43 protein-coding genes and 1 tRNA gene are annotated in these 48,532 nt (G+C 49.2%); 8 read left to right on the top strand and 36 right to left on the bottom strand.

Going from position 1 to position 48,532, the window contains the following annotated elements:
* From tnpA to V2546_RS14570, 3 genes are all read right to left on the bottom strand, one after another.
* On the bottom strand, positions 1-374 hold a 374-nt coding region (gene tnpA, locus V2546_RS14580; RefSeq protein WP_329752694.1), incomplete at its 3' end, for an IS200/IS605 family transposase.
* Between the two features lie 203 nt (positions 375-577).
* Positions 578-3,778 (bottom strand): carbamoyl-phosphate synthase large subunit, encoded by a 3,201-nt coding sequence (gene carB, locus V2546_RS14575; RefSeq protein WP_329752693.1) that lies wholly within the window; start codon positions 3,776-3,778, stop codon positions 578-580.
* The gene (locus V2546_RS14570) at positions 3,778-4,851 is read right to left on the bottom strand and encodes a carbamoyl phosphate synthase small subunit (RefSeq protein WP_329752691.1); all 1,074 of its coding nucleotides are present in this window, start codon (positions 4,849-4,851) and stop codon (positions 3,778-3,780) included. Before V2546_RS14570 ends, carB begins: the two co-directional genes overlap by 1 nt.
* A 354-nt stretch (positions 4,852-5,205) precedes the next feature.
* On the opposite strand from V2546_RS14570, the gene udp reads away from it, so the two are divergent.
* Complete coding sequence (udp, locus tag V2546_RS14565; protein ID WP_118532965.1) at positions 5,206-5,997, top strand: uridine phosphorylase; 792 nt, start codon at positions 5,206-5,208, stop codon at positions 5,995-5,997.
* 99 nt (positions 5,998-6,096) lie between these two features.
* A complete protein-coding gene (locus V2546_RS14560) occupies positions 6,097-6,429 on the top strand; it encodes a hypothetical protein (protein WP_118532963.1) in 333 nt (110 codons plus the stop codon).
* Positions 6,430-6,637: 208 nt separating this feature from the next.
* Here the strand turns inward: V2546_RS14560 and V2546_RS14555 are convergent.
* The 12 genes from V2546_RS14555 to V2546_RS14500 all read right to left on the bottom strand — a co-directional run bounded on the left by V2546_RS14555 (position 6,638) and on the right by V2546_RS14500 (position 18,652).
* A tRNA-Gly gene (locus V2546_RS14555) sits at positions 6,638-6,708 on the bottom strand.
* 269 nt (positions 6,709-6,977) lie between these two features.
* Positions 6,978-8,216 (bottom strand): peptidoglycan-binding protein, encoded by a 1,239-nt coding sequence (locus tag V2546_RS14550; RefSeq protein ID WP_118532961.1) that lies wholly within the window; start codon positions 8,214-8,216, stop codon positions 6,978-6,980.
* 188 nt (positions 8,217-8,404) lie between these two features.
* Positions 8,405-9,514 carry a sporulation integral membrane protein YtvI gene (gene ytvI, locus V2546_RS14545; RefSeq protein ID WP_118532959.1) on the bottom strand — a complete coding sequence of 370 codons (1,110 nt, stop codon included), beginning with the start codon at positions 9,512-9,514 and terminating at the stop codon, positions 8,405-8,407.
* Between the two features lie 85 nt (positions 9,515-9,599).
* A complete protein-coding gene (locus tag V2546_RS14540) occupies positions 9,600-10,796 on the bottom strand; it encodes a pyridoxal phosphate-dependent aminotransferase (RefSeq protein ID WP_118532957.1) in 1,197 nt (398 codons plus the stop codon).
* Positions 10,793-12,130, bottom strand: coding sequence for an O-antigen polymerase (locus V2546_RS14535; RefSeq protein ID WP_118532955.1), 1,338 nt, complete (start codon positions 12,128-12,130; stop codon positions 10,793-10,795). The genes V2546_RS14540 and V2546_RS14535 overlap by 4 nt, the downstream gene beginning before the upstream one ends.
* Before the next feature lie 6 nt (positions 12,131-12,136).
* Positions 12,137-12,400: an HPr family phosphocarrier protein gene (locus tag V2546_RS14530; protein WP_118532953.1), complete on the bottom strand. Its 264-nt coding sequence runs from the start codon at positions 12,398-12,400 to the stop codon at positions 12,137-12,139.
* A gap of 15 nt (positions 12,401-12,415) precedes the next feature.
* Positions 12,416-13,855: a CdaR family protein gene (locus tag V2546_RS14525; RefSeq protein WP_118532951.1), complete on the bottom strand. Its 1,440-nt coding sequence runs from the start codon at positions 13,853-13,855 to the stop codon at positions 12,416-12,418.
* The gene (gene cdaA / locus V2546_RS14520; protein ID WP_118532949.1) at positions 13,836-14,705 is read right to left on the bottom strand and encodes a diadenylate cyclase CdaA; all 870 of its coding nucleotides are present in this window, start codon (positions 14,703-14,705) and stop codon (positions 13,836-13,838) included. The genes V2546_RS14525 and cdaA overlap by 20 nt, the downstream gene beginning before the upstream one ends.
* An 18-nt stretch (positions 14,706-14,723) precedes the next feature.
* Positions 14,724-15,686, bottom strand: coding sequence for an ABC transporter permease (locus V2546_RS14515; RefSeq protein WP_118532947.1), 963 nt, complete (start codon positions 15,684-15,686; stop codon positions 14,724-14,726).
* A complete protein-coding gene (locus tag V2546_RS14510; RefSeq protein ID WP_243022360.1) occupies positions 15,683-16,132 on the bottom strand; it encodes a hypothetical protein in 450 nt (149 codons plus the stop codon). The genes V2546_RS14515 and V2546_RS14510 overlap by 4 nt, the downstream gene beginning before the upstream one ends.
* 253 nt (positions 16,133-16,385) lie before the next feature.
* A complete protein-coding gene (gene galT / locus V2546_RS14505; protein WP_118532943.1) occupies positions 16,386-17,882 on the bottom strand; it encodes a UDP-glucose--hexose-1-phosphate uridylyltransferase in 1,497 nt (498 codons plus the stop codon).
* 251 nt (positions 17,883-18,133) lie between these two features.
* Positions 18,134-18,652, bottom strand: a complete 519-nt coding sequence (locus tag V2546_RS14500) for a Gx transporter family protein (RefSeq protein WP_118296977.1) — start codon at positions 18,650-18,652, stop codon at positions 18,134-18,136.
* Between the two features lie 139 nt (positions 18,653-18,791).
* Between V2546_RS14500 and V2546_RS14495 the strand changes: the two genes are divergently transcribed.
* Together V2546_RS14495 and V2546_RS14490 are read left to right on the top strand one after the other, a co-directional pair.
* A complete protein-coding gene (locus V2546_RS14495; protein ID WP_118296978.1) occupies positions 18,792-19,820 on the top strand; it encodes an FAD:protein FMN transferase in 1,029 nt (342 codons plus the stop codon).
* A 72-nt stretch (positions 19,821-19,892) separates the two neighbouring features.
* The gene (locus V2546_RS14490) at positions 19,893-20,267 is read left to right on the top strand and encodes a NusG domain II-containing protein (RefSeq protein ID WP_243015976.1); all 375 of its coding nucleotides are present in this window, start codon (positions 19,893-19,895) and stop codon (positions 20,265-20,267) included.
* A gap of 148 nt (positions 20,268-20,415) precedes the next feature.
* On the opposite strand, the gene V2546_RS14485 is transcribed toward V2546_RS14490, so the two are convergent.
* Together V2546_RS14485 and V2546_RS14480 are read right to left on the bottom strand one after the other, a co-directional pair.
* Entirely contained in the window at positions 20,416-21,018 is a 603-nt protein-coding gene (locus V2546_RS14485; RefSeq protein ID WP_118532939.1) for a hydrolase, read from the bottom strand.
* A gap of 167 nt (positions 21,019-21,185) precedes the next feature.
* Entirely contained in the window at positions 21,186-22,532 is a 1,347-nt protein-coding gene (locus V2546_RS14480; RefSeq protein ID WP_329752689.1) for a D-alanyl-D-alanine carboxypeptidase family protein, read from the bottom strand.
* A gap of 127 nt (positions 22,533-22,659) precedes the next feature.
* Between V2546_RS14480 and V2546_RS14475 the strand changes: the two genes are divergently transcribed.
* Positions 22,660-23,580, top strand: coding sequence for an RluA family pseudouridine synthase (locus tag V2546_RS14475; protein WP_118600505.1), 921 nt, complete (start codon positions 22,660-22,662; stop codon positions 23,578-23,580).
* A 14-nt stretch (positions 23,581-23,594) separates the two neighbouring features.
* Here the strand turns inward: V2546_RS14475 and V2546_RS14470 are convergent, their stop codons facing one another.
* The 4 genes from V2546_RS14470 to V2546_RS14455 form a co-directional block, all read right to left on the bottom strand.
* Positions 23,595-25,091, bottom strand: coding sequence for an RsmF rRNA methyltransferase first C-terminal domain-containing protein (locus V2546_RS14470; RefSeq protein WP_329752688.1), 1,497 nt, complete (start codon positions 25,089-25,091; stop codon positions 23,595-23,597).
* Positions 25,092-25,217: 126 nt separating this feature from the next.
* Positions 25,218-25,652 (bottom strand): DUF6465 family protein, encoded by a 435-nt coding sequence (locus V2546_RS14465; protein ID WP_329752687.1) that lies wholly within the window; start codon positions 25,650-25,652, stop codon positions 25,218-25,220.
* A gap of 214 nt (positions 25,653-25,866) precedes the next feature.
* Positions 25,867-27,528: a DUF5722 domain-containing protein gene (locus tag V2546_RS14460; protein ID WP_329752686.1), complete on the bottom strand. Its 1,662-nt coding sequence runs from the start codon at positions 27,526-27,528 to the stop codon at positions 25,867-25,869.
* A 180-nt stretch (positions 27,529-27,708) separates the two neighbouring features.
* The gene (locus V2546_RS14455; protein WP_329752685.1) at positions 27,709-28,326 is read right to left on the bottom strand and encodes a CPBP family intramembrane glutamic endopeptidase; all 618 of its coding nucleotides are present in this window, start codon (positions 28,324-28,326) and stop codon (positions 27,709-27,711) included.
* A 165-nt stretch (positions 28,327-28,491) separates the two neighbouring features.
* On the opposite strand from V2546_RS14455, the gene V2546_RS14450 reads away from it, so the two are divergent.
* Positions 28,492-29,361, top strand: coding sequence for a polysaccharide deacetylase family protein (locus V2546_RS14450; RefSeq protein WP_329752684.1), 870 nt, complete (start codon positions 28,492-28,494; stop codon positions 29,359-29,361).
* A gap of 339 nt (positions 29,362-29,700) precedes the next feature.
* Here V2546_RS14450 and V2546_RS14445 read toward each other — a convergent pair whose 3' ends face one another.
* From V2546_RS14445 to V2546_RS14410, 8 genes are all read right to left on the bottom strand, one after another.
* Complete coding sequence (locus V2546_RS14445) at positions 29,701-30,408, bottom strand: response regulator transcription factor (RefSeq protein WP_015554126.1); 708 nt, start codon at positions 30,406-30,408, stop codon at positions 29,701-29,703.
* On the bottom strand, positions 30,398-31,468 hold the full coding sequence (locus V2546_RS14440; protein WP_215703570.1) for a sensor histidine kinase: 1,071 nt from the start codon (positions 31,466-31,468) through the stop codon (positions 30,398-30,400). The genes V2546_RS14445 and V2546_RS14440 overlap by 11 nt, the downstream gene beginning before the upstream one ends.
* Positions 31,469-31,675: 207 nt before the next feature.
* On the bottom strand, positions 31,676-31,822 hold the full coding sequence (locus V2546_RS14435; protein ID WP_015554124.1) for a hypothetical protein: 147 nt from the start codon (positions 31,820-31,822) through the stop codon (positions 31,676-31,678).
* 438 nt (positions 31,823-32,260) lie between these two features.
* Positions 32,261-34,003 carry a SulP family inorganic anion transporter gene (locus V2546_RS14430; protein ID WP_329752683.1) on the bottom strand — a complete coding sequence of 581 codons (1,743 nt, stop codon included), beginning with the start codon at positions 34,001-34,003 and terminating at the stop codon, positions 32,261-32,263.
* Between the two features lie 325 nt (positions 34,004-34,328).
* Positions 34,329-35,756: a cation:dicarboxylate symporter family transporter gene (locus V2546_RS14425; protein ID WP_329752682.1), complete on the bottom strand. Its 1,428-nt coding sequence runs from the start codon at positions 35,754-35,756 to the stop codon at positions 34,329-34,331.
* 111 nt (positions 35,757-35,867) lie between these two features.
* Positions 35,868-36,599: a tRNA (N6-threonylcarbamoyladenosine(37)-N6)-methyltransferase TrmO gene (tsaA, locus tag V2546_RS14420; RefSeq protein WP_329752681.1), complete on the bottom strand. Its 732-nt coding sequence runs from the start codon at positions 36,597-36,599 to the stop codon at positions 35,868-35,870.
* 80 nt (positions 36,600-36,679) lie between these two features.
* The gene (locus V2546_RS14415) at positions 36,680-37,588 is read right to left on the bottom strand and encodes a patatin-like phospholipase family protein (RefSeq protein WP_275950599.1); all 909 of its coding nucleotides are present in this window, start codon (positions 37,586-37,588) and stop codon (positions 36,680-36,682) included.
* Positions 37,589-37,705: 117 nt separating this feature from the next.
* Positions 37,706-39,229 (bottom strand): 4Fe-4S dicluster domain-containing protein, encoded by a 1,524-nt coding sequence (locus V2546_RS14410; protein WP_117485759.1) that lies wholly within the window; start codon positions 39,227-39,229, stop codon positions 37,706-37,708.
* 368 nt (positions 39,230-39,597) lie between these two features.
* Between V2546_RS14410 and V2546_RS14405 the strand changes: the two genes are divergently transcribed.
* Positions 39,598-40,104, top strand: a complete 507-nt coding sequence (locus V2546_RS14405; protein WP_118321209.1) for a flavin reductase family protein — start codon at positions 39,598-39,600, stop codon at positions 40,102-40,104.
* Positions 40,105-40,330: 226 nt separating this feature from the next.
* Here the strand turns inward: V2546_RS14405 and V2546_RS14400 are convergent, their stop codons facing one another.
* Both V2546_RS14400 and V2546_RS14395 read right to left on the bottom strand, forming a co-directional pair.
* Complete coding sequence (locus V2546_RS14400; protein WP_329752680.1) at positions 40,331-41,467, bottom strand: alanine--glyoxylate aminotransferase family protein; 1,137 nt, start codon at positions 41,465-41,467, stop codon at positions 40,331-40,333.
* Between the two features lie 53 nt (positions 41,468-41,520).
* Positions 41,521-42,060 carry an ECF transporter S component gene (locus V2546_RS14395; protein ID WP_117485747.1) on the bottom strand — a complete coding sequence of 180 codons (540 nt, stop codon included), beginning with the start codon at positions 42,058-42,060 and terminating at the stop codon, positions 41,521-41,523.
* A 195-nt stretch (positions 42,061-42,255) separates the two neighbouring features.
* Here V2546_RS14395 and V2546_RS14390 point away from each other — a divergent pair, with 195 nt between their 5' ends.
* Positions 42,256-42,504 carry a hypothetical protein gene (locus tag V2546_RS14390; protein WP_329752679.1) on the top strand — a complete coding sequence of 83 codons (249 nt, stop codon included), beginning with the start codon at positions 42,256-42,258 and terminating at the stop codon, positions 42,502-42,504.
* A 358-nt stretch (positions 42,505-42,862) separates the two neighbouring features.
* Here the strand turns inward: V2546_RS14390 and V2546_RS14385 are convergent, their stop codons facing one another.
* The 5 genes from V2546_RS14385 to V2546_RS14365 form a co-directional block, all read right to left on the bottom strand.
* Complete coding sequence (locus V2546_RS14385) at positions 42,863-43,573, bottom strand: succinate dehydrogenase/fumarate reductase iron-sulfur subunit (protein WP_009203877.1); 711 nt, start codon at positions 43,571-43,573, stop codon at positions 42,863-42,865.
* On the bottom strand, positions 43,570-45,114 hold the full coding sequence (locus tag V2546_RS14380) for an FAD-binding protein (protein WP_215703572.1): 1,545 nt from the start codon (positions 45,112-45,114) through the stop codon (positions 43,570-43,572). The genes V2546_RS14385 and V2546_RS14380 overlap by 4 nt, the downstream gene beginning before the upstream one ends.
* Positions 45,111-45,650, bottom strand: coding sequence for a pilus assembly protein PilX (locus tag V2546_RS14375; RefSeq protein WP_215703573.1), 540 nt, complete (start codon positions 45,648-45,650; stop codon positions 45,111-45,113). Before V2546_RS14375 ends, V2546_RS14380 begins: the two co-directional genes overlap by 4 nt.
* Positions 45,651-45,660: 10 nt before the next feature.
* On the bottom strand, positions 45,661-46,179 hold the full coding sequence (locus tag V2546_RS14370; RefSeq protein WP_329752678.1) for a DUF6921 family protein: 519 nt from the start codon (positions 46,177-46,179) through the stop codon (positions 45,661-45,663).
* Positions 46,180-46,195: 16 nt separating this feature from the next.
* On the bottom strand, positions 46,196-48,532 hold a 2,337-nt coding region (locus V2546_RS14365), incomplete at its 5' end, for a heavy metal translocating P-type ATPase (RefSeq protein WP_329752677.1).

Below are 48,532 nucleotides of genomic sequence, written 5' to 3'. Positions count from 1 at the left end.
CTGACGGTCACAGCGCAGTAAGATGGGTTCCAGAGATGTCCGCCCCACAGCTCCCTTTTCAGTTCCGGATGTGCAAGAAACAACTGTCTCGCAAGATTTCCTTTCATGATCTTGATCATATCCGAAACAAAGAACTGCGGTTTACAATCCAGTAACAGGTGGATATGGTCCGGCATTACTTCCATCGCAAGGATCCGAAATTGATATTCTTGTGCGATTTCCTGCAACATTTCTTTGCACTCCTGATCTACACCATTGGTCAGAACTTTCTTTCGGTATTTCGTGCACCAGACCAGATGATATTGAAGCGAGTACACATATCCTCTACCATACGAAAGAGAATTTTCTTTAATAGTAAATATATCTTTTTCCATATGAATATTATACCATATGTTACTAAGCATGTAAACATATGTTCGATATTATTGTAAATAAATAGCGCACCTAACTCATCACTGAAGTAACGAGAATGCGGTGCGTGTTTTTCAAATTTCCGGCATACGCTGCTGGGGCAACGTAAAAAGCAGCCCATCTCACTCCAGCGTGAAACGGGCTGCTCTTCTATTTTTTACCAATATCAGATTTCAGCAATATTGATCAGTGTAAGTTCTTTTGCACGATTTTCCATACTTGTCACAAGCGCTCTCGCAGTATCGACCGCAGTGAGAACGGTAACGCCTGTCTCGATCGCATTCCGGCGGATGATAAAGCCGTCATGGCTTCTCTCTGCGCCCTGTGCTGGGATATCGATGACAAGGTCGATCTCATGTCCAAGGATCAGGTCAAGAAGGTTCGGAGACTCCTGCTCGATCTTTCTTACCGGAATGACCTTTACGCCGTGCTCATTGAAGTACTTCGCGGTTCCTGCGGTACAGAAGATGCGGTATCCCTGTGCCTTGAATCTCGCTGCGATGTCGAGCATCTCTTCCTTGTCGGAATCACGGACAGTCATGACCATGTTCTTGTACTTCGGAAGCTTGATGCCTGCGCCCTGGAATGCCTTGTAAAGAGCTTCATTAAAGGTCTTTGCGATACCAAGACACTCACCTGTAGATTTCATCTCCGGTCCAAGGCTGATATCAGCGCCGCGGATCTTCTCGAAGGAGAATACCGGCATCTTCACTGCATAGTAATCTGCCTCTTTCTGAAGGCCCGGTGTGTAGCCGAGTTCGCGGATCGTGTGGCCGCAGATGATCTGGGTTGCGAGCGGAACAATCGGGATTCCTGTTACCTTGCTGATATACGGTACGGTTCTGGAAGAACGCGGGTTTACTTCAATGATGTAAACATTCTCGCCATCAACGATGAACTGGATGTTGATCATACCTTTGACATGAAGTGCTCTCGCAAGCTTCTCGGTGTAATCCACGATTGTCTTCTTATTGTTCTCGGAGATGCTCTTTGCCGGATATACGGAGATACTGTCACCGGAATGGATACCGGTACGCTCGATATGCTCCATGATACCCGGGATCAGGATGTCGGTGCCGTCGCAGATCGCGTCAACCTCGATCTCCTTACCCATGATGTATTTGTCGACCAGGATCGGGTGTTCCTGGGCGATCCGGTTGATGATGCCGATAAATTCATCGATATCTTCGTCACAGATCGCGATCTGCATGCCCTGTCCGCCAAGAACGTAGGACGGGCGGACGAGTACCGGGTAACCTAACTCGTTTGCCGCCTTTTTCGCTTCTTCTGCGGTGAATACGGTATGTCCCTTTGCTCTCGGGATCTGGCATTTCTCAAGAATCTCATCGAAGAGCTCTCTGTCCTCTGCCGCGTCAACGTCCTCAGCAGCAGTTCCAAGGATCGGAACGCCCATCTTCATTAAGGCCTCGGTCAGTTTGATCGCTGTCTGTCCGCCGAACTGGACAACGGCTCCGTCCGGTTTCTCGATATCGACGATGCTCTCGACATCTTCCGGTGTCAGCGGCTCAAAATACAGCTTGTCTGCGATATCGAAGTCTGTGCTGACGGTCTCCGGGTTGTTGTTGATGATAATGGTCTCAAAACCTTCTTTTGCAAACGACCATGTGCTGTGTACGGAACAGAAGTCGAACTCGATACCCTGTCCGATACGGATCGGGCCGGAGCCGAGAACGAGGACTTTTCTCTTCTCAGTCTCACCTTCCGCCTCATTTTCACTTCCGAAGCAGGAATAGTAGTAAGGAGTCTCTGCCGCGAACTCAGCTGCGCAGGTATCTACCATCTTGAAAGCTGCGCGGATGTTGTTGTCATGGCGCATCTTCTTGATCTCGTCTTCTGTGAGACCTGTGAGTCTTGCGATCACGTTATCCGGGAACTCGATGCGTTTTGCTTCTTTTAAGAGTTCTGCGTCGAGGTTCTTTCCGGCTTTCTTTAAGGCATTCTCCATTTCAACGAGGATCATCAATTTATCGATAAACCAGATATCGATCTTCGTGATATCATGGATCAGCTCGTAATCGAAACCGCGGCGGAGTGCCTCTGCAATAACCCAGATCCGGCGGTCATCCACGTTGTGAAGCTGCTCTTTTAACTGTTCATCTGTGAGTCCGCTGTAGTCGTAAGACATTAAGGAATCCACATGCTGCTCCAGGGAACGGATCGCCTTCATCAAGCCGCCCTCGAAGTTCGTGCAGATACTCATGACCTCACCGGTCGCCTTCATCTGGGTTCCCAGCTGATGGCTCGCGCTGATGAATTTATCGAACGGAAGTCTCGGCATCTTGACAACGACGTAGTCAAGCATCGGCTCGAAACTTGCGTATGTTTTCTTTGTAACGGCATTCTTGATCTCATCCAGTGTATAGCCGAGAGCGATCTTCGCAGCAACCTTTGCGATCGGGTATCCTGTCGCCTTGGAAGCAAGTGCGGAGGAACGGCTGACACGCGGGTTTACCTCGATCACGCAGTACTCGAAGCTCTCCGGGTGAAGCGCATACTGTACGTTGCAGCCGCCGGTGATGCCGAGCTCTGTGATGATCTTTAACGCGGAGGTACGGAGCATCTGGTACTCTTTATCTCCCAGTGTCTGGGACGGAGCAACAACGATACTGTCACCGGTGTGAACGCCGACCGGGTCGATATTCTCCATGTTGCAGACGGTGATCACGTTGCCGGCACTATCACGCATTACCTCGTACTCGATCTCTTTCCATCCTGCGATGCAGCGCTCTACAAGAACCTGGCCGACACGGGATAAACGGAGTCCGTTTTCAAGGATCTCCGCGCACTGCTCTGCGTCATAGGCGATACCGCCGCCGGAGCCGCCGAGTGTATAAGCCGGACGGAGAACAACCGGATATCCGATCTTTTCCGCAACAGCAAGACCGGTCTGTACATCCTCAACGATCTCGGACGGAGCGACCGGCTCGCCGATCTTTTCCATGGTCTCCTTGAACATCTCACGATCCTCGGCCTTCTTGATCGTCAAGGCTGTGGTACCGATGAGGCGCACGTTGTTTGCCTTTAAGATGCCTGCTTCCTCGAGTTCCATCGCGAGGTTTAAGCCGGCCTGACCGCCCAGTGTCGGGAGAACGCTGTCCGGTTTTTCCTTCTTGATCAGCTGCTCAACAACCTCGGTTGTCAGCGGCTCGATATAAACGCGGTCAGCGATATCCTTATCGGTCATGATCGTTGCCGGGTTGGAGTTTAAGAGAACGACTTCGATGCCCTCTTCCTTTAAGGAACGGCACGCCTGTGTTCCCGCATAGTCAAATTCTGCGGCCTGGCCGATAACGATCGGACCGGAACCGATTACAAGTACTTTCTTGATCTCTGGATTCTTAGGCATTATCTTTCCTCCTCCATCATGCGTAAAAAGCGGTCAAACAGATATCCGGAATCCTGTGGTCCCGGGCATGCTTCCGGGTGGTACTGAACGGTAAAGATGTTCTTGCCCACGTACTTTAATCCTTCGTTTGTCTTATCGTTTACATTCACGAAAGCCTGGACTGCAACCTTCGGATCGAGGCTGTGCTCGTCCACTGCATATCCATGGTTCTGGGAGGAGATGTAGACACGTCCTGTCTCAAGGTCCTTGACCGGGTGGTTGCCGCCGCGGTGACCGTATTTTAATTTGTAGGTATTGGCGCCTGTCGCGAGAGCCATGAGCTGGTGACCAAGGCAGATTGCAAATACCGGGATATCTGACTCGTAGAACTTGCGGACTTCTTTGATGATCTCCGTGTTCTCAGCCGGGTCTCCAGGGCCGTTTGACAGCATGATCCCGTCCGGATTTGTCTTTAATACTTCCTCCGCCGGAGTGTCCGCCGGATATACGGTCACTTCGCAGCCTCTCTTATTTAACTCTCTCGCGATATTCTTCTTCGCGCCGAAGTCCATGAGGGCAACTTTCTTTCCGGTTCCCGGGAGAACATATTTCTCCTTTGTGGTCGTCTTTAATACAACGCCTGTTACTTTATACGCCTTGATCCGCTCTTTCACTTCCTCGAGATCATATGATCCGTTGGTCGTGATCATGCCGTTCATGGTTCCTTTTTCTCTTAAGATCTTTGTGAGGGCTCTTGTATCGATACCACTGATACCTGGAATATCCTGTTCTTCTAAGAAATGCTGAATCGTGTCCCCACTTCTGAAATTACTGGGGATCCTAGATAATTCTCTGACAATATAACCATCCGGCCACGCCTGTCCGGATTCCATATCTTCTTTACAAATACCGTAATTACCAATTAACGGATAAGTCATTACCACTGCCTGTCCTGCGTAGGACGGATCGGTAAGGACTTCTAAATAACCGGTCATGGATGTGTTAAAAACAATTTCACTGATCACTTCTCTGGTAGAGCCGATGCTTGTTCCTTCAAACACGGTTCCGTCTTCCAGTATTAAATATGCTTTCATGACGCCACCCTTTCTTATGTGTTCATTTCGCTGCTTGATCCGGGCATACTTATCTCAGCCCAAATTTTCACTATTCTACCATGAGTATCGATATTTTTCAACTGGTTTCGCGGATTTTTTTCAAGTTTTTTCAAATGAAAGTTAGCAGTAGCAAACCCCGGTGATTTTTCAGGGATTGCCGAACATTCTTAATTCCGGTTTCTGCATAAAACACCATCACAAAGCATTTGCCCTCCGTCGGTTTTATCATCTATTGTTTTCCCCATTCCAAAATGTTAAAATAGAAAAAAATCGAATTTTTCTGAGCAGCGGCGGAAACCGGATCTTTTCCGCTCCGCTCAAAAAGGAGGTTCTATGAGCAAACTTGTTTATGCAAAAGAAAAAGAATACCATATCGGCGTCAGTGCAGGGGAAGTCGGACGCTATGTGATCCTTCCGGGTGATCCGGGACGCTGTGAAAAGATCGCCAGACATTTTGACAACCCGGTAAAGATTGCCCAGAACCGGGAGTACACAACATATACCGGATATCTTGACGGCGAGAAAGTCAGCGTCGTCTCCACCGGAATTGGCGGACCATCCGCGTCCATCGCAGTCGAGGAGCTTGTCCACTGCGGTGCGGACACCTTCATCCGGGTCGGTACTTCCGGCGGAATGCAGAAAGAAGTTCTTGGCGGGGATCTCGTGATCGCGACCGGTGCGATCCGCTTTGAGGGGACCACAAAAGAGTACGCACCGATCGAGTACCCGGCCGTCCCGGATTTCGATGTCGTAGCGGCTCTGAAAGAAGCTTCCGAGGAACTCGGATACCGCCATCATCTCGGCGTTGTCCAGTGCAAGGACAACTTCTATGGTCAGCATTCCCCGGACTCCATGCCGGTCGCCGATGAGCTGAACTCAAAATGGAAAGCCTGGATCGCCTGCGGCGCCCTCGCCTCCGAGATGGAATCCGCAGCCCTCTTCATCGTCGGCAGCGTCCGCAGAGTCCGCACCGGCTCCGTAATGCTCGTGATCGCAAACCAGACAAGACGTGAACTCGGCCTTGAGGACGTCCAGGTCTACGATACGGAGGCTGCTGTCGTGACGGCGGTGGAGGCGATGAGGAAGCTGATCCGGAAGGATAAAGCGGCATCCGCTGCGAAGTAGGACTTTTTTCCATCCATTCCCAGTTCTGTCAGCAGAATTTTATGGTAGAATCTGTTTTGTAACATTTTTGTAACATTTCAAATAACAGGAGGTTTTACCATGAAAAAACAGATGATGGCAGTTCTCGCATTTTCCGCCATGATGACACTCACAATGCCTTTCGCGTCCTTCGCCGCAGGCCGTTCCTGCCAGACTGCGTTTCCTTCCGGAAGCACCTGCGCTTCCAATGGAAACTATGCTGTTTCCGTGATCCGGATGCAGAACGGCTGTGCGGTCTCAAATCTCCGTGCTGCCGATGTGTACCGGATACTCGGAGCAAGCTGCACAGACCAGACATGCGGCAGCACCTGCAGTTCCGGGATTGGATGCGATACGGGCTGCAATACAGGCTGCAGAACGAATTTCTGTGGGAATCTGAGTTTCCGACGCTGATTTCTCAAAGAACCGGCCACACACTTTCACGTGGCCGGTTCTTTTTATAACAAGTGAAAACACACTTTGCAAGTTTCCCCCTTGTTATCGCGACAGTCGTCGAGGTCTCGCGCAAGCGCGGACTTTGGCTCGTTGTTTGCCTAAATAAAAACAGTCCTCTGCACACTGGGATTTCCAATGAACAGAGGACTGAATCTGCTGCCTATAAAGCAGATAACGGGAATCGAACCCGCCTTTCCAGCTTGGGAAGCTAGCGTTCTACCGATGAACCATATCTGCAATCTTTTTTTAACATGTGTATCATAGCACATTTTTTTATATTTCACAAGGCTTTTTCTGGTAAATTACAGAAAATCGTTCCTGTTTTTCCGACAACATTGTTTTTTATGCCGCTTCCTGTCTACAAAAAAGGACGGCAATCCATGAAAATCCGGGGCTTTTTCAGAGGAGGAGCTCTCCATACTTTCTCTATCGTGAAAACAAGCGCGGCAGTGGATTTTGCCGATCCTGAATACAGATTGACGGCAAAATCCTGCCCCGTCTCCAATCTATGACAGCTCTGCGATCCTGGTGATCCCCACATAAATGTGAGAGATCTTATACCAGGTGGCAAAGTCCACCACTCCGGTCTGCGGCAATCCGAAGATCGACTGAAATTCCCGGACTGCTGCCGCGGTAGCCGGACCGTAGATCCCGTCAGGGGAAATATCCGGAATTGCGGTATACACGCTGGAGATTGCGTCTAACTGCTCCTGCAGCTGCCGCACCTTATCACCGGTGGCACCAATCTTCAGATCATATCCCGGCCACGATGCCGGGATGCCGGAAATCTGTTCCGCCGTATTGATATACATATCATCTCCATAAAAATTCCGCAGGATCTCGATCGGACTATACCCCGCTTCTCCGAGCTCGCAGCTGCCCCATTGCGTTAACCACCCCGGACACCGAACCTTCCGCCCATCGCAATACTGTGTCAGGATCGGCTGTTTCACTCCCGGCCGCGAAAGATAATTATCAAAAATATCATCCACCACGACAGAGATGGACTCAAAAATATTCCGCCCATAAATCCATTTATGATCATACGCGGTTGATGATGTGATCGTAAAATCATATCCCTGATTGCGGTACCATTCCGTATAAACACGATTTAACGTGAAGGACATGATCGCCAGCACATTCGCGACGATCGTGGAGCGGGGCCACGTCGCATAGATCTCACTGGAAGCCACATTTTTGATGTAATCACGGTAAGGAACATAATAGTCCGGTGCAGACGCATTGGTCGGTGCGCCGTCATGCACCACGATGGTCTGTGGGACAACAACTCTGGAGAGTACGATCTCTCCTGTTTCCGTGACCGGTTTGATCTCACTCTCCGCGATTTTTGGAAGATAATCCCCATAGAGCGTATGATCCGGGATCGTCACCGTCTCCGTCTGCTCTCCGGTCGGTGCATTGGAAAGCGGACGCAGACGGATCCCCTGGATCGCCGTCACCTCCGCCAGAACTTCCGTCCCGGAAACAAGAAACGGTTTGAATCCCGGAGCCGTGATCCGGATCGTGTATTCCGCGTACGGGCGCTCCGTCTCCTCCGGCGATAAGGAAAGTTCCGGCGGCGGTGCATCTAATGAAAGATTCTCCGTCTGCCCGGAACTGTTCGTCCGCGTCTCCTCGATAATCTTATCCGGCTCTTCTGTCCTGGCGATCGCAACATCCGCATCCTGCACCGGAAAACTGTTCACATCAGATACAACATCAACTTGCAAATATCCCTGTGCCATACTATCCTCGATCGATCGAATATCATTTTATTTTATGCCGTGACAGACCGGATGATTCATCACCGATAAAAACAGGCATTCTGGAACCTTCTTTCGTTCCAAAATGCCTGTTTTATATTTACGCAAACAACGAGCCAAAGTCCGCGCTTGCGCGAGACCTTGGCGACTGTCGCGATATCAATGGGAATCTAGCCCTCCATCAGTTTCCTGATCTCCTCCGCAAGAAGTTTCACATTCCGGATCAGTCCGTCAAACGCTCCGTACTCATAAAAACGGATAAACAGGATCCCGATCGGCACTGCGATGATCATTCCGGCGATGCCGCGGAACTTGAAACCAAGATAAAGGAAAAACAAAGTTGCTAACGGCGGAAGTCCCATACTGTCACCGACGATCTTCGGCTGGATCACCTGGCGGATCCCCTGTGTCAGGACATAAAGTACGATGAGACCGACCGCATACCCGTACTCACCGGTAAACAGCTTCACCACCGCCCACGGGATCAGCGCCGTTCCCGTTCCGAACATTGGAAGAAAATCAAGGATCGCGATCCCAATCCCAAGAAAAATCCCATACGGGACCCCAAGGATCAGCATTCCGATCACAAGAACGATCGCGATCACGAACATGATCTTAAACTGTGCAAGAAAATATCCGCCGATCAGCGTCCGGGCATCCTTCCTCACCATTCTCCCATACTTTAACACCGGTTCCGGTGTAAACTGCTTCACTGTCTCCACGATCCTGTCATGATCCGCAAGAAACAGATACGACGAGAGACAGATGATGATCGCATTGACAAACACCTCCGGGAGCGTGCGGACCACTCTTCCGCCCGCCGATGCCGCGATCTTCTGAACAAAGTCCCCGATGTAACCGCCCGCGTTCTCCAGGATCGCACCGATCGTATTTTCCGTGTCCGCCGGAAGATACTTCAAAAGACCGCCGATCCGGGCATACGCCTGATTGACCTCGCCCTGAACAGATCCATAAATTTCCGGCAGCGCCTGGACAAACTCCGTCATCTCCTGAAACAGCCAGGAACACAGCCCATAAAATCCAAAGATCACGAGTCCAAGAACCCCGACGACCAGGATCACTGAACCATGGCGGCGGACGATCTTCAGCTTTCTCTCAAGAAACCGGACCAGCGGATTCGCGATCATCGCCACGATCCACCCGATCACAAACGGCAGGAAAAACACCACCAGCCGCAATCCCCATACGCACACCGCGTAGATGATCGCTAATGGCACAACAATATTTAAAATAATTCCCATATACTTTCTGAAATTCATTTTGCGGACCTCCTATCCACGTAAAAATCCTGCTTTTCTCATCTGCAGTATTTTACCCAGGCAGATCCCCCTTTATATATCATTCTTACTTGCAGAGCCCATACTCCTTCGCGATCTCCTTAAACGCCGGCAGTGACCTCTCGATCTGCTCATAAGACACGCAATAAGCCAGTCTCACATACCCCGGACAAGCAAACGAACTTCCCGGAACCACCAGCACATGATGCTTCTTTGCCACCTCGCAGAACTCCTTCTCGTCCTCAACCGGTGACTTCACAAACAGATAGAACGCTCCATCCGGCTTCGCACAAGTAAACCCGTACTCCGTCAATGCCCCGTAGATCAGATTCCTGTTCTTCTCATAAGTTGCAAGATCCACCGTCACATCATGCTGGATGCAGTACTGGAGTGCCTTCTGGATCAGGGACGGCGCATTCACACACCCGATCACACGGTTTGCGATCGTAGCCGCACCGATCAGCGCAGCGGAGTCATCCACCTCATCCGGGATCACAACATATCCGATACGCTCACCCGGAACAGAAAGAGACTTACTGTAAGAGTATCCCACAACCGCATTGTGGTAGAACTTTGTCACAAACGGAACATCCACTCCGCCGTAAGCAAGCTCGCGGTACGGCTCATCAGAGATCAGTACGATCGATGTGCCGAACTCCTTCTCCTTCTTCTCCATGATCGCAGCCAGTGCTTTGATCGTCGCCTCATCATAGACAACACCTGTCGGGTTGTTCGGATTGTTGATGATGACAGCCTTCGTTCTGGCAGTGATCTTCGCCTCAAACTCATCAAGCTTCGGCATAAATGTCTCCGTATCCGGAGAAATGATCACTACATTTCCGTCATAGTTTCTCACATACGCATTATATTCCACAAAATACGGTGCAAATACGATCACTTCATCGCCCGGATTCAAAATACTCTTTAAGATGATATTTAAACCGCTGGCCGCACCGACCGTCATGATCAGGTTTTTGAATGAGAAATTCGTTCCAAAACGCTTATTTAAAGAATCCGCGATCGTCTGGCGAACATCCTCAAAACCGGCGTTGCTCATATATCCATGGAGTGTCATGAAATCCTCATTTTTCACCACATCAAGGATCGCCTCTGTCACCTGCGGGACCGGCACATTCGGATTTCCAAGGCTGAAGTCATAGACATTCTCTTTTCCGTAAATGGCCGCCATGCGCTTTCCTTCCTCGAACATTGCACGGATCGCGGAATTGTTTGCCATAAATGGTTTCATTTTTTCTGATATCATAACTGTTTCCTCCGTTTATTTTTTATCTCTAAGAAAATTCCAAAGGCACCGGTCACCGCAAAGTAAAACCAGGTCGTCGGATTGGAATACCAGGTTGTAAAGAACGAGAGCATAAAATAGAGAGCCGCCTGGGAATAAAACAGATACCAGGCCGGATTTCTTCCCGGATAGATCCTCGAAGAAAGCCACGCAGACAGGACTCCGAGTACCGATGAAAAGAAAAATACACCGGCGATACCAAAATCATAATAGGCATCGTAGAACAAGGTGACCGTCGTCAGCTCCTCCTTCGTCACGTAGATCGGCCAGTCCACGAGCACCGGCTTTAAAAATTTAAGCCCGGAGAGAGCCCAGAGCGGGAACATTCCCTTTAATCCCATCGAATGGGCGGGAAGCTGCTTTACAAGACAGTCAAAATTGTCGTAATTGTTTGCAATGTACATGTACGGCTGCGTGATAAAGATCGGCGTAGCTGCATTCTTCATCTCGAAAATCCCGTTGAGATACGTCACATCGTGACTTCTCGCGATCGTCAGGATCACATAGAGCGGAACAAGTCCTGCCGCAGCAAAGAAAAGATACCGGAGTTTTCTGTGTCCGCTGACGATCATAAAGGTCAGCACCGCAAGGATCACCGCAAAGATCAGCTGAAATCTCGATACGCAGAGCACCGGGATCAGAAGAGCGACTCCTGTCAGAATAAGCGAAAGGATCTTTTCCGTTTTTTTCATCTCTCTCTTGTAGAACCAGAGAAGAACCTCCATCGACGGGACCAGCACACAGGAAACCGTCAGATAATGAACTCCTGAGATATGGAAATAGGAATATGCATGGGGCACCCCGCGAAGCAGGAACGGAACATATCCCAGGCGGACTGCTTCAAACAGAAACGCCGCAAACGACAATGCTGTAAGTCCGGCAATCGCTATAAAAATATGATCCCCGTATTTTGCGGCAGCTGCCTGCGTAAATCCGCTCTGCAGACATTCTTTCTGAACATTACCATCCTTTGCGGATTCCGTTTTCTTTCTGCTGAACCGCTTTTCTGCAAGTTCATACACATTCCAGAATGCCGCAAATGCGACAAAAAAACATGCCCAGGTTTCGAGGCTCCACTCTGTCTGGAGTCTGGAAAGCTTCAGACAGGAAATCCCCTCTCCGCCTACATAGAACAAGGAAAACAGCCCGCGCAGATGGAGCGGGTTTCCACTCTTTCCGTATTCTCTCAGATAGAGATAGACCGCTGCCAGGAGCAGCGACATCCCCGATAAGGTAAAATGGGCGCTGAATGCAAAAAGCATGGCAGCGCCGTAACAGATCACATAAACCAGCATATCAGCCTACTCTCCGAGACCACTGTTGATCAGCTCTGTGATCGCGGCCATGGCTTCCTGCTCATCCGCTCCATCACAGATCAATTCGATCTCATCTCCGCACTTTACGCATGCCCCCAGCACGCTCAGTACACTTTTTGCATTTGCTGTCGTGTGTCCATATTCAAATTTGATCGAACTCTGAAACCGCAATGCCGCCTTGCACAGAAGCCCTGCCGGTCTCAAGTGCAGACCGGTCGGGTTTCCAATTGTAACTTTTTGCTTTACCATAAGTATTTTTAACTCCTAATTTCGAAATAACGTCTGAAGTCCGATTGCCTGATGAGCTTCTGTTGTCTCTGGCGGGACGATCACCGCATGTCTTGTCGCTGCTGCGGTGGTCTCCTCCTCTGTCTCCGCCTCTTTGCTGCTCTCTGCAGTAATCTCAGACGCTTTAGTTGTCTCCTCTACGGTTGTCTCCGGTGTTGTCTCTGCCGCGGATTCCTGCTCTTTTGTAACATTTACCACACAGCTGGAGATTCCCAGCAGATCATACGCCGAATCCAGTTCTCTGTTCAGTGTAGGCTGAATCTGATGACTTCCCTCTCCCATTCCTGAGACATTCAGACTCAGATCATCGGATGTGAACTGCAGGCTGTCAAGTTCCTCCTGAAGCGCTCGGATCCGGATCGTAACGGTTGCCGGTTCCGCCTGATAGCTGTAGGAACTGTTAGCGCCAACATAACAGTCAGAACTGATGCGCACCGTGTATTCCTGCTCTTTTAACGGCTCCACGGTCAAAGTCACCGTGATCTCGGAGCTGTCCATTCCGGCAAGGGAAACTCCCTCCGGCAGGTAATCATTCAGATCGATCGTCTTTACGATGTTCGCCTTTGCTCCGGTAACATCCAGCTCTTCTTTCGGGATCGTGATGGTATTTAAGGACGCCAGAGCGCTCTTTAATCCAACTACCGGCACACTCTTAAGCGCGCATTCCACACCTGAATAACGGTAACCGCTCGCCACCTCACCGGTGACATCGAAGTCCAGGCTCAGATTCTTCACCTTCAGGATCTCCATGGTGTAATCCACGCTCTTGCAGTTGCTGATCAGACGGTCGCTGATCGTAATGCTGTTGTTATTTGCATCATAGAACTTCGGCTCCTCCGAATCGCTCCAGTCTGCATTCTTTCCGTCTAAATTGATCTCGACCCCGACACTGCTGATCTGCCCGATCAGGGATTCCGGACCTTCCACCGTAAGTGTTTCCGGTGAGAGTGTCACTTTACCGGTTTGGTAACCATCCTCGAGCATTCCCGTCGTCGTAACCCCGATCGTAAATGTCTTTCTCTGAAGAGGTTCCGTCTCGATCTTGATGGTCCCGCTCCGGCTTACCGGGGTAGATACCAGGTACTCCGAGTGATTTAAGACCTCGATCTTGATCGGGATCGCTCCTGTCACAGACCACATATCCGTCATATCCGCATAGGCACGGAAATCTGAAGAACGGATCCGATACGCATTCGTCGTCTTTACCTCATACTGCACTGTCGTCGTCGACTTTCCGACAACCTCGTAAGTCAGATTATTCTTTGTGAGGACATCACTGTTGACGATCTCCACCGGCACCTCGACCGTATCCGTCATGACCGGATCTGCCACATTGACAACTCCCAGCCAGACTAAAAAAGCACACAGGAAGGAAATCAGCAAAAGCCCCCATCTTTTATTCTGCTTTTCTTTCATTTTTATGCCATCCCTTCAGAAGTTTGAACGGGCCGGATACAGTCTCCTCCTGCGGCTTCGCAGCGATCGCAAGTTTCAGCTCTTCCGGACTGTTGATCCTTCTTAAACTTCCGCGTTCTGCCAGCGATACCCGTCCGGTCTCCTCCGATACGACCACCGTCAGACTGTCCGTGCTCTCACTGATCCCCAGAGCTGCGCGGTGTCTCGTTCCGAGATCCTTACTGATGCTGAGGTTATCAGAAAGCGGCAGGTAACAGGTCGCAGAGGTCACACGGTTTCCGCGGATAATGATCGCTCCATCGTGAAGCGGCGTATTATGCTCAAAAATATTGATCAGAAGCTGGCTCGTCACGATCCCGTCCACCGGGATCCCTGTTCGCTCGATCTCCGGAAGCGGAGTGTCGCGCTCGATCACGATCAGCGCTCCTGTCTTTACTTTTCCCATCTCGAAGGCAGCGCGTGTAATCTCGTTTACGGTCTTTTCCGTATATCCCTCCTGGAGTCTGGAATTCTCGGAAATAAAAAGATCTGTGATGATGTTTTTGCTTCCGAGCTGCTCCAGCGCTTTCCGGAGTTCCGGCTGGAAGATAATGATGAGAGCCGTCAATACGAGCTGGCCCATATGGTTGATGATCCAGGTGATCGTATTCAGATGGAACATCGCCGCCAGCAGATAGAATCCGACAATGATCATACCACCCCGCAGCAGCACTCCTGCTCTCGTCGACTTTACCCACAAAAGGACTTCATAGATCAGGACTGTGAGGATCAGAATTTCAAAAAGATTCGACAATGTGATCTTCGGAATAAATGTAAACCAGGAATACATATTCCCAAGAAATTCTGTCATTTTGTTACCTCCGTACAATTATTCACGCGTTTCATTTTTCTCGCGTCTCACGTTTTTTCTCGAATAGATCCGCTGTACCTTTACGTCCGGTGCGGACACCGTGAGCTTCGGGACAGCTTTTACATAATAATAGTAATCATCATCTTCATACTGCAGATACTCTGTTCTCGTATAATCCACTGCGAATACAAAGAACTGGTAGATCAGGGCGATCACCACCGAGACAACGATCCCAAAGATCATGGAACCGGCAGATACCGGAAGATTGAAGTTGAAATCTCCCACAAAGATCACAGCAAGCTGGGTGATCACTCCTGCAACGATGGCGATGGACCAGGAATAATCCACCGAGAGATTTTTGATAATGAGCACGACAAGGATCGCAGCGGCAAACGCAGCCACCATGACCCACATGAGTTCATTTCCGAACACATTTTTTACGATCTGGATAAAACGGTCCGCCATCTCCGTCATGGAGCTTCCGGTCAGTGTCCCCGCATTCTGCTTTAAATACATCAGGATATAGTAAATGCAGACACCACAGCACACCGGAACGATCGAGACCAGACTTCCGGAAAGACCTACGACGAGCGGGACCACATACGGGATCCGCAGGAAAAACAGCAGCGGAGTCAGGAGCAGAAGATATCCGTCCCCCGGGCGGAAACCATAGTAAAGGACAGTAACCGCGAGCATGAATACAAAGATGATCAGGGCGATCTCCAGAGACACCTGGGAAACATGGATCAGGATAAAGATCCCGGCTAAAAACGCAGTCACTCCGTACGGGATAAAGGAGGCGATCAGTCCCATTACCACCGGGATCAGCGGATTTTTCAGCTTTGTCATAAATCCCACATTCGCATTGATCAGCCAGAAGGTGAGAAATCCCACCAGAAATCTTACGACCGGTACGATGTAAATATTATATTTCCCATAAAATTGTTTCAGTTTTTCCTTAAATACTAAAAGTCCGATCACTTACTCTTTTCCTCCCCGTTTTCCTTGACTCCCTGCTGGTTGTACTTTTTATCCAGCCGCCGGAGTTTTGCCTGGTAGATCTTCAGTTTTCCCACCGCCTCATCATAGCGTCTCGAATAGATCTTCCAGGTCACGACAAGATATGCGAGAAGTCCTGCCACATAGTAAAATACAAGGCGTGCACCAAGTGAAAGCAGATCGTCGACTGCCATCGCATTGATCAGATCATCAAAACGGTAAAGGACCCATAGCATCAGGCACAGGCAGACGGTCAGTGAATACGCGATAAACGACCGGATCAGGTGACTTCCCACATAATCGCTCTTAAAATACCGGTTCGCAGGAATGGATTCCTTCATCATTTTCTTTTCAAACATGGCGATCCCCGTCATCAGACGGATCTTCTCCTCATTTAACATGTCAGTCTCCTTTTCACGTTCCGGCATCAGATACAGGCTGCTGAAAAGACCGTTCCTTTTGATTTTTCTCTGCCGCCGCCGTTGAGTTTCTCATCTTCCACTCTCCTCACCACCGGCAGCGACAGGAGAATTTCTGCTGATTCTCGTTAAACAGTTATCAAGTATAACATATTTTCCTGCGCTTGGCGAGACACCGTCCTTACATTTATGAAAATATTAAGGAAAATGTAACGTGATCGCAGTGATTCACTCCCATTCTGCATATGCGTCCGCAGGATCTTCAGTTCAGGGACGCGATAAATCTTCCGAATGCCTCCCGGCCTGCCTCTGTGCGTTTATAGACACCGGCATCCTCCAGAACATTCGCAAATACATGACCGACCTCATCCTGCAGGATCTCCATCACATTGTCTTTTGTGATCTTCTCGTATTTCGGAAGGAATTCCTCCACCCAGTCCGCATGTTTCGCGATCGACTCTTCGCTGCGGATGTCTTTTCCTTCTACAATATAAGCTGCGAGCAGGGCAAGCTCTTCTTTCAGTCTTGACGGAAGGACCGCAAGACCCATGACTTCGATCAGTCCGATGTTCTCTTTTTTAATGTGATGCAGCTTCGGGTTCGGATGGAACAGGCCGAGCGGGCGGTCCTCGGTGGTGCGGTTATTTCTGAGCACCAGGTCCAGCTCAAACTTCCCATCGCGGAATCTCGCGATCGGGGTGATCGTGTTGTGCGGTTCTCCGTTTGTATCCGCATAAATATCCGCATCCGCATCTGTGTATCCGCGCCATGCAGTCAGGATCTTGTCTGCAAGATCGATCAGCCGCTCTTTCTTTTCCCCACGGATCCGGATCACGGACATCGGCCATTTTACGATCCCGGCTTCCACATCCTCGAATCCATTGACTGTAAAACTCTTTTCCACCGGCGCCTTCGCCATTGCAAAGGTATATCTTCCGCCCTGGAAATGGTCGTGGGTCAGGATGGAACCGCCAACGATCGGGAGATCCGCATTGGATCCCAGGAAATAGTGCGGGAACATCGTGACGAAATCAAATAATTTCTTAAATGTGTTCCGGTCGATCTTCATCGGCGTATGTTTTCCGTTGAAGACGATGCAGTGCTCATTATAATAGACATACGGAGAATACTGGAATCCCCAGTTCTCCCCGTTTAAAGTCAGCGGGATGATCCTGTGGTTGTTTCTCGCCGGATGATTGACGCGGCCCGCATAGCCGACGTTCTCCATGCAGAGCAGGCATTTCGGATATCCGCTCTGTTTCATGTTCTTTGCAGCTGCGATCGCTTTCGGATCTTTCTCCGGTTTGGAGAGGTTTACCGTGATATCGAGATCCCCATACTCTGTCTTTGTGATCCACTTCAGATCTTTACAGACGCGGTAACGGCGGATATAGTTGGAATCCTGGCTCAGTTTATAGAAATAACCGGTCGCATCCTCCGGGGACTTTTCATATTCACTGTGGAACTTTTTTACGACCTCACTCGGGCGCGGCATCAGGCAGTTCATGAGCCGCGTATCAAAGAGATCCCGGTACACAACGCTGTTGTTTTCAAGGATCCCGTGTTCTGCCGCGTAATCGGTCAGCTCATTTAAGGTATCTTCCAGGCTGATCGTCCCCACGATCTCGCCAGGCTCTTCATATTCATCCATGCCGAGAACTTCCAGGATCTGGTTTCTGGCGTAGATCTCGTCTTCTTTTTCGATCAGGCCTGTTTCTTTTCCATACTGTACCAGTTTTTTTACTGACATTTCAATCATGATGTATCCCCTCCGATTTTGCGGTTATATGTTAGCTTGCATGATAGTTGATTGGCTGGTTTTTGTGCGCTCTTCTTGTTTTTCCGATGGAAAAACAAGAAGCATAGGGCGGTCGCCCTATGCCCGATTATTCCGCATCATTCTCTCAGACAAGTAAACTTGCCTGAGAGAATGCTCCGAAACAATCGGGCGCACTTGCAACCTGTTACCATTCATTATAGTAAAAATATCCCCTCAATACAATCGGTATTTTATTTTTTTATACCGCGCATTGCGTGCATCAGGCGTTCTGTAATGATCCCGCCGACAACTCCGATCAGGGTTCCTGCGATGCAGCCGGCGGCGAGGAGGAACGGGAGATAGTAAAATACGCCTGCTGTCTGGACAATGACAGCTGCGAATGTGATCTGACCGATGTTGTGGGCGATGCCGCCGAGGACACTGATACCGATCTGGGAGAGTTTTCCCGTTTTCTTTAAGATTGCCATCACAAACAGGCTGAGAAAGCTTCCTGACAGCCCGTAGATCATACTGTATGGATTTCCAAAAGATAAACCCACAAGAACGATGCGGATCAGGGTCACCGCGATCGTTCCGGGGATCCCGATCAGGTAAAGTCCCACCACCGTCACAAGGTTCGCGAGTCCAAGCTTTACGCCCGGGACCGGGATCGGAATGGGGATCAGCGTCTCAACAAAGCTGAGCACCATGGCGAGTGCGATGAGAAGTCCGTACAATGCGATATTTATCGCCTTTTTTTCTCGATACATAGGATCGATCCCTCGTCTTTCTTGACTTTCAAAAGTCTGTTTGTTAGAATAAAAAATCAGATATTATGAGGATCCGGCGTAACGGCTCCTCATTGATCGGAAAGTTACGATCATCCATCAAATTACAGGAAGTACAAATATGAACAAAAAAACAATCTTCAGCATCTGTGCCGCCGGTCTCATCCTCGTTTCCGGCATGGCACTGAGTGGATGCCAAAATAGTGACGGTCCGGGTCTTCTCACTCCTGAGACTCCTTTGAGCCGTTCCGATTTTCTGCTCAACACCTTCGTCACCATCACCCTCTACGATTCTGACGACTCCTCTATCTTAGACGATTCGATGGCACTTTGTAAAGAGTATGAAAACATTTTCAGCAAGACGTTAGAGACCAGTGAACTCTATCAGATCAACCACCGGACTACGGACACCGTCACGGTTTCCGACGATATGGCGGCGCTCTTATCGAAAGGTCTGGAATACTGCGAAAAGTCCGGCGGCGCTTTCGACATTACGATCGAACCGCTGAGCTCCCTCTGGAACTTCACGAGTGGCGAGGCTGTGATCCCGGATGCGGCGGACATTGAAGCGGACATTCCGAAAGTGGATTATCACAACCTGGTCCTCTCCGGAAACACCCTGACGTTCCTTTCCCCTGACACCACGATCGATCTCGGATCTATCGCGAAGGGATATATCGCCGACCGTATCAAGGATCAGCTTCTGGATGCCGGCGTGAAGAGCGCAATCATTAATCTCGGCGGAAACGTTCTCTGCGTCGGAGAAAAGCCGGATGGGAGCAAGTTCCACATCGGACTTCAGAAACCGTTTGCGGACCGCGATGAGACTTTTGAGGTGCTTGGCATCGATGATCTCTCCGTTGTCACTTCCGGCGTCTATGAACGCCATTTTGAGGTTGACGGAAAAAATTACCATCATATTTTAAATCCGGCAACGGGGTATCCTTACGATAACGGGCTGATCTCCGTGACGATCCTTTCCGAAGAATCCGTGGACGGTGACGGTCTCTCCACCACCTGCTTTTCTCTCGGACTTGAAAAAGGACTGGAGCTTGCAAATTCCCTCGACGGGATCTATGCATGCTTTATCGATGAGGATTATCACGTTTATTATTCGGACGGGATGGAAGACTTTATCATTAAACAATGATCCCCGGCTCAGCGCATCCGGGATCCGCAGGCACTGCAGCCTCATTGGTTATTGAGTTTTCAGGAGATTTTTATGACAGAAAATAAAGACATGAAACACACACTTTTTAAGAAACAGGACCTGATCCTGATCGCCGTGGTCCTTGCGGCTGCCGCTCTTCTGTTTCTCGGGACAAAGCTGATGCATAAGAGCCCGGCAGAAGTCGTCGAGATCTCTGTCGACGGAAACGTCGTCGAGACACTCGATCTCGCAAAAGATCAGGAACTCACGATCGATGGTGCATCCGGCGGCACAAACCATCTGATCATCAAAGACGGGGAAGTCTGGGTCTCCGAAGCGACCTGCCCCGATAAGATCTGCGTTCACCAGGGGAAGATCCATATGGACGGCGAGATCATCGTCTGCCTGCCGAACAAAATGACCGCACAGATCAAGAGCGTGAAATGACAGGACCGGGAGGGAAACCCGACCGGACGATAGAAAAGTTTTCCCACCAGCTTAAAAACCTGAGGAGCCCAAAAAGCTTCTCAGGTTTTCACTTGTTATTTCTCTGTTAAGTTTCCTGTCCGTACTCCATCTCACAGGCTTTCCGCTTTTATTCCGCCAGTCCCATCTCTTTCATCTCTTCCGCAACAGAGTCCTCGCAGGATCTCATGGCGAGGATCGTCATCTCCATCAGCTTCGGCAGTTCCCAGCCGAGATTTTCCGCCCCTTTTGTGATGACGTCTCTGGAGCATCCGGCCGCAAACTTCTTATCCTTAAATTTTTTCTTTAAGCTGGATACTTCCATATCCTTCGTGCTCTTTGAAGGGCGCATCTTCGCTGCCGCCCAGATCAAACCGGTCAACTCGTCTGCCGCAAAGAGGACTTTCTCCATCTCATGCTCCGGCTTTGCGTTGATCCACTCGTGGATGCCGTATCCGTGGCTGCAGACTGCATGGATCACCTCGTCTTCCGCTCCGCCTTCTTTTAACAGGCGCGGGGCAATCAGACAGTGTTCTTCCGGGTATTCCTCAAAATCAATATCATGAAGGATTCCGCAGATCTCCCAGAATCCGGCTTCATCCCCATATCCAAGCTCATTCGCGTACCATTTTAAAACTCCCCCGACGGTAAGTCCATGGAGAATGTGGAACGGTTCTTTGTTGTGTTTTCTGAGGAGCTCGATGGCATCCTCTCTTGTAAGTTTTGTCTGCATGCTTTTATGCCTCCGTACTGATAGATTTTCAGTAACTGTCCGGTACCCTTGCAGTTACCAATTTTCTTTTCTATCAGTATAACAGGATTTCCCTATAATTCAAGTATGTATGATAACAGGATTCCCATCACATGTTACTGCCAGAACGTTACTGTTCGCGACCAATGTCAGTAGAGCCAGAACTTCATCATCACGATCCTCTCTGCATATCCAAAATCCCACCGGTCAACCTTCCCATCTGTCACCACCGGATCACTGTCCAGAATAATCCCATCGATCATATAATCTCTCTGCCCCACCGGCATGCCCTCCTGCACCGGTGCAGCCACAGCCTTTGCAATCTTCGTTCTCACCCTGATTTTTTCATCTTTTCCCAGCAGGACACGGAGTGTTTTCTCATCTGCACTCCCATTTTCGATCCGAATCTTCACCTCCGACTCAACACCGTTTTCCACTGAAATCACCGCAGATTTCCCAAGTCCCTGTTTTTCGACCTCCCGGTATTCAAAATTTTCCTCCCCATATTCCACAAGCTTTCTCATATCCTGCCACTTGTATGTCTTATGGGGCGGCCATCCGCAGCCTAAAAGTGCTGCAATCAATAATCTCTCTCCTCTTTTTACCGCCCCTACATAGCAGTACCCGGCTTTTCCCGTAAATCCGGTCTTTCCGCAGACCGCGCCCGCCATGGATGTCAGAAGCGCATTGTGGTTCATACAGGAAAAGCTTCGTGCGCCGGAGAGGTCTGAAAACGTATGGGACGGCGCTCTTGTGATGGCAAGAAATTCTTCCTTCGCCGGAGAGAGCAGGATCCCGTATCTGAGAATCCGCGCCAGATCTTCCGCCGTTGTGGAATGGATCTTTCCGCTCTCCCTCTCCGTTGCGTCCAGTCCGTTGGGCGTCAGAAAATATGTATCCTCACACCCGAGTTCCACCGCTTTCCGGTTCATCATATCCGCGAAATTCTCCACACTGCCTCCAACGGCCTCAGCGATTGCTGCTGCGGAATCATTATGGGATTCCAGCATCATGGAGTACAGAAGATCTCTCAGGCAGTATCTTTCCCCCTTTCTCACATGTAGCTTTACCTCCGGCATCGATGCTGCGCGGTCTGAGATCAGGACTTCAGTGTCCGGTCCGGCATTTTCCAGTGCCAGAATACAGGTCATGATCTTCGTGGTACTGGCCATCGGAAGGACTTCCGTCTCGTTTTTTCCGTATAGAATGCGCCCCGTATCGCCATCCAGCAAAACAGCGGCACGGGAGTTCAGAAGGAGCGGATCCGTCTCCGGCTGCGCTGCCGCCGATTCCAGCGCGGTCTGACCAGCCTGACGTCCGCTGTGTTCCGCATATAGATAATTTCCGGGAACTACAGCCGCAAAAAACAGGAATGCCCCCAGACACAGCTGCAAAATTGGCGACGCTTCATGTTTTCTCTCCACCTTTTCTGCCGGTCTGGTCCATTCTCCGGCCCACGACCGTGCCTTTTTAGCGATATTTTGATTCTTCCACATGTTTCAGAACTTCCGCTGTATATTTATCACAACATATGCGTCTGCTTTCTGAGACTTGCCGCGCAATTTTTCCTGTGGTACAATGAGATCTGCTGACTGCCCGTATTTTATTAAAAAAGGATATTCCATGAATGTAATTTTAACCTACAAAATCACCGAATCAGAAAGTGGCCGGTCCATCGCTGCATTTCTTCTGGATTCCGGCTATTCATCCCGCCTTGTGGTCCATCTGCGGAACACCGGGGGAAGTTTCCTCCTAAATGGGAAAATCGTCTATTCCAATACAATCCTCCAGCCGGGTGACTGCCTGAATGTCTATGTTACAGAGAAAAAAGCTTCTGAACAGATCGTTCCGGTTCCTGCGGATCTCTCTGTCGTCTATGAAGACGAACATGTCCTCGTGATCGACAAACCTGCCGGAATGCCGGTCCACCCATCTCAGGGACATTACGAGAATACTCTGGCAAACGCGATCGCCTGGTATTACAGGAATGAGGAGACACCGTTCGTGTTCCGCGCCGTGAACCGTCTGGATCGGGATACCTCCGGGCTTATTCTTCTGGCAAAAAATCCCTACAGCTCCTGTATTCTCTCAGAGGCCGTGAAGGATCATGCGATCCACAGGGAATACGCCGCCGTCGTTTCCGGAAAGACAGATAGCTCCGGCACCATTGACCTTCCGATCGCCAGAAAAGACGGCTCTACCATTGAGCGCGTCTGCGATCCGGAGCGGGGTGAGGCTGCCGTGACCCATTATCAGACCATCGCATACAACAAGGACGCCGACCTCTCGTTCATCCGCCTCCTGCTGGAGACGGGAAGAACACACCAGATCCGCGTCCATATGAAAGCCATCGGGCACCCGCTGCCGGGGGATTTTCTCTACTGCCCGGATTACCGTCTGATCGACCGCCAGCCGCTTCATTCCACCTATCTGAGCTTTTCCCACCCTGCGACCGGGGAGAAGCTTGAATTCTCTGCTCCGCTGCCGCAGGATATGCAGAACCTGTTTCCGGACATCAAAAATCCGGAAGGGCCTGTCTTTTAACGAAACAGGTTCCGTCAGCCTCCCTGAATCCTCAAGCCCTTCGGATAATGGTTCTTGAGCATTCCTCCGGCTGCTTTCGCAAACCCAAGTGACATGCCGCCGGTCGTCACGAGAACCCAGCCTTTTGCCGGGATTTCCTGATTTTCAAAATCTTCCTCCCGCAGCGTCTCTCCGCGGAGATATTTCAAGGCACGAGCCCCAAAACCGACCTCCACCGTCTGCTTCACTTCCTCTTTCTTTAAAAACAGGGCCAGAGCATGGGACGGTTCAAGCCTGCCTTTTTTTGCTGTTCCAAGATGTAACCCCGGTCTTAAGACCCTGAGACCCTTAAGATCCGGCATCATCTCCGGAACGAGGTAGAGATTTTCTCCAAACAGCAGAAATTTCTTTCTGTCTTCCAGCTCTTCTGCATCCGTCAGGTTCTCTTTTTCAAACTCACGGAATGCGGAAACTGCCTCAGAAAGGGCGCCGTCGTCTTTTCTATTGTCTTTCCTGCTGCCCTTCTTCCGTTTCTCCACGATCTCCGCAGCGTTCTGACTGTCTGCCTCCGTCACAGTGTCCCCGGAACTCTCCCCTTTCACAAGCAGTGCCAGAAAATGACCTTCCCCATCCGCAAGATGCGGCCAGATCCTGACTGTCTTTTCCAGCTCTTCGTTCCCGTCTGCCCACTCCGGGTGTCCGGCAGAGAAGTACTTCGCAAGTTCCGGCTTTTCCACAGAGAATTCCGGATGGCGTGAGAGGAATCTCGCCACACTCTGCTCATTCTCCTCCGGTGAAAATGTACAGGTGGAATACGCGATCCGTCCGCCATCTTTTAACATGGCTGCCGCGCAGTCCAGAATCCCGTCCTGAAGCCCTGCGCACTGTTTGACATGGTCCGGGCTCCACTCATTTCTGGCATTCTCATCCTTTCGGAACATTCCTTCTCCGGAACAAGGCGCGTCCACCACGATCCCATCAAAAAACTCCGGAAACGCCGGTGCAAGCTGAAACGGATCCATGTTCGTCACCACCGCATTTCCGATACCGAGGCGCTCGATATTCTGGGACAGGATCTTTGCCCGGGCCGGATGGATCTCATTGCAGATTAAAAGCCCCTGTCCGCCCATTTTTCCCGCAAGATGGGTGGATTTTCCTCCGGGTGCCGCACAGAGATCCAGAATCCGCTCCCCGGGCTTTGGGGCTAATGCCTCCGCTGTGGACATGGCACTTGGTTCCTGAATATAGTATGCCCCCGCCTCATGGAACGGATGACGTCCCGGGCGCATATCTGCCTCGTAGTAGAATCCTTCCTTCGCCCAGGGAACTTTTGCAAGTCCTCCCAGGTATTCTTCCAGAGGCGTTCCCGCCTCTGCCGTCCAGCCATTTTTCTGTTTTAACGGATTGACCCGCAGACCGAATTTCCGCTCCGCGTCATAACTTTCAAAAAACGGTTCCGCGTCACTGCCAAGAAGCTTCTCCATCTTTTTCACGAATGCTTCCGGAAGCTTAATCTTCTTCTCTTTTTCCATAGTCTCCTGATCTCAAAAGCGCCCGTCGGGAAAATCCCGGCGGACGCTCTTTCTTAGTCTCTGTTCTTTTACGGACCGTAATCTCTATCTGCAGCAGTCCGTAAATCTGTTTCTTTGAAACTCTGATTACAGTTCGATCTTGTAATCATCCGCGCCGACACCGTTTACTACATAGTAAGCAGCGCTCTCTTCCGGCTTTACATAGATCTCGATAGTCTTGATATCGCCGACTTTATTGCCTTTCTTTGTGTAGGCTTTCTTAACAGCCGCGATGAGATCTTTCTCTGTAACTTCCTTGCCAGCGAACTGTACAACTACGGATGTCTTAATATCCTTTGCTGCTGTTCTCTTTGCCGGAGCTTTCTTTGCAGTCTCCTTCTTCGGCTCCTCTGCCTTCTTTGCTTCTGCCTTCGGAGCATCTGCCTTTGCTTCTGCCTTAACTTCCTTTATCTCTGTTGCCTCTGCTGCCTTTACTTCTGCAGTATTATTGCTAACCGGTGCAGTTATCATCTTCTTTGCAGCGGCTGCGATCGCATTATGCGGATTGTTCTTCTTTGCCATAATCATTTCCTCCTGAAAATTGTTGACACACAAAACTGTTTCCTGCCATTTTCTGAGTTGCCTTGCTATGTAATCGTCATAGCGAATTATAAGTCTTTGTCAGGAATTTGTCAATAAAATCCCGTAAAACTGGTATTTGTGAGCAAAAAAGATCCGGCAGAACACATATCCGAAAGTGTCCTGCCGAATCAAAATACCAGCTTTATTTTTTGAATTATTCCTGCAGCTTAAATCCCGGGATCACATCGCTCCACTTGTTGATCCCAATGATCTTCTTCGCGAATTCCGTATACTTCAGAGATTTATTTGTATCAATATATTTGAATACGTTGTAAATATTCTTCGGCATAACGGCGATGACCCTGTTCGGGCTTGACATGTCAACTGTCCAGAGACCAAACGAGCAGGACTGCTCTACCTCGATCACCGCATCGACCTGACGGTTTAAGATAAACGCGTCGATATACGGGTTGTTGTCCACAAGATAGTACGCGTAGGCAAATGCCGCTGCCTGGATATCATAGACATCTCCCCGGGTCGCGCTCTTTGATGTAAAGCCTTCCTCAGAGAGAATGATATGGCGGACATTTCCGCCTGCATCGCGCATGATGTCCTTCTGGAAGTAATCCGTCAGGACGTTGAGGTTTTTAAAGTTTACCACCGGTGAATCTTCTGTATTGTTGACAGCGCCTGTCTGATCATCATCCCAGAACTCCGGCTCTGTCATCGGATGCGGATACGGATGGTAGGCAAGTCCCCACTCGATATTTCCCTCGTCACGGATATCGGCGTTGAAGCGGTCAATAAAATCCTTTGCGCCGTACATCAGGTTGGAGTTCGCCCGCTTCCACTCATAGTCTGTGGAGAAGAAGACTCTCGCGTTCCGGCTCTGGCTCTTGATTGCCGTGTAGGCCACACGGAATACCTTTGAATAGAGCTTTGTATAGGAATCGATATCCATCGGACCGGTGTAGTTCCAGTTTAAGTTGTTGTTGATCTCATTTCCGACGATCCAGTTGCTGACACGGCCGTAGTCATCGTGGGCACCGGAATAGCGCTCTGCCATAAAGGAGAGCAGCGCACGGGTCGTCTCATATCCCTGCTCCGTGGAGACATTAAAACCGTAGTAGAAAGCTTCCTTTCTCTTCGCAAGCCCGGCTTCGTGAAGCTCTGGGTAGCTGTCGTTCCAGCCATTTAAAAGGATCGCCGTCACAACGATTCCTTTTGCGGAGAACGCACTGATCATCTTATCATAATCCTTGATGAGATCACCGTTGAAGTTGTAGGTCTTTCCGTTGTATTTGTACTTTAAATTGCCGCCCACAAGCTGGTGATACGGGATATTGACCGTCGTGTGCTTCACACCCAGGTTCAGCGCGTCGCCGAGCATATCAAGCTGGATCAGAAGTCCTTTTTTGCTCATCGGCTCCGGGTAATCCTCGCGATATTTTGCCACATCGCCCGGGTTCGTCACATAGATCGCATTGCTGATCGGTGTGTAGGTGCTGCCGGTCTTTAACGCAACCACAAATCTGGAATAGAGCATCGTATCCGTGGAATCACCGCTGTATTTTAAGGTGAATTTTAACTTGTCGGATTTGTTGCTCCATGCGATGTAGTCCGTTCTGGAGCCTATCTCAGACTCATATGGGTGAAGCTCAAACAGATAGTAATATCCATCATCCGGAGTTTCCCCCTCATTTAAAGCGCCGGTCGTAGCTGTTCCTGTGACGGAAATGCTGTTTCCGTTCTCTACTGAACAAGCCTTCAGCCTTGCGCTGTCATAAGCAAAGCTTGTGAAACATCCCACCGCTGCGGTCATCAGAAGTCCCATAAGAAACGCCGCACCACTGCGGAATAATGTTCTTTTTTTCATGTCGTTTTCCCGCCTTTCTTTTTTGCCTAGACTATTTTATCATCTGGGTTTTGGTGATTCAATTACGATTCCCTTACGATTTTACGGCAATCTGCCGCCTTTTTCGCCATCTTTGCGGCATCAGGACCGCCGGAACCGACCGATTTTGATACAAAATATAAGCACACTCTTTCCGTCATGCTAAAAAAACTCCAGAACAAGTGCCGCCAGATTCGCCGCGAAATGGAACACCACCGGTGCCTTCACCGTATTCGTTTTTTCCATAAGATATGCCAGGATCAGCCCCATAAAGAAGCTGTAGATTCCCTGCACAAGGTCCCAGTGGAACACACCGAAAAACGCCGCGGTCATAAATGCTGCCGCCGGGGCGGATACAAGCTCCTTGCATCTTCCATAGAGAACGCCGCGGAAAAAATATTCCTCAAGGATCGGGGATGCCGCCAGAAGCACCACAGCCTCCAGCCACAGATTTCCTGTGAACAGGCTCTCATCTGCCAGGGCCGCGCCAGAGATCTGAAGCGCTCTCACCACAAGGCCGAACGCCAGAGATATTCCTACGCCACTGAAAAATGCCGCAGCCGCGATTTTTCCGTTCCAGTGTTCTTTTCCCCTGAACACCGAATCCTCTCTATAAAGATGTACCAGCATCGGAACCGCGATGACTGAGCGGAACAAGGTATCCCATAAGATCACGTCGTCCCCGAAAATCGTTGTCTGCGCAAGCGGAAGTTCAATGATACATGCTACCGCCAGACAGAACAGTATTGGAAAAAGAATCCTCCGGATCCTGATCTTCAATTTTTTCTCTCCTTTCATACTGCCGAACCGGCAGCTTTACGCGCACCAACACATCTTACCACATTTTGCGATGGAATACAAATATCTGGGGTGGAATATATTATAAAAAGCAGTTCCATGAGACATCTGCACGTCTCTGGAACCACATGAAAAGGATATCATTTCATGAAATTTCCATTTTTCTGTCTTTTAAAAAAATTTCCGCGCGATCATGACCAGATTTTCGCAGGAAGCCGTCCAGCCGCACTTCTCCTGGCTCTCATCCTACTCCCCCTCTCCTATGTCCTCGGCGCTTTCGCCGCCACCGTCATTCCGTCAGTCCCGGCATCTGCGGACGGAAACTGGGGACTCTCATTCCAACAGGATGGAAAACCGCCTGTCGCTAACGCCACGGCAGATGAATTAAAGCAGTACAACACCTGGTACGCCGATCTTTCCGGCGAGAAAGTCATCTACCTGACCTTCGACGCCGGATATGAGAACGGCAATACCCCCATGATCCTGGACGCCCTGAAAAAACATCAGGTTCCCGCCGCGTTTTTCGTCGTCGGAAACTACCTGGAGACCAGCCCGGACCTCGTAAAACGCATGGTCTCCGAGGGGCATATTGTCGCAAACCATACATACCACCACCCGGACATGTCGAAGATCAGCGATCCGGAAAGCTTCGCGAAAGAGCTCTCAAGCCTCGAAACAAGCTACGCAGAGATCACAGGAGAGACCATGCGGAGATACTACCGGCCGCCCCAGGGAAAATACAGCAAAGCGAATCTTCAGATGGCAAAAGCTCTCGGCTATCAGACCTTCTTCTGGAGTCTCGCCTATGTGGACTGGTATCAGGATCAGCAGCCCACAAAGGAGGAAGCGTTCAAAAAACTTCTCGGCCGCATCCATCCGGGTGCCATCGTGCTTCTGCACAGTACTTCCTCCACAAACGCGGCGATCCTCGATGAGCTGCTGACGAAGTGGGAGGAGATGGGCTACCGGTTCGGGACATTGGATGAACTTGTCCGGAAGGCTGCTGCCACACAATAATTTCAGCAAGTTTAAAATTCCCTGGTCTGCAGTGTTCACCAGCTTCATACAGCGAAAGCTGACATTTTCACGCATACCGGCAGCACCTGTAAACGTAACTTTCATTCGAACATATAATATAAATAAGAATGGGCCTTGGCATATCTCGCGCCTCGCGCGGTCGCTTGCGACAATCTACATCTTCGCGCGAGTGCGCATCATTGGCACGTTAGTGCCTTTTGTGTAATAGGGAATTCCCTATTACACAAAAAGCACCTGCTGCCCTCTAAATTTATAGAAGACACAACAGGTGTTTTTACCATAGCTTATTCCCTTTCCGCTGCAACGCGGCATCCTGTCCTAATCCGGCTCCACGATCCGGTATCCGACGCCAACCTCTGTAAAAATATACTGCGGCTCCGCCGGATTCTTCTCGATCTTTCTCCGGATATTCGCCATATTCACGCGAAGGATCCGGTTATCGTTCTTCATATTCGGTCCCCAGATCTCTTTAATAATATAGTCGTAAGTCATGACTTTCCCGGCATACTTTCCAAGAAGACTCACAATTTTATACTCGTTCTGGGTCAGCCCCGCGTCCACACCGTCGATAAACACGCGGTGCTTGTCATAATCGATGGTCAATCCGCCGGATTTAAAAACTCCCGTCTGTCCGCCCGGCTGATTCGGGATCCCAGACCTTGTGTGGCGGATCGCAGTGCGGATCCTCGCGAGAAGCTCGGATGTTCCGAAAGGTTTCGTGATGTAATCGTCGGCTCCGAGATCCAGTGCCTCCACCTTATCCCTCTCATGGGTTCTCGCCGACACAACGATCACCGGCATCGCGGACCATTCCCGCACGCCCTGCAGGATCTTCATGCCGTCCATATCCGGAAGACCGAGATCCAGGATCACCACGTCCGGACACTGGGAGGTCACCATGCTGTATGCCTCCGCTCCCGTCTGCGCAACGATCACATCGTAATTGTTCGCTTCCAGCACTGTCTTGATGAAATTGCTGATCCTCTTGTCGTCTTCCACGACCAGCACTCTGTCTTTAATCTCCATATTCCGTGTCCACTCCTTTCGGCAGCCAGAACATCACTCTGGCACCGCCTTCTTTTCTGTTTTCTGCTTTCATGATTCCGTCGTGGGCTCTTACGATGGTCATGCAGACCGAAAGTCCGATTCCCATATTTCGCTTGGAATCGCTCTCTTTTCCGTCCTCCGACTGGAAACTTCCGTCGAACATTCTCGGAAGAACGGACTCCTCGATTCCGGCACCGTCATCCTCAACGGAGAATTTCACCTGGTCCCCGTCCTCCGTCACGATCAACCAAATCTTTGTCATACCATCCGCGTGGAGCACGCAGTTTTCCAGAAGATTTACGATCACCTGCTCGATCAGGATCGCGTCCATAGGCACAAACAGGACATCTTCCGGCACTTTCGGGATTATCTCGATATCCGGGAATCGTTTTCTGAATTTCGTGATCGCTCCGCTGATCACGTCCTCCACCAGTTCATCTTCCTTATTGATCCTGGCGGTTCCATCCCCGATCCTCGTGATGGAAAGAAGGTTTTCCACCATCCGGACGAGCCACTGACCCTCGGATTTCATGTCCTCAAGGAGTTCCAGGATATTTTCCTTAGAGAGTGCGTCATAGTTGTCGATGATCCCGGACGCGGAACCGACGATCGCCGTCAACGGGGTGCGGATATCATGGGAGACCGCCCGCAGAAGGTTCGCGCGCATCTTTTCCCGCTCAACCTCCAGCCGCATCTGCTCCTGTTTCTTGATCTGGGTCGTCAGGGCGCTGACGCTGCAGGCCACAGCCAGCATGGCAACGAAGGTCAGCGGGTATCCTGTGATCGCAAAGTTCAGTTTGAAATACGGGAACGTAAATACATAGTTCACGCCGAACACAGCGATGATCGATGCGACGATTCCATAAACATATCCATCCGTAAAGCGGGACACAAACAGCACCGCCAAAACGAACAACAGCGGGACGTGCGTGTCTGATTCTGAGATCCGCTGGACAAGAAAACAAAATGCTGTCGCGATTCCCAGGATCCCGAACGCGATCCCGCTGTTCTTTAACACTGATCTGACTTTTGTGCTCATAGGGGAACCTCCGGTTTTTTTATGATCCATGAAGAACAACTGCTGCCATTCTTATCACTTGTTCTTCTTTTGGATTCATTATAACATAATTTCTGCTAAAATCGTGTTAAGATTGCAGATAATTTTCCGAAAAGTCACCCGTCTTAATGATATTTGTTCAGATTTCACTGCCGGTTTTTCAAGCAGCCAGTCAACCATCCCTTTATTTTAACGATATAAAGAATATCCGTACTTCACTTTTCTATAAATCTTCTGAGCGATCATGACCGGAATATAACCCGTGATCACGATGGTCGGAATACCGCCTACAATTGCAACAAGGATGATGAAAAGGATCGAAAATAAATTAGCCATGATATAGACCTCCCAAACTCTTCTTTTATATCCACCCCGCTTTTGTTTCCTGCAAAGAATCTTTGCCAAATTTCTTTTTCGGGATGTTTTAATCTGACAGGATGAAATTTCTCTCCTGTTTTTAAGTCGAACCATATATATCACAGAATTTTTTTCCCCGCTACCTTTTTACCTGCTTTTTAGCCGCCGCTTAATCACTTATTTTTTCTCCTTAACACGAATTTTGCAAATAACATGTACAATATATTTCGTCAGGATTTTTGTAACTTTTGTATGTATTTTTTCACGTTTTGCGTCATCTTAACAGACTTTTTTAAAAATATAATTTATTTTTTGCAGTCTGGGCTTCCCTACATATGCCAAAAAGAGCTGCTGACCCAAATATAGTCACACAGCTCTTTTCAGCTTTGCGCAGAAAAATCTTCCTCCGCGCCTTATTTACTTCTCAAGCATCTTGTCCGCATGGTCAAGGGCTTCCTCAATATTCCTGCAGAAGTTCTCTCTGCCCACCAGATCAACGAATCCGGCTTTCTCCATCGCGCGCATCGGCTGCTCGTTGACATGGGACAGGATCAGAGTCACGCCGTTCTTTTTGCAGCGCTCATAGAGGGCTGTCATGGAGTTCATGGCCGTGCTGTCCGCCGCCGGTACTGCACGCATACGAAGGATCAGGCATCTTGTGCCTTCCCCCACTGTGATCTGATTGATGCGGTCAGCCGCGCCGAAGAATAACGGTCCTGTGAGCTCATAGACTGCAAGCTCCATCGGGATCTGGCGTAAATCTGCCGGGTTGATCTCCTCTGCCGCCGCCTTCAGCTGCGCTTCCTCTACAGAAGGAATCGCATTTGCCTTTTTCGCGCCTTTGGCAGCTTCCTCTTCGTCGCGCTTCTGCTCCTCAAGTTCCTCCACATGGAGCCAGCTTCTGACTCCCATCTCATCGCTCATACGCTTCATGAACAGCAGGCAGGAAAGGACCATGCCCACCTCGATCGCTACGACAAGGTCAAAGACAACGGTTAAGAAGAAGGTAAGAACAAGAACTGCGATATCGCTCTTCGGAGCCGTCTTTGCGAGTCTTGCGAAGGTTCTCCACTGGCACATGTTGTAGGCTACCATGAACAGGATCGCCGCGATCGTCGGCATCGGGATCCAGCTTGCATACGGCATCAGGATCACGAGAATCAGAAGAAGGACGCCCGCATGGACCATACCTGCCACCGGAGTACGTCCGCCATTTTTGATGTTTGCTGCTGTACGTGCGATCGCACCGGTTGCCGGGATACCGCCGAACAGGGCGGAAACGATATTACCTGCACCCTGGGCAACAAGCTCTGTGTTGGAGCGGTGCTTTCCGCCGATCATGCCGTCTGCAACGACGCAGGAAAGCAGGGACTCGATGGCTGCCAGGATTGCGATCGTGAATGCGTCGGATAAAGAGCCCTGGATCACGTCATAGCTGAATGCCGGCATATGGAAGGCCGGAAGTGCATTGCTGACGCTGTAGAGATCTCCGATCGTGTTGACCTGTAACGGAAGGAATTTTACCATCACGATACCTGCGATGACTGCCACTAAGGATCCCGGGATCTTCTCTGTGATCATCGGCATCACGATGAGGATCGCAAGGCAGACAAGACCAACGATCACCGCATGGATATTCATCGTACCGAAACCGGCTGCAAACGCTTTTAACTTCTGCATCGTCTCGATCGTCTCCATGCCGGCCGGGTAGGTCACTCCAAAGAAATCCTTTAACTGTCCGATCACGATGGTCACCGCGATACCGGAGGTAAATCCGGTCGTGATCGTGAACGGGATAAACTTGATCAGAGAACCAAGCTGGCAGAATCCCATGATAACAAGGATGATACCTGCCAGGATCGTAGCGACTGCCAGACCTTCCACGCCGCTTCTCGCAACGATGCCGGCTACGATCGTCGCGAACGCCGCTGTCGGGCCCGCGATCTGCACCTGGCTTCCGCCTAAGAATGAGATCACAAATCCTGCTGCGATCGCCGTGTAGATACCCTGCTCCGGACCCACGCCGGATGCCAGTGCCAGCGCGATAGATAACGGAAGGGCGATGATGGCTACGATGATACCCGCTATGACGTCAGACATCAGCTGGGCACCGGAATACTTCTTCAATGTTGTGAACAACATTGGACGTATTTTTTCCATACTCAAACTCTCCTTTTTTCTTTTCGTGTTCTAAATATAGTAGGATCTTTTTTGTTTTCTAAAGAATTTACCTGAAATTTCTTTTAAAACAAAAAATAACCGTCAACCGTAAAAAGACCGACAATTACCTATTATACAGAAAAATAAGGAGCTGTCTAGTTTTTTCGGGATTTTAGCGGAAATAGATATATTTTTAACAGGATGCGCAGTATGATGACTGATCTTATGCGATCAGGAACCGGGCAACCGCAGTTTCTTGCAGGTAAATGGAAGCAGAAAAATCCCCGCACATACCTGTCTGCCAGGCACATGCGGGGATCTATGATTACTCTGCGTTTTCTTTTTTAATTTTAGCATTGATACCGGATTGTTCCGCACTTCGTGCTCCCACAATCCTTTCGCTCATGTCGTTATACGCATCCATATTCAGATTTCCCATCAGCTTATCCACCACAAGGGCATTCGTCAGGGAACCTGTGACGTTGATCATGGTTCTTGCCATATCGATGATCGGGTCGATCGCTAAGATCGGGCTTACCATACCGAACTGGGCGCCCATGCCGACGCCGGAAAGTCCGACGGAAGCTGCCATCGTGGCTGTTCCCGGGATACCGGCGATTCCAAGAGAACCGATCGTAACGACAAAGATCGTCATCACAATCATCGTGATATCGATCGGAGTTCCTGTCACGTTGCAGACATAGATGATCAGGAGTGACGGGAAGATACCCGCGCAGCCCTGCATTCCTGCGGTTGTACCGAATCCGGCTACAAAGCTTGCGGTACCCTGGTCAACACCAAGCTTCTTTGTCAGTGTCTCGATCGTCATCGGAAGACATCCGACGCTGGAGCGGGAGGTGAATGCCATCAGCATGGTCGCAAACGATTTCTTTATGTATACGACCGGATTCAGACCGTTGATCACAAGGAAGAGGATCTGAATGATAAACTGAACGACAGCCGCCACATAAAGCGCGATGATGAATTTTCCGACTTCCAGGATGGAGGAGAGACCTCTCTGCGCGATCGTGTTCGCGAGGAGCGCCATCACAGCCCACGGCATGTAGTCGAGGATCAGGAGCGCCATATTGATCATCGCCTTGTGAGCCGCGTTGATCAGATCGTATAACGGCTTCGCCTCTTCCTTGCTCTCATAGTTGATCCACCAGATCGCAAGACCCAGGAATCCGGAGAAGATAACGAGGCCGATGATGTTGCTGTCGACCATCGCCTGCACGATGTTTCCCGGGATCAGGTTTTTGATGGTCGTAGCGACCGGGGTAATATCCTTAGCAGTCGCGGTTCCATCTTCCACGATCGCTGCGCCTTTTCCGACGCCGAACAGCGTTCCGATCACGATACCGGTCACAGATGCGATCGCAACCATCCCCATCGTGACTAAAAGTGTCTTTTTTACGAGCTTCGCCATGCTGCTGCCCTGCTGCATGTTGATGATCACCTGCATGATGGAGATCATGACGAGCGGGACAACGATCATCTTGATCAGGTTGATGTAGCCGCTTCCGAACATTGCAAACCAGGTTGTCGTCTCTGCGACGAAAGCAACTTCCATCGGTTTATCCGGGAATCCGGCCACAAACTGGATCGCCAGGCCGAGGACAAGTCCAAGTCCGGTACCAACCATGACTACGGCAGCAAAATCCATGTGTTTTTTATGGTACAGCACATGGATCAGATAAAACAGAGCCGCGAGAACAGCGAGGAACGCGATCGTCCGAACGTCGCTGATCATCAGAAACTACTTTAAAAATACGTTTTCCATCTTCTTTTAACTCCTGGTGTTTTCTAACTTCCTTGTTTTTGGTTTTTGTCCAACTGCACAAATACGGCAGTCCGGATTTTTTTACTGCGAAGAGTGAATTTTCTCCACCTGCTTCACATAGAGCGTCTCTCCCGAAACCGTGAATTTTACCTCATACCCGGCAAATTCCATCCCGTAGACCCGTGCCGGATCTTCCTGGTAGGACGGACGCGGATCCTGGGAAAGGACGGTGCGGAGCGGGGCGCGTTTCTCCTCCGGAAGGAGTGTTAAGAACTCCTCCGGGATCCGGACATTGAGCCCGTATTCCTTCGTCTGGTCCGTAAACCCGCCCTTCGCCTCCGGATGGCTGTCCGCGAAGGGAATATACGGCTTGATATCAAAGACCGGCGTCCCATCCATCATATCCGCCCCTGTCACCACAAGGACCGGCATTCCGTTCTCCCCGGTTTCCACCGCCTTTAAGCGAACCACGGAGAGCCCCAGGGAATTCGGGCGAAACGAAGATCTCGTCGCAAACACGCCGACTCTCGTGTTTCCGCCGAGCCGCGGCGGGCGGACGGTCGGAGACCACTTCTTCGGATCCCTCACATTTTCGGAGAACTCCCAGATCAGCCAGAGATGGGAGAATTCTTCGATCCCGCGGACCGCGTCCGGATTGGAAAACTCCGGTTCAAATACGATCCGGGACTCCAGATCTCCTGTGAGGCCGCTCTGCCTGGGGATCCCGAACTTTGTCGGAAAATCCGTGTGGATCCTGGCAACCGGGCGGATCCTGTGATCCGTATTTCCCGATCCCAATTCTTTCACTGACATAGGCGCTCTCCTTCCTTCTTTTCACTGACTGTTTCCTGTTCCCGGTCTTGTTTTTCACCGGTCACACTCTGAGGTCATTCTTATCCGCGAATATCGAGCCATTCTTTCAACGCAGCCATCTGTTTCTTTGCGTCGAGAACTCCGACCTGATACGTCTTTTCGATCTCCTCTGCACTTCTCGAAGTCCTGCTGATCGTGAGCGGTACACTCGGCCGGATCACAAAGATCTTTCCTTCTTTTTCCAGCTTCTCGATCCTGCGGATGCTGCGGTTGTACTCCACCGAGCGGTTCTTTAACACCTCGGCAAATTTCGGGTACTTCCGGTACACAAGATCCGCCATCCAGGCATTCTCCGGCTTTTTCCGGTACTCCAGATCACGGGTCAGAACGACAACATCCTTTGTAAAACCGAGTTTCATGAATGCCTCGACCGGAACGCTGTCGGTACAGCCGCCGTCGAGAAGCTTTCTGCCGCCCAGCTCCACAAACTTTGAGACATACGGGAGCGACGCTGACGCGCGGATATAATCGATATCCTTCTTCATGTCATGAAGCTTCGCGTAGACAGGTGTTCCCTTCTCCACATCGCTGCAGACCACATAGAAATCCGTTTTCTCCTTATTGCGGTCGAACGCCTCATAATCATAAGGATCCAGGACCTCCGGAAGTTCATGGTAACAGAAATCCGTGTCCACAAAGTTTCCGGTCCGTATCATGTTCTCAGCGCTCATAAAGCGTTTGTCCGCACAGTATTTTTTATAATACCGGATACTTCTCCCCCGCTGCCCGGACAGGAAACTGCATCCATGGACTGCGCCTGCCGAGACACCGATCACGCCGTCAAATTCAAGCCCCTCATCCAGAAAGACATCGAGCACACCCGCGGTATAGATCCCGCGCATGCCGCCGCCTTCGAGAACAAGACCTGTCTTATTCTTTGCTCTATCTTCACTTTCATTGTTCAAAAGCTCTTTTCTCTCCTGCTCCAATGTTTTTTCCTCCTTCCTATCATAAAAGGGCATCGGATTCCTATTTTACAACGAATGCGGCTCCCCGTCAAGGAAGCCGCATTCTGCAAGTCCATATAAGTTTTATCATCGTTACTTTTAATCGACCAGTTTATCCAGTTCGCTCACATACTCGGTCTTGTCGCTCGTCACATGTCCGGCTTTTCCCGCATAGAGGTTTACCGCAACCTGAGATTTTTTGACCGGCTGCATCGTTCCGGCACCTGCAACGCAGCCGCCCGGGCATGCCATTCCTTCCAGAAGATAGCCATTGTACTTTCCGGCTTTGGCGAGCTGAAGAAGTTTCTTGCACTCCTTTAAGCCTTCCGCGTTCGCAACCTTGATCTCCTTCTCCGGATACATCTGTGCGATCACATCCACCACGGATTTCGCGACACCGCCGGCAACCGCAAAGTTTCGTCCATCCTTCGATGCAGCATTGACTCCGCCTTCATCCTCCTCGATATTTTCGATGTCGACATGGCGCGCATCAAAGATTCCCGCCATCTCCTCGAAGGTCAGGACAAAATCCACATCGCTGCGCACGGAAGTCCGCATCGCCTCCAGCTTTTTCGCCGCGCACGGTCCGATAAAGACAACTTTCCCTTTCTCATGTTTCTTCTTAATGAGTCGCGCTGTCAGCGTCATCGGTGTCAATGCCATCGAGATGCAGTTCGAGTAGTCCGGGAACAGCTTTTTCGCCATCACCGACCATGCAGGACAGCAGGAGGTCGCCATAAACGGAAGCTGTTCCGGAACTTCTTTCACGAAGTCCTCCGCCTCCTGGACTGCACATAAATCCGCGCCGATGGCAACCTCAAAGACATCCGCAAATCCGAGCGCTTTCATAGCCGCACGGAGTTTTCCGGGTGTGACCTTCTGTCCGAACTGACCGACAAACGCCGGTGCCACAGCCGCATAAACGCGCTCGCCCGTCTGGATTGCGCGGATGACCTGGAAGATCTGGGATTTGTCTGCGATCGCACCGAACGGGCAGTTCACAAGGCACTGTCCGCAGGACACGCACTTATTATAGTCGATATCTGCCTTTCCGTTCATGTCGGAGTGGATCGCATCCATCCCGCACGCCGCCGCACACGGACGTTCCTGGATGATGATCGCATGGTACGCACAGACATTGGCACACTGTCCGCACCGGATACACTTATCCGGGTCGATCTTCGATCTTCCGTTCGTCCGGTCAAGCGTCACGGCATCCTTCGGGCAGACCTCCACGCACGGATGTGCCAGGCAGCCCTGACAGCCGTCTGTCACGTAAACACGCTTTTCCGGACATGCATTGCACGCAAATTTGATCACGTTGATGAGCGGCGGCGTGTAGTAAGTCTCCGGTTTGTCCGCCTCCTCGATCCCTGTTGAGACAGGCGCCGGATCCGCTGCCCCGCGGTACGGAAGTCCCATCGCAAGCCGCAGTCTCTCGCTCACGATCGCCCGCTCAAGAAACACATCATTTCTGAAATTTCCAACTTCTCCCGGAATGATCTTATAAGGTAGTTCCTCGATTCGTTTGTCCACCGGCCATTCCGTATGGTACGCCATTCTTGCTACTTCCCGGAAGATCCGGTGACGGATCTCCTGGATCCTTGTCTCTACACCTCTCATAAATGTTTCCTCCAAACACTTTCGTTGATACGTCCTTCCATCTCCTGTCTCCCACATTCGCAGGATCAGCGAGCCGGACAGATCTTTCTTGTCAAAAATATAACACCGGCATTCTTTTTCTTCAAGACCAAGTTTCCGCTTATCTGCCTTTTTGTTAAGATTCATGCAGGATCTTAACGTTTTTATCTGCCGGTATTCCGCTGTTTTTTCGTGGGATGGAATTTCCCGGGCTGAGAATTCCATTTGCATTTTCGTCCTATGCCTTTTATAATAGGAACAGCAAAAGATCCGGCACCTGTGCATGGATCTCTTTACAGAAATTTCCGTGCAGACAAGTTTCTGCCCCACCAATGAAAGGAGTTTTTCCCATGGCATTCAAAGAAGTTGATATCAAGAGTCTCACCTTTAATCCCTTTACAAAGATCGGTTCCGAGTGGATGCTGATCACTGCCGGCGATCAGTCCGGATACAACACCATGACCGCAAGCTGGGGCGGTCTCGGCGTTCTCTGGGGCAAAAATGTTGCCACCTGCTATATCCGCCCGCAGCGCTACACAAAGAAATTCGTCGACGCGAACGATACCTTTACCCTGTCCTTCTACGGGCCGGAGCACAAACAGGCACTCTCCATCTGCGGTTCCAAATCCGGCCGTGACTGCGATAAGGTCAAAGAAGCCGGTCTGACTCCGTACTTTGTTGACGGTACAGCAGCTTTCGAGGAAGCAGACATGGTCTTCGTCTGCAAAAAGCTCTACGAGGATGAGATCCGCCCGGAGAACTTCATCGCAAAAGAAAACGATGAAAAATGGTATCCGGAGAAAGATTACCACACCGTTTATATCGCGGAGATCACAAAAGTTCTTGTGAGAGAATAATCCTGCGTTTCCAGCCAGACGTGCGTGAGACTTGGCGCATAATTCCGGTCGGCACAAGCCGGTAGATTCCGATAATCTATATCAACATAAAAAGACCTGCAGATTTCATACATTTCTGCAGGTCTTTTTCGTTTTATGCATTTATCATATTTTCTTTGATCATCCGATAAAATCGTAATTCTTACCCGTGAAAAAACTGCCATAGCAGCATTCTGCCGACATTCCTTTACTGCTCGCTCATCTTCCTGTCATACGCCTCTTTCAGGCTGCACTTCAGCGTGATTCCCAGATCTTTGAATACCAGATCCAGACCGGCCATCACGGCTCCCACTTTCTCTGGATAGGCATTTTCGCCCATATGCCCGATGCGGATCACTTTCCCCGCAAACGCGCCGAAGGATCCGGCCAGCATGATGTTGCATTTTTCCTTCATTGCGGTGAGGATCGCGGTGTCCGTGGTCCCTTCCGGGACATTGAATACCGTCACAGTGTTGGAAAATCCTGTCTCCTGGTATAATTCCAGGCCGGCTTCTTTTACTGCCGCCCGGACCGCATTTCCGATCTTTGCATGCCGCTCCAGCATATACGGATCATTTTTAATGTTATCGAACGCCTGTCTCAGTCCGTAGATATCGCTGATCGGCATCGTATACGGGAACCACTTTTTCTCATAATAGCCGTCAAACGCCAGGATGTTCGCATAGAAGGACGCGACCGGTGTTTTCCGCGAATGCATCGCCTTGTAAGCATCCGCACTGATCGTCACAAAACTTAATCCTGGAGGTGCGGAAACCGCTTTCTGGGATCCTCCGCAGAGAAGATCGATCTGATAATCGTCCACCCGCATCTCCTCGCCGAACATGGCCGAAACGGAGTCCACCAGGGTCAGGATCCCGTACTTCTTTAACAGCGGGCAGAGCTTTGAGACATCATTTAACATCCCGCTCGGAGTGTCACAGTGTACCAGCGCCGCATATTTAAAGTCATGATCTTTTTCCAGATATTTTTCCAGTTCCGCCACATCAAACGCGTTGCGGTAGTCGGTGGAGTAAAGAACCGACTCTCCGCCGTACATGGTCACGAACCCGGCAAAGCCTTTTCCGTATTCTCCGTTATCCATTACAAGCACGCGGTCTCCCTTTTCGGTGAGCGTCGCACAGGCCGCTTCCAGTCCTAAAATTCCTTCTCCGTCGAGGATCAGCGTCTCATTTTTCGTATGAAGGAGCTCGCTGATCTCCTCACAGGTCTCCTTGTAAAAATCATAGAAATCGGCATCCAGATCCGGATTGGTGCAGGCAAGCGCCCGCGCCTGCCGTACATTTTCCCGCACCTGTGTAGGGCCGGGTGTCATGATATCGTACATAATCTCTTCCTTTCTCTCGCCTGCAGGATCAAATCCCTGCCCGGAGCTTTCTTTTATTTTAAGACAGGGCGCAGGATCTTGCGAAGCGGCTCAATGCAGATCATAACGATTACAGCTGCTGTGCCGATCTGGACCAGATTTCCCGGGATCGAAGCAACCGGGGCAAACACGTTGTGATAAATGATCACTTCTGCGATATAGTATCCTACAACCTTGATCACGCACGCAACCGCGATCGCGATCGCATCTCTCGTTAAGCTGTGGTGTCCTTCTGTGATCGCGCCAACTGCGTAACCCATCGCACCTACGATCACGAACGTAAACGGCGCCCATGCCGTCCAGCCGGATAACAGATCAAACAGTCCCATACCAAAAGCGCCAGCCAGCATGCCAGTGCGTTTTCCAAGCAGGATCGCGCAGATAAATAACGGTACATTTCCGAGATGGATCAGTCCTCCGTTTGCCGCGATCGGGAGTCTCACATTTACAAAGGCTGTAAATACATACGTCAGCGCAATAAACATTGCATCTAAAACGAGTTCTTTTGTGCTGTATCCTTTTTTTGCAGCCACTGCTGCCTGGTTTGTGCTCATATCATCATTCCTCTTTTCCCGATGAATGTACTCTCAGGGCCCTTGGAGAATGACATCAGGCTTTCTTTTTGTATTTGCTGTATCAGCTTAGCCTTATGATATATGATATATGGACTTTTTAAAACAGCCAGTTTTTGTTAATTTGACCAGTCCAGATTACCGTATTTTTCTTGTTCGCCCAAAATACAGCATATCATGGTCGGAAGTCATGAAGAACTCTACAGAGCAATGGAAACGGACCGGGTCGACCTCGTACTGAATAACCAGAGACGGGCATTTTCCGACCGCTACAACAATGAAATCCTGGCTGAAAGCCGGATGTATATCGAAATTTCCAGCCGAAATACGCTTGGACGTCTGGAAATGATCGATATCGCTGAATTAAAAAATATCCCCTGTATCCTGATGATCCATCCGGACAGGGATATATGCCCGTCGATGTGATCGGCGATCCTGTATGGTCGGATTCCACGATTGACCGGATTCCTCTCGTCAGAAACGGGGATCCTGTCCGGAAGACATACTGCGCCTTCTGGCGAAAGGATAATTCCGGGTATTACATTGAGGATTTTTCGGATATGTTAAAAGAAGCTTTTGCATGAGAATTTTATTACATAAATCGGAATTTATCAGTTAATAAGTTTACTCGCCAGTCCATTGCATTCATATTGACACCTCACATTGATCATTGTCTATGTTCAATATAATATAACATAGATATTTGTCAATGTATGTATTTTAAAAAAAGAGAATCAAGTTTTTGATTCTCTTCATACATTCATTATAGCTTTTATCCTCCATTTTATTTGCCCCAAACAGCCGCTGCATTCGACCTTACAAGCAGTTCTTCCACAGGCAGACCAATCGGACAAATATCATGACAAGATAACGACTTCCCGCATCCCTCAAAATATTTCTTCTTATATTCAGCAGAAATCTCATTCAAATGAGTGCTTTCCTGTTCTTCATTCAGAATCCGAAATGCGTTGACTGCAGCAACAGCGCCTGCGAAAGTCCCATTTGCAGAGAAGTTAGGACACACTTCAAGGCAGCAGCCACACATCAGACAGCGTGCCGACTGGTATCTTGGTTCATGTGTCCACGGATTCATATAAGCTTCACTTTCAAGCCAAAGATTCAGTTTTTTCAAATTTTCAAACAGAATTGACCGGTCAACGATCAAATCTCTTACAAGCGGAAATTTGCTTAAAGGTTCCAAGGTGATTGTAGAACCTTTTAACGTATGTAGAAATGTAGAGCATGCCAGCCTCGGACGTTCGTTAATCAGCATGGCGCAAGCCCCACATTTTCGCACCATACAGCTACATTCCCAGCTGATGGGAGTAACTATATTCCCTGAATTATCTTTCAAAGGGGTTCTACTGTTCAATTCCTTTAGAACATTGGCAACAGAGCTGTTTTTGCTTCCGTCAAACTCAAATTCCTGCCAATAACTGTCTGATTTCTGACTCTCCTGCCGCCTGATTCTTATTTTATATACCAAGTGAATCACCGCCTTTCTGGAACAGGTACAAAGGAAATCTGTATCTGCTTTCCATCAAATCTGGCTACCGTTGTTTTAAGGTAATCATCGTCATTGCTCTTCGGATAATCCTCCCGCCAGTGTGCACCACGGCTTTCTTTTCTTGCAAGAGCACTCTTTAGAACTGCCATGCCAAGCAATGGAAGATTTCCTGTCAGCGCTTGTACCGTTTGAATCCCATTTAACAACGTATTCTCATTTCTGACAACGCCCATAGTCTCCTGCATCACTTTGTTTAATTGCTTTATTTCTGAAATTTGAGACGCTGGTGGAAAATCTATCTGTGTCGCACAAGATAGATCTACTACATCTGCCTGTTCGCATGCTGATTTTGCCGCAACACGTCCTCCGTATAACGCTCCTAACAGAGAATTTCCACCAAGACGGTTGGCACCATGATATTGGGCACAGCATTCTCCGGCAGCGCAAAGATTCTGAATCGGCGTTCTGTGCTGCTCATCCACCAGAATGCCTCCCATAAAATAGTGAATTCCCGGTAAAACAGACACCGGTTCCTTTCGTATATCTTTATGCAGATAGGTCATACAATCGTCTGCCAGACCAGATAGCTTATTTGAAATAATCTCCTCCGATATTTCCGTCATGTCAAGAAATACCTCTGATTCATGGCTGACCTTCCATATCTCTCTGGCGGTAATATCTCGTGGCATCAGATTTCCAAGCTCCGGGTATTTTTCCTCCATGAAATACCATTGTTTTCCATCTTTCATGGCAAACAACCTGCCACCTTCCCCTCTGGCCGCCTCGCTGATGAGCATGCGTTTTCCACCACATTTCACAGTTGTCGGATGGTACTGGATCATCTCGCCATTTGCCAGAGGAACACCAAGCCGGAACAATTCTGCGGTGACTTCTCCTGTATTGCTCAGCGAACCCGTTGTATTTCCAAACAATCCGTGCATACCACCGGTGGCAACAATAACCGCATCCCCCGGTAATTCCACAGTCTCCTGACTGTATTCATCCCTGATTACGCAGCCACAACAAATATTGCCACACAGACGAAGTGTTAGGAAAGAATGATGGCTGAACCGTTCTACCATACCAGATGCTTCTTTCCTGCGAACAGCGTCTATCATAGCTGTCATGATCTGCTTCCCGGTATCGCTCTGTGCAAAAGCAGTCCGTTTCTTTTTCTGCCCGCCAAAATTCCGCAGATCCACATCATCATAGCCACTCATGTTAAATTTAACTCCAAGTTTTAGCAGCCAGTGCACCAGCTCCGGTGCTGCCTGTGTCATTCCCCAAACTGCATTTGGATCTGCCAGACCACATGCTGCCTTTATTGTATCTGTAAAATGTTCTTCGGGACTGTCGTTTTCATCTTTTGTATTCAAAGCTGCGTTGATACCGCCCTCCGCCATAACAGACTGTGCCCGCTCTGACGGAAGGAAGGAAACCAGTTTTACATTGCATCCATTTTCCGCTGCCTGCAAAGCCGCTGAAAGTCCTGCCAGTCCAGCACCTATAATAATAATTGTCTTACTCATAGATATTGCCACCCAATATAATATAAAATAACCGCTCCCGCTATAAAAAGAAGAAGCACCGAAAGGATCAAATAAATATCGCTCCTTCGTTCTTTATAACTAATGATTCCCAGTGATACGAGCAATGGGCGTATATTGATAAAAATATGAACAAAGATTGCCGCTACGAACAAAAGCTGAGTTACCATCTTTACCGTTGTAAAAGGGAACAAAATATATGTCCCATTCTGCACCTTTCCAAACAAGCCAATATGGAAGAACAGCAGGATCAGTATTGCCAGCCCACTGGCTCGTCTCGCCCAGAATATGGCGTTCTGTTTCAGATACATTTTTCCGGATTGCTTCGCTGACTGTAAACTCTGAACTGTCAGGATGACACCAATCACCGTATGCACAACAAGAATACCAACACCAATCCATGCAAGAAGTTTCCCTGCGCTACTTCCAACTCCGTTCAGCATAAAGCTGCCCATGATTCCATGAATCATAAAAATGAGAAGCATTAAAACAGACAAAATCGTATTCCATTTTCTCATAAATTCCCGCTCACCTCATTTCTTCGCTGTCCATGATCATATAGTCCATCTGTGTTAGCGTTGTAACGTCAATAAAATCATCCGATGCCAGGAATACATCATACTTTCCACTTATCACTCTTGATAGCATCATTGTGTTACTGTACTCTTTCAGATCTACGGAGAAACCGGCCTGTTTCAACCTGTCACAGAGTTTCTTAGCATAACTGACAAGCGGATAATCCGTCTCAGATACATATAACCGAAAACTAATGTCCGTTTTCATGAGATCTGTTTCATTTGTTTCCAAATCGTCCAGTGCCAATTCTTTTAATTTATTCCGGGTGTTCTCGTTGTCGAGACCATCTGACATCATATTAATACCGAGAACATAAGAGCCTTCCAACTGTGCGGAGGCTTGAGCCGCCTTTTTTGACTTCGGTGTTGCTCCTGTGACTGCATCAATCATAGAAGGCGGTGAATGTAAAATGGCACCAAACCCTACAAGAAAAACAATCGTAACAACTAACAGAATCAGTTTTCGTTTCACATTCCCACCTCATTTCCTATTTTTTCAAAATTCTCATTGCGTTTAAAACAGCAATTATGGTAACGCCTACATCACCAAATACAGCTTCCCACATTCCCGCAATACCAAGAGCGCCAAGAATCAGGAACACACTTTTAATCCCAAGAGCAATCACTATATTCTGCATGACAATCTGTTTTGTCGCTTTTGCTACTTCAATCGCGTCCACCAGCTTAGACGGTTCATCTGTCATCAGAACTACATCTGCTGCTTCAATGGCCGCATCCGAACCAAGCCCACCCATTGCAATACCAACATCTGCACGGGCAAGGACAGGAGCGTCATTGATACCATCACCAACAAAAGCCAATTTGCTTCCCGGTCTCTTTTTACTATCTAAAAGCTCAACCTTTTCCACTTTTTGGTCAGGAAGCAGCTGTGCATAATATTCATCCAACTGCAATTCTTCTGCAACGGACTTCCCAATTTTTTCATCATCACCGGTAAGCATGACTGTTTTTTCCACGCCGATATGTTTCAGGTCAGAAATTGCTTTTTTACTGTCCGGCTTCACTTCATCTGTTATCAAAATACATCCTGCATATTGACCATCTACCGCCAAATAAACTTTTGTACCTGCGTTTTCACAGGTTGTGTACTCTATACATTCTGTATCCATAAGTTTCGTATTGCCAGCAAAAACTTTCTTTTCCCCTGCCATTACACTGATTCCATATCCTGAAATTTCCTTATAATCAGAAATCACTGACTGATCAATTTCTTTTCCATAAGCAGCAAGAATGGATTTTGCAATAGGATGGTTAGAAAAACTCTCTGCCTCTGCCGCATACTCCAGAACCTGTTCTTTTGAAAATCCATTTGCAGGCAAAATATCCGTCACATTGAAAACACCTTTTGTAAGTGTTCCGGTTTTATCGAACACAATAGCGCTGACATTATTAAGTGCCTCTAAATAATTGCTTCCTTTTACAAGAACACCTCGTTTAGATGCTGCACCAATGCCGCCGAAGAAAGTCAGCGGGATTGAAATAACCAATGCACATGGACAAGATACCACAAGGAAAACAAATCCTCTGCGAATCCACTCTGTCCAGCCTCCGCCAAGAATGATCGGTGGCAGAATCGCCAGAAAAGCTGCTAAGATTACAACCACAGGTGTATAATAACGTGCAAATGTAGTAATAAAATTTTCTGTTGGTGCTTTTCGGCTTGACGCATTTTCCACAAGATCAATAATCTTTGAAGCCGTAGATTCACCAAATGCTTTTGTTGTCTTAATCATTAAGACACCCGTCTGATTCATACAACCGGAAAGTGCTTCGTCTCCTTTATGAACACTTCTCGGAACTGATTCTCCTGTTAAGGCGCTTGTATCCAGCATAGAATCTCCATCCAATACCACACCGTCTAATGGAATTTTTTCACCAGGCTTTACAATAATAATCTCACCAATGGAGACATTTTCTGGAGATATGGTAATCAATTCCCCATTTCTTCTTACTGTAGCAGAATCTGGACGTATATCCATTAAGTCTGATATAGATTTTCTTGAACGCTTAACAGCCAATGACTGAAAAAATTCACCTACCTGATAGAATAGCATAACAGCAACTGCTTCTGGATATTCACCAATGACAAAAGCACCAATCGTAGAAACGCTCATTAGGAAATGTTCATCAAACACACGTCCCTTTGAAATATTCCTCACAGCTTGCCATACAACATCCCCGCCAAGAATAATATAGGAGACAATGAGAAAAACTAACTCGACAGGCAGTGGCACTTTCGCAAAAACTGTCAATGCCACACCAATACCATAGATTGCTGCGCCAATCGCTAAACGAATCGTCAACTTCTTGTCCTCGTTGTTATAGGATGTATTGGTATCCTGTTTTTTTGCAGGTATATAGTATTCCTGTGCAATTTCGGAAACTTCTACATCTGGCTCATGGCTGTGGACAATCGTTTCAATCTGACTGGCTATTGTATTTGCGGCAGCTGGAGCAACATTGATTGTCAGCGTCTGCTTCATCAAATTTACAACTGAGGATTGTACTCCATCCAATTCTCCGACTTCTTTTTCAATTTTTGCGGAGCAGTTCGGACAGTCCAAGCCCTTTAACAAATAACTCTTTGTAACGGGGATAATTGTTTCTTCCTGAACCTCCACACCCGGCTCATGGCTGTGGACAATCGTTTCAATCTGACTGGCTATTGTATTTGCGACAGCTGGAGCAACATTGATTGTCAGCGTCTGCTTCATCAAATTTACAACTGAGGATTGTACTCCATCCAATTCTCCGACTTCTTTTTCAATTTTTGCGGAGCAGTTCGGACAGTCCAAGCCCTTTAA

The organism is Clostridium sp. CM74B_53 (genome assembly GCF_036318045.1).
Taxonomy (GTDB): domain Bacteria; phylum Bacillota; class Clostridia; order Lachnospirales; family Lachnospiraceae; genus Pilosibacter.
The sequence above is the reverse complement of the archived record's forward strand: the minus strand, read 5'-3'. Positions and strand labels throughout refer to the sequence as shown.

Excerpts from the sequence above, each read along its gene's own strand:
- V2546_RS14480 (WP_329752689.1), bottom strand. The coding sequence starts at position 22,532 with ATGTGGAAGAATCAAAATATCGCTAAAAAGGCACGGTCGTGGGCCGGA.
- V2546_RS14560 (WP_118532963.1), top strand. The coding sequence starts at position 6,097 with ATGAAAAAACAGATGATGGCAGTTCTCGCATTTTCCGCCATGATGACA.
- V2546_RS14495 (WP_118296978.1), top strand. The coding sequence starts at position 18,792 with ATGAACAAAAAAACAATCTTCAGCATCTGTGCCGCCGGTCTCATCCTC.
- V2546_RS14445 (WP_015554126.1), bottom strand. The coding sequence starts at position 30,408 with ATGGAGATTAAAGACAGAGTGCTGGTCGTGGAAGACGACAAGAGGATC.
- V2546_RS14570 (WP_329752691.1), bottom strand. The coding sequence starts at position 4,851 with ATGAAAGCATATTTAATACTGGAAGACGGAACCGTGTTTGAAGGAACA.
- V2546_RS14470 (WP_329752688.1), bottom strand. The coding sequence starts at position 25,091 with ATGGAAAAAGAGAAGAAGATTAAGCTTCCGGAAGCATTCGTGAAAAAG.
- V2546_RS14395 (WP_117485747.1), bottom strand. The coding sequence starts at position 42,060 with ATGAGCACAAACCAGGCAGCAGTGGCTGCAAAAAAAGGATACAGCACA.
- V2546_RS14390 (WP_329752679.1), top strand. The coding sequence starts at position 42,256 with ATGGTCGGAAGTCATGAAGAACTCTACAGAGCAATGGAAACGGACCGG.
- V2546_RS14475 (WP_118600505.1), top strand. The coding sequence starts at position 22,660 with ATGAATGTAATTTTAACCTACAAAATCACCGAATCAGAAAGTGGCCGG.
- V2546_RS14490 (WP_243015976.1), top strand. The coding sequence starts at position 19,893 with ATGACAGAAAATAAAGACATGAAACACACACTTTTTAAGAAACAGGAC.
- V2546_RS14510 (WP_243022360.1), bottom strand. The coding sequence starts at position 16,132 with ATGCCGGAACGTGAAAAGGAGACTGACATGTTAAATGAGGAGAAGATC.
- ytvI (WP_118532959.1), bottom strand. The coding sequence starts at position 9,514 with ATGAATTTCAGAAAGTATATGGGAATTATTTTAAATATTGTTGTGCCA.
- cdaA (WP_118532949.1), bottom strand. The coding sequence starts at position 14,705 with ATGACAGAATTTCTTGGGAATATGTATTCCTGGTTTACATTTATTCCG.
- udp (WP_118532965.1), top strand. The coding sequence starts at position 5,206 with ATGAGCAAACTTGTTTATGCAAAAGAAAAAGAATACCATATCGGCGTC.
- V2546_RS14380 (WP_215703572.1), bottom strand. The coding sequence starts at position 45,114 with ATGAGTAAGACAATTATTATTATAGGTGCTGGACTGGCAGGACTTTCA.
- tsaA (WP_329752681.1), bottom strand. The coding sequence starts at position 36,599 with ATGTCAGTGAAAGAATTGGGATCGGGAAATACGGATCACAGGATCCGC.
- V2546_RS14450 (WP_329752684.1), top strand. The coding sequence starts at position 28,492 with ATGAAATTTCCATTTTTCTGTCTTTTAAAAAAATTTCCGCGCGATCAT.
- V2546_RS14485 (WP_118532939.1), bottom strand. The coding sequence starts at position 21,018 with ATGCAGACAAAACTTACAAGAGAGGATGCCATCGAGCTCCTCAGAAAA.
- V2546_RS14425 (WP_329752682.1), bottom strand. The coding sequence starts at position 35,756 with ATGATCAGCGACGTTCGGACGATCGCGTTCCTCGCTGTTCTCGCGGCT.
- carB (WP_329752693.1), bottom strand. The coding sequence starts at position 3,778 with ATGCCTAAGAATCCAGAGATCAAGAAAGTACTTGTAATCGGTTCCGGT.
- V2546_RS14500 (WP_118296977.1), bottom strand. The coding sequence starts at position 18,652 with ATGTATCGAGAAAAAAAGGCGATAAATATCGCATTGTACGGACTTCTC.
- V2546_RS14400 (WP_329752680.1), bottom strand. The coding sequence starts at position 41,467 with ATGTACGATATCATGACACCCGGCCCTACACAGGTGCGGGAAAATGTA.
- V2546_RS14460 (WP_329752686.1), bottom strand. The coding sequence starts at position 27,528 with ATGAAAAAAAGAACATTATTCCGCAGTGGTGCGGCGTTTCTTATGGGA.
- V2546_RS14535 (WP_118532955.1), bottom strand. The coding sequence starts at position 12,130 with ATGCTGGTTTATGTGATCTGTTACGGCGCTGCCATGCTTTTTGCATTC.
- V2546_RS14530 (WP_118532953.1), bottom strand. The coding sequence starts at position 12,400 with ATGGTAAAGCAAAAAGTTACAATTGGAAACCCGACCGGTCTGCACTTG.
- V2546_RS14465 (WP_329752687.1), bottom strand. The coding sequence starts at position 25,652 with ATGGCAAAGAAGAACAATCCGCATAATGCGATCGCAGCCGCTGCAAAG.
- V2546_RS14440 (WP_215703570.1), bottom strand. The coding sequence starts at position 31,468 with ATGAGCACAAAAGTCAGATCAGTGTTAAAGAACAGCGGGATCGCGTTC.
- galT (WP_118532943.1), bottom strand. The coding sequence starts at position 17,882 with ATGATTGAAATGTCAGTAAAAAAACTGGTACAGTATGGAAAAGAAACA.
- V2546_RS14550 (WP_118532961.1), bottom strand. The coding sequence starts at position 8,216 with ATGGCACAGGGATATTTGCAAGTTGATGTTGTATCTGATGTGAACAGT.
- V2546_RS14430 (WP_329752683.1), bottom strand. The coding sequence starts at position 34,003 with ATGGAAAAAATACGTCCAATGTTGTTCACAACATTGAAGAAGTATTCC.
- V2546_RS14405 (WP_118321209.1), top strand. The coding sequence starts at position 39,598 with ATGGCATTCAAAGAAGTTGATATCAAGAGTCTCACCTTTAATCCCTTT.
- V2546_RS14375 (WP_215703573.1), bottom strand. The coding sequence starts at position 45,650 with ATGAGAAAATGGAATACGATTTTGTCTGTTTTAATGCTTCTCATTTTT.
- V2546_RS14540 (WP_118532957.1), bottom strand. The coding sequence starts at position 10,796 with ATGATATCAGAAAAAATGAAACCATTTATGGCAAACAATTCCGCGATC.
- V2546_RS14435 (WP_015554124.1), bottom strand. The coding sequence starts at position 31,822 with ATGGCTAATTTATTTTCGATCCTTTTCATCATCCTTGTTGCAATTGTA.
- V2546_RS14525 (WP_118532951.1), bottom strand. The coding sequence starts at position 13,855 with ATGAAAGAAAAGCAGAATAAAAGATGGGGGCTTTTGCTGATTTCCTTC.
- V2546_RS14410 (WP_117485759.1), bottom strand. The coding sequence starts at position 39,229 with ATGAGAGGTGTAGAGACAAGGATCCAGGAGATCCGTCACCGGATCTTC.